Source organism: Streptomyces sp. NPDC093544 (genome assembly GCF_040683495.1).
Taxonomy (GTDB): Bacteria; Actinomycetota; Actinomycetes; order Streptomycetales; family Streptomycetaceae; genus Streptomyces.
This window is the reverse complement of the sequence record NZ_JBFBEA010000012.1, coordinates 227812-283353: the sequence shown is the minus strand read 5'-3', so window position 1 is coordinate 283353 and position 55542 is coordinate 227812. Positions and strand designations below refer to the sequence as shown.

The 55542-nt window shown below is 69.7% G+C and carries 50 protein-coding genes, 2 tRNA genes and 2 pseudogenes (1 of these 54 only partly in view); 19 read left to right on the top strand and 35 right to left on the bottom strand.

The window, feature by feature from the left end; genetic code table 11:
* Positions 1–72: 72 nt before the first annotated feature.
* From AB0N66_RS20635 to AB0N66_RS20605, 7 genes are all read right to left on the bottom strand, one after another.
* Positions 73–146 (bottom strand) — tRNA-Lys (locus tag AB0N66_RS20635).
* Entirely contained in the window at positions 137–754 is a 618-nt protein-coding gene (locus tag AB0N66_RS20630; protein WP_365436775.1) for a bifunctional DNA primase/polymerase, read from the bottom strand. Before AB0N66_RS20630 ends, AB0N66_RS20635 begins: the two co-directional genes overlap by 10 nt.
* Before the next feature lie 250 nt (positions 755–1004).
* Positions 1005–1394, bottom strand: a complete 390-nt coding sequence (locus AB0N66_RS20625) for a hypothetical protein (RefSeq protein WP_365436772.1) — start codon at positions 1392–1394, stop codon at positions 1005–1007.
* A 290-nt stretch (positions 1395–1684) separates the two neighbouring features.
* Positions 1685–3022, bottom strand: a complete 1338-nt coding sequence (locus tag AB0N66_RS20620) for an AAA domain-containing protein (protein WP_365436846.1) — start codon at positions 3020–3022, stop codon at positions 1685–1687.
* A gap of 5 nt (positions 3023–3027) precedes the next feature.
* Positions 3028–4623, bottom strand: coding sequence for a hypothetical protein (locus AB0N66_RS20615; protein ID WP_365436769.1), 1596 nt, complete (start codon positions 4621–4623; stop codon positions 3028–3030).
* A complete protein-coding gene (locus AB0N66_RS20610) occupies positions 4614–5942 on the bottom strand; it encodes a hypothetical protein (RefSeq protein WP_365436843.1) in 1329 nt (442 codons plus the stop codon). The genes AB0N66_RS20615 and AB0N66_RS20610 overlap by 10 nt, the downstream gene beginning before the upstream one ends.
* Positions 5893–6942, bottom strand: a complete 1050-nt coding sequence (locus AB0N66_RS20605) for a phosphatase PAP2 family protein (RefSeq protein ID WP_365436766.1) — start codon at positions 6940–6942, stop codon at positions 5893–5895. Before AB0N66_RS20605 ends, AB0N66_RS20610 begins: the two co-directional genes overlap by 50 nt.
* Before the next feature lie 331 nt (positions 6943–7273).
* Between AB0N66_RS20605 and AB0N66_RS20600 the strand changes: the two genes are divergently transcribed.
* The gene (locus tag AB0N66_RS20600; RefSeq protein WP_365436758.1) at positions 7274–7870 is read left to right on the top strand and encodes a histidine phosphatase family protein; all 597 of its coding nucleotides are present in this window, start codon (positions 7274–7276) and stop codon (positions 7868–7870) included.
* 83 nt (positions 7871–7953) lie between these two features.
* Here the strand turns inward: AB0N66_RS20600 and AB0N66_RS20595 are convergent, their stop codons facing one another.
* A complete protein-coding gene (locus AB0N66_RS20595) occupies positions 7954–9492 on the bottom strand; it encodes a hypothetical protein (protein ID WP_365436755.1) in 1539 nt (512 codons plus the stop codon).
* Between the two features lie 301 nt (positions 9493–9793).
* Between AB0N66_RS20595 and AB0N66_RS20590 the strand changes: the two genes are divergently transcribed.
* Complete coding sequence (locus AB0N66_RS20590) at positions 9794–10231, top strand: hypothetical protein (protein ID WP_365436752.1); 438 nt, start codon at positions 9794–9796, stop codon at positions 10229–10231.
* 80 nt (positions 10232–10311) lie between these two features.
* Entirely contained in the window at positions 10312–11232 is a 921-nt protein-coding gene (locus tag AB0N66_RS20585) for a fused MFS/spermidine synthase (RefSeq protein WP_365436749.1), read from the top strand.
* A gap of 18 nt (positions 11233–11250) precedes the next feature.
* On the opposite strand, the gene AB0N66_RS20580 is transcribed toward AB0N66_RS20585, so the two are convergent.
* Positions 11251–11766: a hypothetical protein gene (locus tag AB0N66_RS20580; protein WP_365436747.1), complete on the bottom strand. Its 516-nt coding sequence runs from the start codon at positions 11764–11766 to the stop codon at positions 11251–11253.
* A gap of 176 nt (positions 11767–11942) precedes the next feature.
* Here AB0N66_RS20580 and AB0N66_RS20575 point away from each other — a divergent pair, with 176 nt between their 5' ends.
* Positions 11943–12632 (top strand): response regulator transcription factor, encoded by a 690-nt coding sequence (locus tag AB0N66_RS20575; protein WP_365436744.1) that lies wholly within the window; start codon positions 11943–11945, stop codon positions 12630–12632.
* A 28-nt stretch (positions 12633–12660) separates the two neighbouring features.
* Positions 12661–14037 (top strand): HAMP domain-containing sensor histidine kinase, encoded by a 1377-nt coding sequence (locus AB0N66_RS20570; RefSeq protein WP_365436741.1) that lies wholly within the window; start codon positions 12661–12663, stop codon positions 14035–14037.
* 116 nt (positions 14038–14153) lie between these two features.
* Here the strand turns inward: AB0N66_RS20570 and AB0N66_RS20565 are convergent, their stop codons facing one another.
* Together AB0N66_RS20565 and AB0N66_RS20560 are read right to left on the bottom strand one after the other, a co-directional pair.
* Positions 14154–15344: an NAD(P)/FAD-dependent oxidoreductase gene (locus tag AB0N66_RS20565; protein WP_365436738.1), complete on the bottom strand. Its 1191-nt coding sequence runs from the start codon at positions 15342–15344 to the stop codon at positions 14154–14156.
* A gap of 11 nt (positions 15345–15355) precedes the next feature.
* Positions 15356–16057 carry a TetR/AcrR family transcriptional regulator C-terminal domain-containing protein gene (locus AB0N66_RS20560; protein ID WP_365436735.1) on the bottom strand — a complete coding sequence of 234 codons (702 nt, stop codon included), beginning with the start codon at positions 16055–16057 and terminating at the stop codon, positions 15356–15358.
* Positions 16058–16313: 256 nt separating this feature from the next.
* On the opposite strand from AB0N66_RS20560, the gene AB0N66_RS20555 reads away from it, so the two are divergent.
* Entirely contained in the window at positions 16314–17774 is a 1461-nt protein-coding gene (locus AB0N66_RS20555; RefSeq protein ID WP_365436732.1) for a cellulose binding domain-containing protein, read from the top strand.
* A 136-nt stretch (positions 17775–17910) separates the two neighbouring features.
* Here AB0N66_RS20555 and AB0N66_RS20550 read toward each other — a convergent pair whose 3' ends face one another.
* A complete protein-coding gene (locus AB0N66_RS20550) occupies positions 17911–18759 on the bottom strand; it encodes a helix-turn-helix transcriptional regulator (RefSeq protein WP_365436729.1) in 849 nt (282 codons plus the stop codon).
* A 198-nt stretch (positions 18760–18957) separates the two neighbouring features.
* Between AB0N66_RS20550 and AB0N66_RS20545 the strand changes: the two genes are divergently transcribed.
* Both AB0N66_RS20545 and AB0N66_RS20540 read left to right on the top strand, forming a co-directional pair.
* Complete coding sequence (locus AB0N66_RS20545; RefSeq protein ID WP_365436726.1) at positions 18958–19737, top strand: NAD(P)H-dependent oxidoreductase; 780 nt, start codon at positions 18958–18960, stop codon at positions 19735–19737.
* Positions 19738–19826: 89 nt separating this feature from the next.
* Positions 19827–20294 carry a cupin domain-containing protein gene (locus AB0N66_RS20540; RefSeq protein ID WP_365436723.1) on the top strand — a complete coding sequence of 156 codons (468 nt, stop codon included), beginning with the start codon at positions 19827–19829 and terminating at the stop codon, positions 20292–20294.
* Between the two features lie 95 nt (positions 20295–20389).
* Here AB0N66_RS20540 and AB0N66_RS20535 read toward each other — a convergent pair whose 3' ends face one another.
* The 4 genes from AB0N66_RS20535 to AB0N66_RS20520 all read right to left on the bottom strand — a co-directional run bounded on the left by AB0N66_RS20535 (position 20390) and on the right by AB0N66_RS20520 (position 25248).
* Positions 20390–21817 (bottom strand): GH1 family beta-glucosidase, encoded by a 1428-nt coding sequence (locus AB0N66_RS20535; protein ID WP_365436720.1) that lies wholly within the window; start codon positions 21815–21817, stop codon positions 20390–20392.
* Between the two features lie 98 nt (positions 21818–21915).
* Positions 21916–22821, bottom strand: a complete 906-nt coding sequence (locus tag AB0N66_RS20530) for a carbohydrate ABC transporter permease (RefSeq protein ID WP_365436717.1) — start codon at positions 22819–22821, stop codon at positions 21916–21918.
* 52 nt (positions 22822–22873) lie between these two features.
* Positions 22874–23890, bottom strand: coding sequence for a sugar ABC transporter permease (locus tag AB0N66_RS20525; RefSeq protein ID WP_365436840.1), 1017 nt, complete (start codon positions 23888–23890; stop codon positions 22874–22876).
* Between the two features lie 5 nt (positions 23891–23895).
* Positions 23896–25248 carry an extracellular solute-binding protein gene (locus AB0N66_RS20520; RefSeq protein WP_365436714.1) on the bottom strand — a complete coding sequence of 451 codons (1353 nt, stop codon included), beginning with the start codon at positions 25246–25248 and terminating at the stop codon, positions 23896–23898.
* Between the two features lie 372 nt (positions 25249–25620).
* On the opposite strand from AB0N66_RS20520, the gene AB0N66_RS20515 reads away from it, so the two are divergent.
* Together AB0N66_RS20515 and AB0N66_RS20510 are read left to right on the top strand one after the other, a co-directional pair.
* The gene (locus AB0N66_RS20515; RefSeq protein WP_365436711.1) at positions 25621–26676 is read left to right on the top strand and encodes a LacI family DNA-binding transcriptional regulator; all 1056 of its coding nucleotides are present in this window, start codon (positions 25621–25623) and stop codon (positions 26674–26676) included.
* Positions 26677–26763: 87 nt separating this feature from the next.
* Positions 26764–27591: a serine/threonine protein kinase gene (locus AB0N66_RS20510; RefSeq protein WP_365436708.1), complete on the top strand. Its 828-nt coding sequence runs from the start codon at positions 26764–26766 to the stop codon at positions 27589–27591.
* Between the two features lie 2 nt (positions 27592–27593).
* On the opposite strand, the pseudogene AB0N66_RS20505 reads toward AB0N66_RS20510, so the two are convergent.
* The 5 genes and pseudogenes from AB0N66_RS20505 to AB0N66_RS20485 all read right to left on the bottom strand — a co-directional run.
* Positions 27594–27833 (bottom strand): annotated as a pseudogene (locus tag AB0N66_RS20505) (GNAT family N-acetyltransferase); the annotation flags it as partial.
* 90 nt (positions 27834–27923) lie between these two features.
* Positions 27924–27996 (bottom strand) — tRNA-His (locus tag AB0N66_RS20500).
* A gap of 192 nt (positions 27997–28188) precedes the next feature.
* Positions 28189–28791 carry an oligoribonuclease gene (gene orn, locus AB0N66_RS20495; RefSeq protein ID WP_365436705.1) on the bottom strand — a complete coding sequence of 201 codons (603 nt, stop codon included), beginning with the start codon at positions 28789–28791 and terminating at the stop codon, positions 28189–28191.
* A 124-nt stretch (positions 28792–28915) separates the two neighbouring features.
* Positions 28916–30154, bottom strand: a complete 1239-nt coding sequence (locus AB0N66_RS20490) for a helix-turn-helix domain-containing protein (RefSeq protein WP_365436702.1) — start codon at positions 30152–30154, stop codon at positions 28916–28918.
* Positions 30155–30531: 377 nt separating this feature from the next.
* Positions 30532–30885, bottom strand: coding sequence for a hypothetical protein (locus tag AB0N66_RS20485; RefSeq protein WP_365436837.1), 354 nt, complete (start codon positions 30883–30885; stop codon positions 30532–30534).
* A gap of 408 nt (positions 30886–31293) precedes the next feature.
* On the opposite strand from AB0N66_RS20485, the gene AB0N66_RS20480 reads away from it, so the two are divergent.
* A complete protein-coding gene (locus AB0N66_RS20480) occupies positions 31294–31821 on the top strand; it encodes a universal stress protein (RefSeq protein ID WP_365436699.1) in 528 nt (175 codons plus the stop codon).
* 372 nt (positions 31822–32193) lie between these two features.
* On the opposite strand, the gene glmS is transcribed toward AB0N66_RS20480, so the two are convergent.
* Positions 32194–34011 (bottom strand): glutamine--fructose-6-phosphate transaminase (isomerizing), encoded by a 1818-nt coding sequence (gene glmS, locus AB0N66_RS20475; RefSeq protein ID WP_365436696.1) that lies wholly within the window; start codon positions 34009–34011, stop codon positions 32194–32196.
* Between the two features lie 27 nt (positions 34012–34038).
* A complete protein-coding gene (locus AB0N66_RS20470) occupies positions 34039–34296 on the bottom strand; it encodes a hypothetical protein (RefSeq protein WP_365436693.1) in 258 nt (85 codons plus the stop codon).
* A gap of 164 nt (positions 34297–34460) precedes the next feature.
* On the opposite strand from AB0N66_RS20470, the gene AB0N66_RS20465 reads away from it, so the two are divergent.
* On the top strand, positions 34461–36035 hold the full coding sequence (locus tag AB0N66_RS20465; protein ID WP_365436834.1) for a metallophosphoesterase family protein: 1575 nt from the start codon (positions 34461–34463) through the stop codon (positions 36033–36035).
* A 94-nt stretch (positions 36036–36129) separates the two neighbouring features.
* Here the strand turns inward: AB0N66_RS20465 and AB0N66_RS20460 are convergent, their stop codons facing one another.
* Positions 36130–36996 (bottom strand): DUF4429 domain-containing protein, encoded by an 867-nt coding sequence (locus tag AB0N66_RS20460; RefSeq protein WP_365436690.1) that lies wholly within the window; start codon positions 36994–36996, stop codon positions 36130–36132.
* 107 nt (positions 36997–37103) lie between these two features.
* On the opposite strand from AB0N66_RS20460, the gene AB0N66_RS20455 reads away from it, so the two are divergent.
* Positions 37104–38651 carry a beta-N-acetylhexosaminidase gene (locus AB0N66_RS20455; protein WP_365436687.1) on the top strand — a complete coding sequence of 516 codons (1548 nt, stop codon included), beginning with the start codon at positions 37104–37106 and terminating at the stop codon, positions 38649–38651.
* 56 nt (positions 38652–38707) lie between these two features.
* On the opposite strand, the gene AB0N66_RS20450 is transcribed toward AB0N66_RS20455, so the two are convergent.
* The 6 genes from AB0N66_RS20450 to AB0N66_RS20425 all read right to left on the bottom strand — a co-directional run bounded on the left by AB0N66_RS20450 (position 38708) and on the right by AB0N66_RS20425 (position 46123).
* Positions 38708–40480, bottom strand: a complete 1773-nt coding sequence (locus tag AB0N66_RS20450; protein ID WP_365436684.1) for an IucA/IucC family siderophore biosynthesis protein — start codon at positions 40478–40480, stop codon at positions 38708–38710.
* Entirely contained in the window at positions 40477–41037 is a 561-nt protein-coding gene (locus AB0N66_RS20445) for a GNAT family N-acetyltransferase (protein ID WP_365436831.1), read from the bottom strand. The genes AB0N66_RS20450 and AB0N66_RS20445 overlap by 4 nt, the downstream gene beginning before the upstream one ends.
* A 41-nt stretch (positions 41038–41078) precedes the next feature.
* Entirely contained in the window at positions 41079–42401 is a 1323-nt protein-coding gene (locus AB0N66_RS20440; protein ID WP_365436681.1) for a lysine N(6)-hydroxylase/L-ornithine N(5)-oxygenase family protein, read from the bottom strand.
* Entirely contained in the window at positions 42358–43800 is a 1443-nt protein-coding gene (gene desA / locus AB0N66_RS20435) for a lysine decarboxylase DesA (protein WP_365436678.1), read from the bottom strand. Before desA ends, AB0N66_RS20440 begins: the two co-directional genes overlap by 44 nt.
* Before the next feature lie 280 nt (positions 43801–44080).
* On the bottom strand, positions 44081–44992 hold the full coding sequence (locus AB0N66_RS20430) for a siderophore-interacting protein (RefSeq protein ID WP_365436675.1): 912 nt from the start codon (positions 44990–44992) through the stop codon (positions 44081–44083).
* Positions 44993–45073: 81 nt separating this feature from the next.
* Positions 45074–46123, bottom strand: coding sequence for an ABC transporter substrate-binding protein (locus AB0N66_RS20425; RefSeq protein WP_365436672.1), 1050 nt, complete (start codon positions 46121–46123; stop codon positions 45074–45076).
* Positions 46124–46421: 298 nt separating this feature from the next.
* Here AB0N66_RS20425 and argG point away from each other — a divergent pair, with 298 nt between their 5' ends.
* From argG to AB0N66_RS20410, 3 genes and pseudogenes are all read left to right on the top strand, one after another.
* A complete protein-coding gene (gene argG / locus AB0N66_RS20420) occupies positions 46422–47870 on the top strand; it encodes an argininosuccinate synthase (protein WP_365436669.1) in 1449 nt (482 codons plus the stop codon).
* Between the two features lie 196 nt (positions 47871–48066).
* A complete protein-coding gene (locus AB0N66_RS20415) occupies positions 48067–48462 on the top strand; it encodes a hypothetical protein (RefSeq protein WP_365436666.1) in 396 nt (131 codons plus the stop codon).
* 154 nt (positions 48463–48616) lie between these two features.
* A pseudogene (locus AB0N66_RS20410) lies at positions 48617–48823 on the top strand (VOC family protein); the annotation flags it as partial.
* A 94-nt stretch (positions 48824–48917) separates the two neighbouring features.
* Here AB0N66_RS20410 and AB0N66_RS20405 read toward each other — a convergent pair.
* Together AB0N66_RS20405 and AB0N66_RS20400 are read right to left on the bottom strand one after the other, a co-directional pair.
* A complete protein-coding gene (locus tag AB0N66_RS20405; RefSeq protein WP_365436663.1) occupies positions 48918–49097 on the bottom strand; it encodes a DUF397 domain-containing protein in 180 nt (59 codons plus the stop codon).
* A gap of 11 nt (positions 49098–49108) precedes the next feature.
* The gene (locus AB0N66_RS20400) at positions 49109–49963 is read right to left on the bottom strand and encodes a helix-turn-helix transcriptional regulator (protein WP_365436660.1); all 855 of its coding nucleotides are present in this window, start codon (positions 49961–49963) and stop codon (positions 49109–49111) included.
* 245 nt (positions 49964–50208) lie between these two features.
* Here AB0N66_RS20400 and AB0N66_RS20395 point away from each other — a divergent pair, with 245 nt between their 5' ends.
* From AB0N66_RS20395 to AB0N66_RS20385, 3 genes are read left to right on the top strand one after another with little or no spacing between them, the layout of a single operon-like run.
* Positions 50209–50691 carry an ATP-binding protein gene (locus AB0N66_RS20395; protein ID WP_365436657.1) on the top strand — a complete coding sequence of 161 codons (483 nt, stop codon included), beginning with the start codon at positions 50209–50211 and terminating at the stop codon, positions 50689–50691.
* Between the two features lie 47 nt (positions 50692–50738).
* Positions 50739–51089, top strand: coding sequence for a hypothetical protein (locus AB0N66_RS20390; RefSeq protein WP_365436654.1), 351 nt, complete (start codon positions 50739–50741; stop codon positions 51087–51089).
* Positions 51086–51769: a nucleotidyl transferase AbiEii/AbiGii toxin family protein gene (locus tag AB0N66_RS20385; RefSeq protein WP_365436651.1), complete on the top strand. Its 684-nt coding sequence runs from the start codon at positions 51086–51088 to the stop codon at positions 51767–51769. The genes AB0N66_RS20390 and AB0N66_RS20385 overlap by 4 nt, the downstream gene beginning before the upstream one ends.
* A 77-nt stretch (positions 51770–51846) precedes the next feature.
* Here the strand turns inward: AB0N66_RS20385 and AB0N66_RS20380 are convergent, their stop codons facing one another.
* The 3 genes from AB0N66_RS20380 to AB0N66_RS20370 form a co-directional block, all read right to left on the bottom strand.
* On the bottom strand, positions 51847–53448 hold the full coding sequence (locus AB0N66_RS20380) for a hypothetical protein (protein ID WP_365436648.1): 1602 nt from the start codon (positions 53446–53448) through the stop codon (positions 51847–51849).
* Positions 53449–53542: 94 nt separating this feature from the next.
* Positions 53543–54703: an acyl-CoA dehydrogenase family protein gene (locus AB0N66_RS20375; protein WP_365436828.1), complete on the bottom strand. Its 1161-nt coding sequence runs from the start codon at positions 54701–54703 to the stop codon at positions 53543–53545.
* Between the two features lie 11 nt (positions 54704–54714).
* Positions 54715–55542 carry the 3' portion of a hydroxymethylglutaryl-CoA lyase gene (locus tag AB0N66_RS20370; protein WP_365436645.1) on the bottom strand. Its footprint extends 120 nt past the window's final position, so only the last 828 of its 948 coding nucleotides appear in the window; its start codon lies off the right edge, out of view; it ends in the stop codon at positions 54715–54717.

Here is a 55542-nt window from a genome sequence, read left to right as displayed (position 1 = left end):
GCGAAGCCGCGCAAAAACGACGATGGCGAGACGGTCCGCGTTTTCCGCGAACACGCCTCGCCATCGCTAGCGTGCGCCGCCAGGGACTCGAACCCCGGACCCGCTGATTAAGAGTCAGCTGCTCTAACCAACTGAGCTAGCGGCGCCTGCTGACGTCGTAGACCTTAGCATCCTGATCGCGGGGAGGAAAAATCGATATCCGCACTGCTGCGGAGGCTGCCGCGCGGGCTGCCCGGACGGCCGCCCAGAGCAGGATCTCGGGGCCGGGGAGCCAGGGATGGCGGGTGTCGGGGGCGACGAGCCAGCGCGATTCCAGGCGGCTGTCGGGACCCGGCCCGCCGGAGTCCTGGGCGCTCGGGGCGGGGACGGTGACCGCGTCGCCGGTGCCATGGCAGAGCAGGGGCGGAATCCCGTCGCTCCGGGAGCCCCACTCCTCCCATTCGAGAAGCGAGGGCAGCCGCTGTGCCGTACCGGGCGCGGCGAACAACAGCATCCGTCCCCGGTACGCGGCCACCGGGCCCGAGCCGGGCCCCTCGTCCCACAGCCGGTCGAGCATCCACCGCCCGAAGATCGCCGGGACGTTCACGACGTCGAAGGTGCTCCCGCAGGGCAGGACGACCGGGGCGCTCGGCCGTTCCTCCCAGAGCGCGAGAGTGCTGCGCGGGTACGTTCCTGCCGACGCGAGCCAGGCGACACCCTCGGACGTGACGTTCGAGATGTCGAACCTGCCTGCCGGGTTCAGTGTGCTGCTCATGGCAACAACATCTACCGGCGGTGAGCGCACGGTCTCCGAGAGTTGCCGAAAGTCAGGACAGGAGAGGGTGGGGTGGAGTATCTTCCCCGCCGGCATATGCCACGTGCGGGTGAGGTATTTCAGCCGTCCGGCGTTTGAGGATGAGCGCGTTCAGCGCGACAGGGGGTCTGGGGGCGCAGCCCCCAGGAACAAGGGACGGGTAGGGGCGGAGGGGGAGAAAACCCCACCCCACCCCCGGCGCGCCCCAGCATCACGCATGGTCTCCAACCCCATGCCCAAGCCCATGCGCCCGCCCGTTCCCGTCCACCCCCCGAAGCAGATCACGGCCGAACTCGATCATTTTCTTCGCGTAGTCCTCGGTCCACTCGGCCCGCTCCGCGACCGCCGCCGCGGTGAGCCGGTCGAAGCGCCGCGGATCAGCCAACTGCGCGGCGGCGATCGCCTGGAACTCGACGGCCCGGTCAGCCGCGGCGCGAAACGCCTGGGTCAGCTCCGTCGCCCGCGCCAGCAGCGCCCGCGGATCGTCTATCGACTCCAGGTCGAAGAAATGCTCCGGATCGCCGGCGGCCTCCGCCGGCTCGAAGAGCAGGGGCGCGGGGCGTAGCCGCGGTTCGTTCCGACGCGGCGTGGGCTCCGCCATGTCTTCTCCTCCTCGTACGGTTCTCAGGGCCCGCCTTGCGAGCGGGCCACCGTCTATTGTCCCCCGGCGGCGCAAGAGGGCCCGGGGGCCTGGGGGACCGAGCGGGAACCACCGGGTGATCCACCCCGGAACCGCCGGGTGATCCACCCCGGAACCGCCGGGTGATCCACCCCGGAACCGCCGGGTGATCCATCCCCGAACCACCAGGTGATCCACTCCGGAACCTCCAGGGCAACCAAGCAGGAACCGGACCGAACCGACACCGGCCGGCCGATCGCCGATCCGCCGAGCTAAGGCCGCCAAGCCACCCGATGCTGCCCCAGATGGGACAACACCGAATGGTTCGCCTCCCAGCCATCAGGGAACTTGACCGTGACCCCCAGCTGAACCGGCTCTGTGGACGGATGGTCGTCCAGCAGGTCCGTCACCCCCGCCCGGCACACCACGATGCACGCGTGCCGGTGCCGGGACGCGAGCACGCACAACCGGCCCGTCTCCAGATGGAACGCCGTCGCGTCGGGCCGCCCCGAGAGCGGATGCAGGACCACCGTCACATCGAACTCCCGCCCCTGAAGCCGGTTCGCCGTGTCGACGGTGACGTCCGCGACGCCGAGCTCGGCCAGCGCGGCCCGCACCGCGGCGGCCTGGTCCCGGTGGGCCGTGCCGACGGCGATCCGGTCGGCGGTCAGCGGCACCGGCTCGGCGGACCGCTCCGACGTGGCCGCGCCACCCCGGTCAAGGAGCCGGCGTACGACCTGGGCCACCGCCCGTACCGCTTCGGGGTCCGTACGAGGTGTGTGCCGGGCCGGCAGCTCCAGTAGCCCCCAACCCGCCTCCGCCGCCTCGTCGATGACCTGGTCGGGACCCGAACCGTCCGACGGGACACCGAAATCGAGCCGCCGGTCACCGTGGCCCGTACCACTGCGGAACGGCGTGTACGGGTAGAACGCGTCGGAGACGAGCGGCGCCGCCGACGCGGGCAGCCGCCAGGACACCGGCAGGCGGTGCTGGGGCAGTTCGGGATTGTGGGCGAGCAGGGTCGTCACGGCGGACGCCGACGGGTCGTACGACAGGCCCGCCCACTGCTCGGACCCCACGATCGCGAACGGGTCCAACTGCCCCGGGTCGCCCACGAACAGCGCCCGCTCGAAGAGCCCCGCGACGGCCAGCAGCGCGTCCGAACGCATCTGGTAGGCCTCGTCGACGATCGCGTGCCGCCACGGCTCGACGCCCTTGACGTGCGCCCACTTGGCGGCGGTCGAGATGACGACGTCGAGGCCCGCGAGGTCGGCCGCCTTGGTGGACTTGCGGACGTTCGCCAGGCCGTCGAGCGTCTTGTCGTACGGGTCGGGATCGCTGCTGTGCAGCCGCCCGACGGGCAGCTCGGGGTCCTTCTCGGCGAGCCGCAGCACGAGGTCGTCGACCTGGGCGTTGGTCTGCGCGATGACCATCAACGGGCGCCCCGCGGAGGCCAGTTCGAGCGCGGCCCGGACGACGAGGGTGGACTTGCCGGCGCCGGGCGGGGAGTCCACCACGACTCCGCGGTGGGTGCCGTGCAGCGTGTCGTGGAGGATCGCGTCGGTGGCCCGGGTGGCGGCGGCGCCCGGATCGAAGTCGGTGGTCGTCACGGATGTCACAGGACGTCCTCCTCCGTCACCGGGTCGGGACGGGGTACGGCGTCGGCCTCACCCGGTGGCCCGCCGTGCGTCCATGGCGTCTCCTCCGGGTCGGGCAGCTTCGCCCCGCCCCGCTGCTCGTGCTCGAAGAGCGTGAAGCAGACGAGGTCCCCCTTCTCCGGCACGGACCCGGCCTCGGGCTCCTTGCCGCGCCCCATCTTGTCGACCACGCGCAGAACGACCAGGGCGCCGTCCTCCTCGGCCGCGACGAACTCCGCCGCCTGCGGTTTCCCGCCCAACGACCGGTACACCTTCGCCCGTCCCCCCAGCTGCGGCCGGTCGTCCGTCCGCACGGTGACCAGCGGGCGCGGGCTCGGCCGCTTGCCCTCGCTGTACGCCATGACGACATCGATGACCTCACCGGCGAAGGCCTCACCGCCGAGCCGCCGTCCGGCCATCACGAGGGTGTCGTCCAGGGCCTCCTGGGCTTCCAGGCGGGCCTGTTCACGCTCGCGCGTGGCGAGCTTGTTGGCCGCGGTGACCGCGTCGTCGCGGCGCGGCTGCGGGGGTTCGCCCGCGGTGATCCGGTCGCGGTGGCCGGTGAACGACCAGCGGTCGCGGGTCCACCGGTCGGCCGCGTGCGCGCCCTCGGGCAGCTCACGCAGCAGGTCGAGGCCGCGCCACACGGCGTCCCAGGTGGGTCGCGTGACGCGCTCGACGAGGGCGTGGATCTCCCGCTCGGCGGCGGTGAGGTCACCGAGTCGGTCGTCCGCCTCGATGCCGTCCTCGGCGGCGGCGAGTGCGGTGCGCGCCCGGTCGTAGCGCTCGATGGCGGGGGCCAGCAGCTTGTTGTCGAAGGCCGGGTCGGTGGCGGGACCGGCGGGCGGACAGACGAGCTGCCCCCGGGAGTCCCGCAGCAACTCGGCCCGCAGCGCCGCCTCCGCGCCCGACGCGCCGTCCGCCGGGTCGATCCAGGCGAGCAGCGCTCCCAGGTGCTGGTCCTCCAGACTGCTCTGCCCGGTGGCCCAGTGCCGCGACAGTACGTCGGTGAGGGCGAGCAGCAGCGAGGATCCGGGCACCCGGGCCCGCTCGCCGAAGTGCGTCATCCACCGCCCGAGCAACGGCACCCTGGGCGGCGCCGGATGGGGCGCCTCCGGCTCCTCCTCGGCGGTGCGCCGGAACCGCATGGAGCGCCCGAGGAGTCGTACGAACTCGACGCCGGACCGGCTCGGCACGATCAACTGTGGTGCGTCCGCGCACAGTTCGACCTCGACCTTGACGCGCTTGCCGGTCTCCGGGTCGGTCTCGTTGCGCTCGGCGGCCTCCACCACGTCCGCGTACGAGTCGATGTACGGCAGTACGACGTCCGCGAGCTCGGCGAGGAACGCGAACCGCAGGTCGCGGTCGCGTGGCTGGGGTACGACAAGCAGCCGTGGCGCGTCCCGCTCGGTCCCGACGAGCGCCCCGAGCGGGGCTCCGGCCTCACCGGCGGTGATCAACGGCACGAACACGAGGAGCCGGTCGACGAGATGCCGGTGCCGCACGGTGGCGGTCCGCTGGGCCCGGCCGCTGTCGACGGCTTCGAGACGAGCGAGGGTGGCGATCAGCGACATACGGCCCCCTCCTGGGCTGCCGACGACTGGGGCGCCGAGGGCTGGAGCATCGAAGGCAGGACTGTGGATGAGTCGGCGCCCGACGGCTGGGATCCCAGCGCCTCGGCCCGCAGCTCCGCCGCCCTGCGCAGCGCCGCGACCACTGGATCGGCCGGGTCCCCGACCTTCCCGTGGGCCGCCGCCAGTACGTCGCCCACCGTCGTCAGCCCGCCCAGCTCGGCCCGCAGTGAGCGCCCCAAGGACGTCACAGCGCCGTCCGCGCGGGAACGGTCGCGGCAGTGGAAGGCCAGCTCACAGGCGGCCAGGCACTCCGGGGCGTACGTCGCCGGGACGGACTCGACCGCGGCCGTGAGGGAGTCGGCAGGAAGGTCGGGGGAGAACGACGTGCCTTCGGGGAGGGCGTCGGCGATGTCCTCGACCCGGGTGAGGCGGGTGAGCTGGCGGCGGGTGACCGCGCGCTGCTTGCGGACGTCGACGGCGGACGCGGTCGGGAGGTTGGAGAAGTCCTTGGGGCAGACCAGGAGGACCCGATGGCGGACCTCGGGAGCGGGGGCGCTGTCTTGGGCGCTCCGCCTCCGGGGCGCCTCAGCCGGTGTCGAGGGGACGACCGTGCTCGACCCTTCGGGCCTCCGCGCGGTCGTCCCCTCGCCTCCGGCGCGCCCCTCCGGCGCCGCGCCGAGATGGGCGGCCACCTCCTCCAGCGCCAGTACGTACACAGCGGACTGGCGCGCGGCCGCGCCCACCTTCGCCGGATCCGCAGAACCGTCCAGCATGGGGAAGGACTTGATCTCGACGACGGTCCAGCTGCCGTCGGGGTGCACGACCACCGCGTCGGGTTCCAGGAAGGCGGGGGAGCCGGCGACATCGAGGGCGACCATGGGGTGGTCGAGCAGGGTCCAGGTACCGGCTTCGGTGGCCTCGCGCAGGGCGAGGGCCGTACGGGCCGCGCGCCCCTCGGGGCCGGCCGCGGAAAGGTCGGGCACGCGCCCCGACGCGGGCGGCTCGGCACGGGGGTCCAGCTTCTCGTGCACGAGGCGGAGCAGCTCCGCGCCCCCGTCGGCCTTGACCCGGGCCTCGAACGCGTTGCCCCGCATGAAGGCGAACTGCGACTGCCCGAAGGCGGACGGCGAACCCAGCCCTTCCGCCAGCTTCGCCTTGTCGACACCCGCGCCGTCGAGGAGAGCCCGCCGGTCGCACCCGGGGTTCGCGGCGAGCGCCGCGAGGGCCCGCGCATCCAGCGCCTTGGGGGGTACGGACGGGCCGCGCAGGTCAGCGAGCCGCTGCCGCAGCGCCGTCCCCCGCGTCCGTGGGGGCGGCACCCGGCTCGGCTCCAGGCCCGGTGCGGGACTCGCGCTGTCGGGGAAATCGTTCACCCGCGGAAGTCTGGCACCCCGCACTGACAATTGAGGAACCTGCGCCGCCCGAGGTGCCCGAGGCCCGTGCGATCAGGGCGCCCGGGACCCGGGTGAAACGTTCGCCCACAACCTGCGCGAAACGCGCGCCCAGCCTGGTCCTCGCACGGTCCGCGACCCGCATCACGAGGGGGGTCAGCAGCAGCCCGGCCCCCATCACCACGGCGCCCGCGACCGCGTCGAGGAAGTAGTGGTTCGCGGTGCCCATCACGACGATCGTGGTGATCAGCGGATACGCGACAGCCGCGGCCTTGGCCACCTTCGTGCGGCCGTACTTCCACAGGATCACTCCGCACCACAGCGCCCAGCCCACGTGCAGGCTCGGCATCGCCGCGTACTGGTTCGTCATGCCACCCAGGCCGCGTGGCGCGCTCGCGTCGCCGGCCCACCAGCCGTAGTCGCTGTACTGAGCCATCGTGTCGATGAAGCCGTGGCTCGCGTCGAGCAGCCGCGGCGGGCAGGTGGGCAGCAGTGTGAAGCCGATCAGGCCGATGAACGTGGAGGTCATCAGCCAGGTGCGGGCCGCGCGATAGCGCACGGCGCGGGACCGGAAGAGCCAGATCAGGATCGCGGGCGTGACCATGTAGTGCAGGGACGCGTACCAGAAGTCGGCGGGTACGCCGAGCCAGGCCTCGCGGGTGAAGAGACGGTTCAGCGGGTGCTCGGCGTTCAGGCGCAGGGCCTTCTCGATGCGCAGGATCTCCAGGCCGTGGTCGACCGCGCCGGCCTCATTGCCCCGGGCGAGCAGTCGGCCCGCCGAGTAACACGCGTACACCATCAGGATCAGCGGGAGCTCGGTCCACCAGCGGAGCCGGGCCTGCGATGCCCTGGAGGTACGCAGCTCGGTCCACCGGCGAAGCCGGGCGCGTGGTGCCGCCTCGGCTCGCGGTGCATCGGTCTGCGGCATCCGATCACCCTCCCCCATCTGCTTGCGGTGACCCGACAGTCTGCACGGTCCGCCGACAGCGAGGTCTGCACAGTCTGCACACGAAGATCCGTGGCCACATTCGATTTTACGGTGTATGTGAACTCCCCGAACGGGCGCCCTCGGTCGTCAAAGACGCAGAGATCTCCCCCCGGGTTGCCAAGCGAGTGGGTGCGCGATGATGGAATGACCGATCCCGCACACCCGGATGACTCGCCCCGCACACCTGAATGACCCTCTCCCCACACCTGAACGACTCCCTCCCCGCACCTACCGGAACCCCTCCCCGTACCTATTGGAAAGGCATCTCTCCATGGCACCGCGCATCCTGCTGGCCAGGCACGGGCAGACGGAATGGTCGCTGTCCGGCAAGCACACAGGCAGGACCGACGTCCCGCTCCTGGAAGAGGGCAAGCGCGGAGCCGAGCTCCTCGGCGAACGGCTGCACCGGACGCCCTTCGACGGACTGGCCGGGGTGGAGGTGCGCACCAGCCCGCTGGCACGCGCGCGTGAGACATGCGAACTCGCCGGGTTCGGGGACCGCGCGACCGCCTGGGACACGCTCATGGAGTGGGACTACGGCGCGTACGAGGGCATGACTCCGGCGGAGATCCAGGCGGTCCGGCCGGGCTGGCTCATCTGGCGTGACGGTGTTCCGGAGGGCGAGACCCGGGAACAGGTCTCCGCGCGCGCGGACGAGGTCATCGCCTGGGCCCGCGCCGCCGACCGTGACGTGCTGATCTTCGCCCACGGCCACATCCTGCGCTCCATAGGCGCCCGCTGGCTGGGCCTCCCGATCGACTTCGCCGCTCGCGTCCGCCTCAATCCGACCTCGCTGTCGATGCTCGGGTGGGCCTATGGCGAGCCCGCGATCGAGTCGTGGAACGACTGCGGACACCTGACCGGTTAAGCGTGCGGGCACCTGACCGCGTAAGCGTGCGGACACCTGACCAAGTAGGCGGCGCGCCGCTCCTTCGGCGTCGGTCGCCGTCCTCACGCCGTGCGCGGCAGCGACGCGTGCCGGTCCAGGAACGCCCCGACACCCGACGCCCTCCGGTGCGGCAGCAGCACCCGCGCCGTTCCCGCCAGCATGGTCTGGATGCGCGAGGACTGGACCTCGTTCAGGAGGTCCAGGACACGCAGGCCCGCGACGGCGGCCTCGTCGGGGCGCCCGCCGCGGGCGAGGTCGTCGGCGAGTTCGGCGGTGTAGAGGGCCAGGTTGCGGGCGAAGTGCGGGTCCTGAAGGGCCGCTGCCCGGCGCGCATGGCGGGCGGCGCGGGGCCAGTCGCCCAGCGTCGACCAGCACTGCGCCTCCAGACCTTCCAGTTCGGCCTCTCCGTAGAAGGTCATCCACTCGGGGTCCGTCTCCGAAGGACCCCGTTCGTAGAGGGCCTGCGCGCGCGCCAGCGCCTGCTCGCATCCCGCCCGGTCGGCGAGCCCCGCCCAGCCGCCCGCCTCGCGCAGCGCGAGCAGCGAGAGCAGCCGCGGGGAACCCAGGGGGCGCGCGACGCGCTGCGCCGCTTGCGCCGCGCGCACGGCCTCGCGCGGGCGCCCCGCGTCACGCGCGAGGAACGCCGTGTTGCAGAAGGCGTGTGCCTCCAGAGCCGGGTCGCCGGACATCCGCGAGGTCGCGAGCGCCTCCGCGTAGTGCGAGCGCGCGTCGTCGAAGCGCCCGGAGTCGTGCGCCAGCCACCCCACCGAGATGGCCAGTTCACCCGCCCCCGCGTACAGCCGGTCGGCGGTCGCCTGCCGGGTGGTGCCCGCGTCGAGCAACTCGTACGCCGTCCGCAGCGGCGTCGCCGCCCGCCGGTAGAGACCGTCGGCGCCGTGCCGGTCGTCGAGCAGCCGGATCTTGCGTACGGCCTCTTCGAGAGCGCCGGCCTCGGACGTTCCCGCCCGGTGGACACGCCGGTCCGCGGCCGCGGCGGGGGAGCCGAACGCGACCCCGAAGGGCGCCAGTGAGGCGGCCGCCACAGTGGCGGTGCCTCCCGTCATGAATGCGCGACGCTGCACGTCGCTCTCCTCGTGGTTCTGTTCGTGGTTCTCGTACGGATCGTGCGGGTCGTACGAGTGGCACGGATCGTGCGGGTTATGCGGGCCGTATCGAAGGTCTTGCGCTTCATACGTCCGGTCTTGCGCTTCGTACGTCTCATACGTCTCGCACGCCCCCTCCGTCTCAGGTGAGGCGTGCAAAGGGCGCGCAGTGTGCGCAGGGAGCGCTTCGTCCATGTCACGCGCCCCGCGCCCGCGTACCGATGAGCGGGGCGCGAAGCCCAGGTCGGTGAGCGTGCGGCCGGGGAACATATGCAGGAACACCCGCTCGTACGCGTAGTTGGGACATCGGATCTCGCCCGCCTCGACGCGCCCGATGTAGCGGGCGTCGCAGCTGACCCGCTCGCCGATCTCACGCGCGGCCCGCCGCACCGCCGCGGCGAACTCGCCTGGCGAGCGCTGCGCACGCAGCCGCCGGAAGGCGAGGTTCGGCCGCGATGGCCTGGGGGGCTGGGACGAGGTCACCGTTGACGACGCCATGGTCGGGCCCTCTCTTGCGAACCGTCGAACCGTGCCGGATTCAAGGCGAGTTACCCGGGTTGTGTCCTATGGGCGCCCTGCGTCCGGCGGAGCAAGAACGTACCTGCTGTGACGGTGCCACCACGCTGGGTTTGGCTACAAACCGGATATCTCATCCACGATCTGCCATGAACTGCCATCCTTTGCGGCGGTGTTACGCCGTAGCCGTTGACGTTCTGGCGCGTTGAACCCTGCGGACCGGGAGCCCCACCCGAACTCCCGACCCACTCGTCAGGAGGAGGGTTCCGTGTTGGAGGCCGGGATGGAGACCAGGCAGACCACCGAGTTCCGTAGGTCGCTGTCGACCGCGCAGCACCGGCCGTCGCCGGAGTGCAGCGCTCCACCGGAGCCGGTCGCCGACTGCGATCTGGTGACGGTGCCGACGCGGCAGGGCCTGGAGGCGGTCGACATCCTGCGCCGTGGCTCCGGCGACGCCGTCGGACCCGTGCTGCACGACGACGGCTGCGACACTCTCGGCTTCCTGGTGCCGCCCGGCACCGCGGACGCCTGGGACATGCCGGGCAGCACCTGTACGCACACCAATGGCCGCGGCCTCAGACTGGCCCCCGAACCCCCGGTCGAGGGTTCGGACTGGCTCCTTCCGCCGGGCGACGCGGACCTCGCGACCGACCCGGCGGTGCTGCGGGCGGCCCTCGGCGAGGCGGCGCGGCTCATCGAGGCGGCGGACAACTGCCGCTGAGGCGCCCAAAAGGCCGCCACTGAATCCACCACTGAATCCGCCGCTGAGCCGACCCGCCCGTACGCCCCGATAATGGCGGGATGGCAAGGGCGAGGAACAAGCGGTCCGACGACGGGCGCGACGCGGGTCGTGACGCCGGGCGTGGCTCGCGGCGCGGGCAGGCGGCCGCCGCTCAAGCCGTCGTCGAGGCGGTCGACGGCGGGCTCGCCGAGCTGATGCCCGACCGGGACCGGGCGCGCGCATGGACCCTGCTGATCGACGGCGCCCCGCAGTCGCACGTCGACCTCGACGACCCCCGGTATCTGAACTTCGAGTACCAGCGCCGCCTCGGACACGTCATCGACCTCGTCGCCCCGCCCGGCAAGCCCGTGCACGCGGTGCACCTCGGCGGCGGCGCCCTCACCCTCGCCCGCTACACCGCCGCGACCCGCCCCCGCTCCACCCAGCAGGTCATCGAACGCGACGAGGCTCTCGTCCAACTCGTCCGCCGCGAGCTGCCGTTGGACCCCGGCGCCCGCATCCGGGTGCGTTCCATGGACGCCCGTGAAGGGCTCGCGAAGGTGCCGGACGGCTGGGCGGACCTGGTGATCGCGGATGTGTTCAGCGGGGCACGCACGCCGGCCCACCTCACCTCGGTCGAATTCCTCACCGACGTCCGCAGGGCCGTCAAACCGGACGGCCTGTACGCCGCCAACCTCGCCGACGGCCCGCCGCTCGCGCATCTGCGCGGCCAGATCGCCACCGCCGCGGCCGTCTTCCCCGAACTCGCGCTGATCGCCGACCCGACGGTGCTGCGCGGCAAACGCTTCGGAAACGCCGTCCTCGTCGGCTCCGCCCAGCCGCTCCCGCTGGCCGAACTGACCCGCCGGGCGGCCTCCGATCCGCACCCCGGACGCGTCGAACACGGCAAGGACCTCGCCGACTTCACCGGGGGAGCGATACCGGTCACGGACGCGGCGGCGGTGGCGTCACCGGCGCCGCCGCCATCGGTCTTCCGCTGAGCTGTCACCGGCCGACGCTCAGTACACCTGCACCTGCGGCGCGCTGTCGTGCCACGTGCAGAATACCGTCAGCCGGTCCACCCCCGAGCTGAACTCCACCCGGATCCACGTCTCCGTCTTCCACACCTGCATCGACCAGCCCGAGCCCGGGGTCGCCGAGACGAGCGTCGCGGACGCCTTGCCCAGCGCGAAGACCGCCCGGCCGCCTTCGGTGTCATAACTCTTGACCTGGGCGGACGAGCTGTCGGACGAGGACGGTGAGGGGCTGACGCCCGGAGTCTTCGAGGCGGTCGGGCTCGGCTGGGGGCTGTGCGGCGCCTTGCTCGACGGGCTGTTCGACGACTCGGCCCGCTCCGTCGAGGAGGCGAGCGGCTTCGCCTCCTGCGTCGTAGCGTCGCCCGCCGTGATGGGCAGCGCGCGCGGCGGGTCGTACGCCGTCCCCGTCATCACCGAGTGGACACCCCACCACGACAACGTGACCGCCGCGCCCGTGGCGAGCGACCAAGCGAGTACGTGTACGAGTCCTCTGCGCATCGCGGCCATACTGCCTCACGACCGCCTCACACGTCCCACTGGTGTCTCAGGTCCTCGCACGTAGTTGGGCCTTGGTCGGGTTGTCCACAACCGGCTCGTGCGGAGTCGTGCGTAGCTCGTACCGAGTTATCCACAGGCACCGGAGCGGCTCGCCCGGATGGCGTACGGTCCTGCCCATGGCAAGTGTGCTCGTGGTCGAGGACGACCAGTTCGTACGCTCAGCCCTCATCCGGCATCTGACCGATGCCGCGCACACCGTGCGCAGCGTCGGCACCGCCCTTGAGGCGCTGCGCGAGGTCGCCCATTTCTCCTTCGACGTCGTGATCCTCGACCTCGGTCTGCCCGATCTGGACGGGGCCGAGGCGCTGAAGATGCTGCGCGGAATCACCGACGTCCCGGTGATCATCGCCACCGCGCGGGACGACGAGACGGAGATCGTCCGGCTGTTGAACGACGGCGCGGACGACTATCTGACCAAGCCGTTCTCGGTCGAGCACTTGTCGGCGCGGATGGCGGCCGTCCTGCGCCGAGCCCGGGTGCCCGCGGGGGACGCGCCTCCGTCGTCGGTCATCCGGGTCGGCGGGCTCGCCATCGACCCGTTGCGCCGCCAGGCCGAGTTGGACGGCGTACGGCTGGATCTCACCCGGCGTGAGTTCGACCTGCTCGCCTTCCTGGCCGGGCGGCCCGGTGTCGTCGTGGCGCGCAAGGAACTGCTCGCCGAGGTGTGGCAGCAGGCGTACGGGGACGATCAGACCATTGACGTCCATCTGTCCTGGCTGCGGCGGAAGTTGGGCGAGACGGCGGCCCGGCCGCGCTATCTGCACACCCTGCGGGGTGTCGGCGTGAAACTGGAGCCGCCGCTATGAGCCGGGTGCCGGTCGGGGGGTGGGCGTCATGAGGTGGGCGCTGGTCAAGGTGTGTGTGGCGGTGACCACGATGGTCGTGGTGGCCTTCGCGGTGCCACTGGGCCTTGTCATCAAGGAGATGGCCAGGGACCGGGCGTTCTCGAACGCCGAGCGGGAGGCCGCGGCGATCGCGCCCGCGCTCTCCATCACCACCGACCGGGACCAGTTGGAGCGGGTCGTCGCCTCCGCGGGTTCGGACCAGGGCATGGCCGTGCACATACCGGCCGCCGACGGCGCGGCCGCGGTCGAGATCGGCAAGCAGCGCGCCGCCGACGAGGACATCACCATGACCCGGAAGCTGGGCCGCGCCTCCACCACCGAGGTCCCCGGCGGCTCCACCCTGCTCCAGCCCGTCGCACTGAGCTCCGGCGAGATCGCCGTCGTCGAGGTGTACGTCCCCGAGTCCGAGGTCAGCAATGGGATCGGCACGGCCTGGGCGGTGCTCGCCGCGGTCGGCGTCGCGCTCATCGTCGGCTCGGTCGCGGTGGCCGACCGGCTGGGTGTGCGGATGGTGCAGCCCGCGCAGCGACTGGTCGAGAGCGCGCACGAGTTGGGCGAGGGCAAGCTGGGGGCGCGGGTGCCCGAGGAGGGGCCGACCGAGCTGCGCCTCGCGGCGGTCGCGTTCAACTCGATGGCCGATCAGGTCGTGCAACTGCTCGCCAACGAAAGGGAGTTGGCCGCCGACCTCTCGCACCGGCTACGTACCCCGCTGACCGTGCTGCGGCTCAACACGGCCTCGCTGGGCGATGGGCCGGCCGCCGAGCAGACCCGGGCGGCCGTCGCGCAATTGGAGCGCGAGGTCGACACGATCATCCGGACGGCCCGGGAGGCCAAGCCGCAGACGGCCGCGATAGGTGTCGTCGCAGGGTGCGACGCGTCCGAGGTCGTGCGCGAGCGGATGGACTTCTGGTCGGCGCTCGCGGAGGACGAGGGCCGCAAGGTGCGGGTCGCGGGCGTGGACCGGCCGGTACGCGTACCGGTCGCCCGCGCCGACCTCGTGGCCTCCCTCGACGCGCTGCTCGGCAATGTCTTCCGGCACACCCCGGAGGGCACCGCCTTCGCGGTCGACGTGCACAACAGCGAGGACGCCGTGATCGTACTGGTGTCGGACGCGGGTCCCGGGATCATGGACCCGGAGGCGGCGATGGCACGCGGCCGCGGGTCCGGGAGCGACGGCTCGACGGGGCTCGGCCTGGACATCGTGCGACGGCTCGCGGAGTCGACGGGCGGGGATGTGCGGATCGGTTCGTCCATGCTCGGGGGGACGGAGGTGCGGATCTGGATCCAGCTGGACGGGCGCGCGCCGGTTCGGCGCGGGCATCGGGGGTCTGTACGGCGTCGTCGGCGCGGGGTGGGTGTGGGCTGACGCTCTTCCGGGCCGACCGGGCGGGTCAGCTTGCCTGGGCTTCTGCTTGGGCCTCGACCTGGGCTTCCGTCCGGGCCCGGACCTGGGCCTCCGCCGGCCTCGACCTGGGCCTCCGCCTAGGCCTCGGGCTGGGCTCCCGGCTTGGCTTGGGCCTGGGCTTCCGCCTGGGCCTGGTAGCCGGCGAAGAGGTCGAGCAGGCCCTGAGGTGCGTCGTCGCGGAAGCAGACGACCAGGTTCTCGGCGGACTCGGCCGCGGAGGCCTCGCTGCGCGGGAACAGCGCCTGCTCGTAGGCGGCGAGGGCGGCTTCGGTGTCGCCGGGGTGCGCGGCGAGGGCGGTGCCGAGTTCGGCTCCGTCGAGCATGGCGAGGTTGGCGCCCTCGCCGGCGAACGGTGACATCAGATGGGCGGCGTCGCCGAGGAGAGTGACGCCGGGGACGCGGTCCCAGCGGTGGCCGACGGGCAGGGTGTGGATCCGGCGGGGGACCAGCGCGCTGTCCGCGTCGGCTACCAGCGCCCGCAAGCTCTCGTCCCAGCCGGCGAATTGATCGAGGACGGCAGCCTTGGCCAGGCCGGTGTCGGTGAAGTCGATGCCGTCGATCCACTCCTCGGGCACCTTGAGCGCGGTGTAGACGTGCAGGCTGCCGTCGGGCTCGCGGTGGGCCAGGAAGCCCTTGCCCGCGCCGAGGGCCATGAACATCCCGCCGCCGACGATGCCGGCGCTGTCGGGGTGGCGGGTGTCGGCGTCGCGCAGGTCCGCCTCGACGAAGGACAGGCCGGAGTAGACGGGGGCGGCGTCGGAGACCAGTGGGCGGATCCGGGACCAGGCTCCGTCGGCGCCGATCAGCAGGTCGGTGGTGAAGGCGGAGCCGTCGGCGAGCGTCACCTCGTGGCGGCCGTCGCCGAGCGGGCGCGCCCCGGTGACCTTCGCGCCCCAGCGGACCGTGCCCTCGGGCAGCGAGCCGAGCAGCAGGTCGCGCAGTTGGCCGCGCTCGACCTCGGGGCGGTCGCCGTCGCCCTCGTCGTCCTGCTTCATACGGACGACGGAGTGCTGGTCGAGGACGCGCATGGCCTCGCCGCCGGGATGGATGAGGGCGCGGAAACCCTCGTGGAGGCCGGCGGCGCGCAGGGCGGCCTGACCGGATTCCTCGTGGATGTCGAGCATGCCGCCCTGCGCGCGGGCGGTCGGCGAGGCGTCCAGGTCGAAGAGGGCGGCCTCGATGCCGTGGACGTGCAGGACGCGGGCGAGGGTGAGGCCGCCGAGCCCGGCGCCGATGACGGCTACGGGGTGGTGAGTGGTCGTAGTCATGGTCGTGCTCCTTATGTCGAGGTGGGGGTAGGGGTGTGCAGGATGCCGTTGATCAGCATCTGGAAGCCCCAGGTCATACGTGCTTGCGGTGCGCCTGCCAGGAGCTCGTCGGCGAGCGATGCGATGCGCGGGTGGGTGTCGCTGGAAGCGTTCTGAAGGGCGTGGGCGAGGGCGTCCCAGTCGTCCTGGGCTCCGACGGCCCGGTCCTGGACGGCGTGCTCGGCCGCGGTCGCGGTGGCGACCTGCAGCAGCAGGTCCACGCCCCAGGCCGCCTGTCCTGGCGGCACGCCGCCCTCGTCCAGCAGGGCCAGCAGCCTCTCGACGAGGTTCAGGTAGTGCTCTCCGCTGGGGCGGGCCACCAGAGCGGACTGGGCGAGGCCCCGGTACTCGAACAGCACCCCGGTGTAGGAGGTGAGGACCTTCTCCAGGCGCTCGCGCCAGTCGCCGTCGTCGGCCGGGGGTGACTCGACGGTTCCCAGGAGCTCGTCCAGGACGGCCGCGTGCAGCTCCGCGGTGTTGCGGACGTACACGTACAGCGAGGCCGGGCCGGTGTCCAGCTCCTGTGCCAGCCGCCGCATGGTGACCTTCTGCAGGCCCTCGGTGCGCGTGATCTCGACGGCGGTGGCGACAATGCCGTCCCGTGTCAGGGCCGGTTTGGCCGGGCGCTCACGGCGGCTGCGACCGCTCGGCGTATCGGGGTGATGGGCTGCCATGTCCTCCAGAGTAACGAACATGTTTGCTACGAACAAGTTCTTGACGAACATGTTCGTTCACTTGCTCCGTGGGAGTCTCCGCGGTCGACTCCGTGTCGCGGAAATTGGTCTCGACCTTTAACCGCTCCCGATGCCTTCCTTAAGCGCACCCTAAGATCGCCAACCCCCGTCCGGATGAAGCGGTTTGCCCGATTCCGGGCCGCTAGCGTGCTGCCGCACCCACTCCCCGTGAAACCGCGAAGGCAGGCACAACGCGATGAGCAGTACGCAGCACCGGCGCAAGATCAGTGGCAGGAACAAGGCGATAGGCGGCGTGGTCGCCGCGGCCGTGGTCGGCGGTGGCGCCTTCCTGTTCTCCGGGACCGCGCAGGCGGCCGACGTCGGAGCCGCGTACACCAAGACCAGTGACTGGGCGACCGGCTACACCGCGCAGTACGTCATCACGAACGACACCGGCCAGGCGAAGGGGGACTGGACGCTGGAGTTCGACCTGCCGTCCGGCGCCGCACTCAGCTCGCTGTGGAACGGCGAGTCCAAGGTGAGCGGGCAGCACGTCACGGTGAAGCCGCCGGCCTGGGACAAGGACGGCCTGGCGGCCGGTGAGTCCGTCACCGTCGGGTTCGTCGTGAACGGCTCCGCGAACCCGACGGGCTGTCTCATCGACGGCGCCAAGTGTTCGGTGGACGACGGCGCGACGCCGGAACCGAGCGGCCGCCCGACGGAATCGGCGCCGCCGACCGCGACACCCACCCCGACTGCTACCGCTTCGCAGACCTCCACGCCGACCGCCACCCCCTCCGAGACCTCCAGCGGCGGCACCACCGCGAGCGCCGGCTTCGCGCCCTACGTCGACACATCCCTCTACCCCGCCTTCGACCTGGTCGCAAGTGCCACGGCCACCGGCGTGAAGGAGTACAACCTCGCCTTCATCACGGACGGCGGTGGCTGCACGCCCAAGTGGGGCGGTGTGACGGACCTGGCGAGTGACGCGGTCGCGGCGCAGATCGGTGCCCTGCGGGCGAAGGGCGGCGATGTCCGCGTCTCGTTCGGCGGCGCCTCCGGCTCGGAGCTGGCCACGGCCTGCTCCTCGGCCGACGCGCTGGCAACGGCGTACAACAAGGTCGTGGACGCGTACGACCTCACGAAGGTCGATTTCGACGTGGAGGGCGGCGCGCTGCCGAACACGGCGGCGAACACGATTCGCGCGAAGGCCATCGCGCAGCTCCAGCAGCAACACCCGTCGCTGGACGTGTCGTTCACGCTGCCGGTGATGCCCGAGGGCCTCACCCAGGACGGCGTGAACCTGCTGTCCAACGCCAAGACGAACGGCGTCTCCATCGACACCGTCAACATCATGGCGATGGACTACGGCCCCGCGTACAGCGGTGACATGGGTGTGTACGCCGAGCAGGCGGCCACCGCGACGCAGGCGCAGGTCAAGAGTGTCCTCGGGCTCTCCGACAGCGCGGCCTGGAAGGCGGTCGCGATCACCCCGATGATCGGTGTCAACGACGTGACGACGGAGATCTTCAAGGTCGAGGACGCCACGCAGCTGGTCGCCTTCGCCAAGTCCAAGGGCATCGGCTGGCTCTCCATGTGGTCCGCCACCCGCGACAAGCAGTGCCCGGGCGGCGCGAAGAACTTCGCCGACGCCACGTGCAGCTCGATCGTCCAAGGCGCGAACGCCTTCTCAAAGGCCTTCGGCGCCTTCAACTAGCCCCCTCTGCACGGGGGTACGCGTCCCGGCCGGCACTTCCCCCCATCCGGTCGGGGCGCGCGGGGCTCCAGCGAGTCCGTGGGGACGTGGGGGCGTAGGACGTGGGTGTTCACAGCGATGGGTGGGCGGCGTTGAGCTACTCGCGGACCTGAGCGTTCACGGTGGGATGCGCGGCACCGCTGTCCGCGCCCAGGCCCGCCAGGAGGCGCAGGCTGTCCTCGGCGGGGCTGCCGGGGGCCGCGGACAGGACCAGCAGTTCCATGTCCGACTCGTCCGGGAGCGCGAAGTTCTCCTGGTGCAGTTCCAGCAGGCCGACCAGCGGGTGCCGGTACGCCTTGCGTCCGTGGGTGCGGGCGCGTACGTCCGCACGGGCCCACAGTCGGCGGAAGCGCTCGCTGCCCATCGCCAACTCGCCGATGAGCGAGGCAAGGCGCGGATCCTCGGGGTACTTGCCGGCGGCCAGGCGCAGGTGCCCGACCACGTCGAGGGTGCAGGTCTCCCAGTCCGCGTAGAGGCCGCGCTCGGCCTCCTCCAGGAAGATGTGCCGGGCGGTGTTCAGGCCCGGCAGCGGCCGGCCGTAGAGGAGCCAGGCGAGGCGGTTCCCGGCGAGCACGTCCAGGCGGTGGTCCATGATCAGCGCGGGTGCGTCGGTGACCAGGTCGAGGACGCGCAGCAGCTCCGGCCGGACCCGCCCGCTCGGTGCCTTCGCGGGGCGGCGGCGCTGCTGGGTGAGCCGGCAGAGGTGGTCGCGTTCGGTCTCGTCGAGGCCGAGGACGCGGGCGAGCGCGTCGAGGACCTGCTGGGAGGGCTGGGTCGCGCGGCCCTGCTCCAGGCGAACGTAGTAGTCGACGCTGACTCCGGACAGGTGCGCGACCTCTTCGCGGCGCAGACCTTCGACCCGGCGGCGGCTGTCGGTGGGGATGCCGACGGCCGCCGGATCGACCCGGGAACGCCGGGTCCGCAGGAAGCCCGCGAGATCGTCCATGTCCTCAGTATGGCCGCGGTGGCGCCTGTGAAGGTGGTCCTGCCGATACCAGGAAGTCCGATACCAGGAAGTCCGATACCAGGAAGTCCCGTCCTACGGAAGAGGCGCCCCTGAACGCTGGGCGCCGCGGCGCCCAGTATCGAAGGCACCTGATCCGTAGGCACCTGCCCCGCAGGCACCTGATCCGAGGGAGTTCCCATGAAGACGCTGATCGTCCATGCCCACCCGGAGCCGACGTCGCTCAACGGCTCGCTGAAGGACCTCGCGGTGTCCACATTGGAGACCGCCGGGCACGAGGTACGGGTGAGCGATCTGTACGCGATGAACTGGAAGGCGGTCGTGGACGCCGCGGACTACGGCCCCGACGCCTCAAGTCCGCTGAAGGTCGCCCCGGACTCGGGCCGGGCCTTCGACGCCGGGACGCTCACCCCGGACGTCCGCGCCGAGCAGGAGAAGCTGCTCTGGGCGGACACGGTCATCTTCCAGTTCCCGCTGTGGTGGTACACGATGCCCGCGATCCTCAAAGGATGGGTGGACCGGGTGTTCACCTACCACTTCGCTTACGGCGTCGGCGAGCACAGCGACACCAAGTACGGCGAGCGCTTCGGCGAAGGCACCCTCGTGGGCAGGAAGGCTCTGCTGTCGGTGACCACCGGCGGCCCGGAGTCGCACTACGCCGCCCGCGGGATCAACGGCCCCATCGACGATCTGCTGTTCCCGATCCACCACGGCATCCTCTACTTCCCGGGCATGGAGGTGCTGCCGCCGTTCGTGCTGTACGGCGTCGACCGGCTTACCGGCGAGGACTACCCGGACGTCGCCAAGGCCTGGGAACAGCGCCTGCTCACCCTGGAGTCGACCGAACCGATCGCGTTCCGGCGGCAGAACTTCGGTGACTACGAGATCCCCTCGCTGCACCTCAAGGAGGGACTGGAGCCCGCGGGCCGCACTGGTTTCGGGTTGCATGTGCGCGGCTGACGGCCGGCGATGGACGGGACGGGTGGGGGCGAGAATGCAGGGACCGGCCCTGGTCACCTCTGGCCGGCTCACCTTGAAGGGACCTCGCCATGAGCATGGCGTACCTCGCACAGCCCCAGCAGCAACAGAAGCTCGAATGGCTCGACGGCGGCGTCTTCGCCGTACTCCTGGACAGCGCGGCCACCGACGGGCAGTTGACGGTCGGACGGTTCACCGTCGCCAAGGGTGAGGCGCCGCCGTACCACCTGCACACCCGTGAGGACGAGGTCTTCATGCTGCTCAAGGGCAGCGCGCTGATCTGGTCCGACGACCAGGAGATGGAGCTGTCCGAGGGCGGCATCGTCTTCCTGCCCAAGAACGTCCCGCACGGCTACCGGATCACCTCCGACACCGCCGATCTGCTGATGATCTGCACCCCCGCCGGCATCGAGGGCATGTTCCGGCACGCCGGACGCGACCTGACGACACCCCGGCCCGACGGTTTTCAGATCTCCCCCGACCTCCTGGCCGAAGCAGCCGACACGTACGGCCAGATCATCGTGGGCCCACCGCGCTGACCACTCGACGCGCACTCAAAAGCCGTAGGGCGCGGCACTCCCCTCACCGTGCCGCGCCCCGCCCCCCGTCTCCCCCGTTCTCCCCGGCCGAAGCCCTACTCGATGGCCACCCCCGGCAGTACTCCCGTCCGTGCCGCCTCCCCGTACCACCGCGCGCTCGACTTCGGCGTACGCGCCAAGGTCGCGTAGTCCACGTACACCGCCCCGAAGCGCTTCCCGTAGCCGTACGACCACTCGAAGTTGTCCATCAGGGACCAGAGGTAGTAGCCGCGGACGTCGGCGCCGTCGGTGATGGCGTGGCGTACGGCCGACAGGTGGCCGTGCAGGTAGGCGATCCGCTCGGGGTCGTGGACGCGGCCGTCGGGGTCCGGCTTGTCGTCGTAGGCGGCGCCGTTCTCGGTGATGTAGAGCGGCAGGCCGGGGGCCTCGCGGGAGTACCGCATGATCAGGTCGTGCAGGCCCGTCGGGTCGATCGTCCAGCCCATCTCCGTACGCTCGCCGGGCGTCTGGTGGAAGGCGACGTCGTCCGCGCCCGGCCAGGGGGAGTACGAACTCGTGCCGTGGCCGTCGATTCGCGGGCTGTCCGGCACGGTGGTCGCGGCTGAAACAAGCGTCGGGGTGTAGTAGTTGAGGCCGAGCCCGTCCAACGGCTGTTTGATCAGGGCGAGATCGCCGTCCAGGACGTACGACCAGTCCGTGATGGACGCCGTCGCCGCGAACAGGCTCTGCGGGTACGACCCGTGCAGTATCGGCCCGTGGAAGACCCCGTTGGCGAGGTCGTCGATGCGGCGCGCCGCCGACAGGTCGGCCGGGTTCTGTGAAACCGGCCTGACGACCGAGGAGTTGAGGCTCACCGCGATCGTGTTGCGGTGGGGCATCGCGGCGCGCAGGGCCGAAGTGCCGAGGCCGTGCGCCAGGTTCAGGTGGTGGGCGGCCTTCAGCGATGCCGCCGGGTCCGTGCGGCCGGGAGCGTGCACTCCGGAGCCGTACCCCAGAAAGGCGCTGCACCAGGGCTCGTTGAGAGTGATCCACTGCTCTACGCGGTCGCCCAGTGCCTCGCCCACGATCTGCGCGTACTCGGCGAACCGCAGCGCGGTGTCGCGCGCGGGCCAGCCGCCCGAGTCCTCCAGCTCCTGCGGAAGGTCCCAGTGGTAGAGGGTGACGGCCGGCTTGATGCCGTGCGCGAGCAGCTCGTCCACCAGGCGGCGGTAGAAGTCCAGGCCGCGCTGGACCGCGGGGCCGCGGCCTGTCGGCTGGACCCGGGACCAGGAGACCGAGAAGCGGTACGCGGTCAGGCCCAGGTCCGCCATCAGGGCCACGTCGTCGCGGTAGCGGTGGTAGTGGTCGACGGCCACGTCACCGGTCTCGCCGCCCGCCGTCCTGCCCGGCGTATGGCTGAAGGTGTCCCAGATCGAGGGCGTGCGGCCGTCCTCCCGTACCGCCCCCTCGATCTGGTACGCGGAGGTCGCCGCGCCCCAGAGGAAGGCGGGAGGAAAGGTCACAGGCGTCACAGGCTCAGGCATGGAAGCGCTCCCATGAGAGGTCAGGTCGTGGAGACCGACAGTTAAGAGGGGGAGGAGGGAGGGGGCCGAGACGGCGGTGGCTCGGCCCCGTACAGGCGTCAGCCCTTGACGGCGCCCTGCATGATGCCGCCAACGATCTGCTTGCCGAAGAGCGCGAAGACAAGGAGCAGCGGCAGGGTGCCGAGCAGTGCGCCCGCCATGATCAGGGACTGGTCGGGGGTGAAGCCGCGGCCGAGGCCCGCGACCGCCACCTGCACCGTCGGGTTGCCCATCTGGGTCAGCACCAGGAACGGCCACAGGAAGTCGTTCCACGTCTGGACGAAGATGAGCATGCCGAGGACGGCCATCGCGGGGCGCGCGGCCGGGAACACCACGTGCCAGATCACCCGCCAGCTGCTCGCGCCGTCCACCCGGGCCGCCTCGATCAGCTCGTTCGGCAGCGCCTGGATCAGGTACTGCCGCATGAAGAAGACGCCGAAGGCACTCACAAGCGACGGAAAGATCACCGCCTGGAGCTGGTCGGTCCAGTCGAGCTTGGCGACCATCATGTACAGCGGGATCACGCTGAGCTGGGGCGGAATCATCATGGTGCCGATGATGATCAGCATCATGGCGTTACGGCCCTTGAAGCGCAGCTTGGCGAAGGCGAACCCGGCGATCGTGGACAGCACGACGACGGTGACCGCCGAAATCCCGGCCACGATCGTGGTGTTGAGCATCGCCTCGCCCAAGTTGGCGTCTTTCCAGGCGAGTTCGAGCTTGTCGAACAGGCCCGAGCCGAACCAGAACGGCGGCGGTGTCTGCGCCAGCCGGTTGTTGTCGCGCGAGGCGGCGATCGCCGTCCACACCAGCGGGAAGAGCGAGCCGATGGTGAACAGCACGAGCACGGCGTACGCGATCGGGCCGCCGTGCAACTGCCCGCCCGCGCGGGCCGACTTGGGGCGCCGGACACGCTTGGGCGGTTCCTTCACGGGGTCGGACGGGGGCGTCAGGGTCGTCGTCACGGCCGGTTCTCCTTAACCGTCATTGTCACGGCCGGTACTCCTATCTGCCGGCTCAGCTACTGGCGCGCAGCCGGCGCGAGATGACGTAGTTGACGATCCCGATCACGATGAGGATCAAGAACATGGTCCAGGCGATGGCGGAGGCCCGGCCCAGGTGCTGGTTCACCCAGCCCTGCTCGTACAGATAGAGGCCGAGCGTCTGGAACTGGTGCTGAGCGCCGCCGGACGCACCCTTGTTGGCGTCGAAGAGGAGCGGCTCGCCGAACACCTGGCTGGCGCCGATCGTCGAGACGACGACGGTGAACAGGATCGTCGGACGCAGCGACGGCAGGGTGACGTGCAGGAACTGCTTCCAGCGTGAGGCGCCGTCCAGCGCCGCCGACTCGTACAGGTCCTGCGGGATGGCCTGCATCGCCGCCAGATAGATCAGCGCGTTGTAGCCGGTCCAGCGCCAGATGATGATCGATGAAACGGCTATCTGAGACGGCCACTTGTCGTTCTGCCAGTCGATGTGGTCGAACCCGACGGCGTCCAGCGCCCAGTTGATCATGCCGTAGTCGCGGCCGAAGAGCAGCACGAACACGAGCGAGGCGGCGGCGATCGACGTGGCGTACGGCGCCAGCATCGCGACCCGGTAGAAAGTCGAGCCGCGCAGCTTGTAGTTGAGGATGTGGGCGAGGCCCATCGCCATCATCAGCTGCGGGACGGTGGAGATGATCCCGATGGTCAGGGTGTTCTTCGCCGCGTTCCAGAAGAAGTCGTCGTCGAAGATCCGGGTGTAGTTGCGCAGTCCCACCCAGTCCATGTCGGTGGGCGCCGTCAGCTCCACCGTGTGCAGCGAGGCCCAGCCGGTGTAGATCAGCGGGAAGAGGCCGAAGGCGAGGAAGAGCAGGAAGAACGGCGAGACGAAGGCGTACGGGCTCCAGCGCATGTCCCGCTGCCATCGGCGGGAGAGCCGGGCCCGGCGCCGAACGTCCGCCTCCGCGGGCGCAGTTGACGGGGTCCGGTCGGCCGGGGCCGCGCCCCCCTCCTTCTCGGGGGGCGCGGCGGTGTCGTGCCGGGCGGCCATACCGGTCACTTCTCCAGGTTGTTGTCGATGGTCTTCACGGCGTTCTTCCAGGCCTCTTCGGCAGACTTGCCCTGGGTCACGAGAACCACGCCGTTGTCGGTCAGCCCCTGCTGGATGATCTGGTCCTTCGGGCCGATCGTCTGGACCGGGATGTTCTTGGCGGCCTCGGCGAAGATCGTGCCGATCGGCGCGGTACCCGTCATGTCGTTCTTCGCGTCCTTCACCGCGGCCGAGTCGTACGCCGCCGGGGTGCTCGGGAAGCTGCCCTGCACGGCGAACAGCTTGGCCTGCTGCGCGGGCGCGGTCAGCCAGGCGGCCAGCTTCGCGGCCTCCTCGGTCTTCTTGCCGGCCTTGGGGACGGTCAGGAAGGAGCCGCCCCAGTTGCCGGACTTGGGCGCCTGGGCGATGTCCCACTTGCCGGCCGCGTCGGGCTTCGACTTGCCCTTGATGTAGCCGAGCATCCACGGCGGGCAGGACATCGCGGCGAACTTGCTGTTGGCGATCGTTGTGTCCCAGGCGGGCTGGAACTGCGTCTGGTTGCCGATCAGCCCGTCCTCGGCGGCCTGCGCGGTGAGGTCGAAGGCGGACTTCACGGCCGGGTTCGTCTTGTAGATGACCTCGCCGGCGGAGTCGTAGAACCGCTCGGTCTCACCGCTGAGGATCGCCTGGAGCAGACCGCCGGGGGAGTCGAGGAAGGTGGTGCCCTTGGGCGCCTTTGCCTGGTACTGCTTGCCGACGTCCACGAACTTGTCCCAGCTGCCCGTCCACAGCTTGGCGACTTCCTCGGGGTCGGTGGGCAGGCCGGCCGTCTCGAACAGGTCCTTGCGGTAGCAGATGGCCATGGGTCCGATGTCGGTGCCGACCCCGATCGTCTGCCCGTCCTTGGTGGTGGCCTGCTTCCACTTCCAGTCGAGGTAGTCGCTCTCCTTGCCGTACTTCGACAGGTCGAGCAGCTTGGACGCCTGGGTCTCGACGATCTCGGCGATGTTGCCGACTTCGACCATCTGGATGTCCTGGAGGCCGCTGCCGGTGGTGAGGTGGTTGACGAGCGCCGGGTAGTAGTTCTCGTTGCGCTCCACTACCGTCTGCTGGATGTCGATGTCCGGGTGGAGCTTCTCGTACTCCTTGTACAGGCCGGATTCCTCGAAGCCGGCGGTGCCGAAGAGGCCGAGCGTGATCTTGGTCTTGCCGCCACCGCCGTCCGACGACGAACCGGAGCTGTCGTCGCCGTCGTCGGCACAGCCGGCCAGCAGACCGGCGCCCAGCGTGGCGACGGTCGCCATGACCACCACCTTGCGGGCGATGGGAATCCCCCCGCTCGAGCGCTGCCGAGAGTGGGGGAGGGTACGTGCTCGCATTGCGTCCTCCTGTTGCCCTGACGTGCCGACCCCCCGGCCAACTGCATTGTTGGGCCCGTTTGTTCACGCTGCGGCTCGGGCGGGGAACGTGCGGGATGTGTATGTGTCAGGTACCGTGGGAGCGCTCCCACAAGTGATGTGTTGAAGAGTCGCCGGTTCGCGCAGGGGTGTCAAGGGAGCGGACGCGGAGAGCCGCGTTCAGTTATCCGCCCGTTAGCCAACGTCGACGGGCGGAACCAAATCGGGCCGGAGCGAGGTTCCTTGGACGGGCCCGTGGCGCGGGCGACGCCCGTACCGGGCTCGGGTTCATGAACAGGGCTGTTAGATTCCAGGCCAGTCGCGGAGTGATCCGCGGTGTGACGGGAGGCGACCATGGCAGGCCACGGAGCGCGGGGCCGGAGTGGCGGGCGGCCGACCCTTGAGGAGGTCGCCGTGCGGGCCGGAGTGGGCCGCGGGACGGTGTCCCGGGTGATCAACGGCTCCCCACGGGTCAGCGACGCGACCCGCGCCGCCGTCGAGGCCGCGGTCGCGGAACTCGGCTACGTCCCCAATACGGCGGCCCGCGCCCTCGCGGCCAACCGCACCGACGCGATCGCCCTCGTCGTCCCCGAGCCCGAGACCCGCTTCTTCGCCGAGCCGTACTTCTCGGACATGCTGCGCGGGGTCGGAGCGGCGCTGTCCGACACCGAGATGCAGCTCCTGCTGATCTTCGCGGGCAGTGACCGCGAGCGCCAACGCCTCGCCCAGTACCTGGCCGCACACCGTGTGGACGGTGTCCTCCTGGTCTCGGTCCACGCGGACGACCCGCTCCCCGATCTCCTCACCCAGCTGGAGATCCCCTCGGTGATCAGCGGTCGCCGCTCGGCCGAGGAGACCCTGCCGTCCGTCGACTCGGACAACTACGGCGGGGGTCGCGCGGCCGTCGAGCACCTGGTCGCCCAGGGGCGCCGCACGATCGTCCACCTCGCCGGCCGGCTGGACGTCTACGGCGCCCAGCGCCGCGTCGACGGCTACCGCGAGGGCCTGCGCGAGGCCGGCCGGAAGCCCGACGACCGGCTGATCGTCCCCGGCGACTTCACCGAGGAGGGCGGCCGCCGAGCGATGACGGAACTCCTCTCCCGCTGCCCCACCCTGGACGCGGTCTTCGCCGGCTCCGACGTCATGGCCGCCGGCGCGCGCCAGATCCTGCGCGAGGAGGGCCGCCGCATACCCGACGACGTGGCCCTCGTCGGCTACGACGACTCCGCCATCGCCCGCCACATGGACCCCCCTCTCACCAGCGTTCGCCAGCCCATCGAACTGATGGGCCGCGCGATGATCGACCTCCTCCTCGACGAGATCGCGGACCGCCGCCCGGCGGTCTCCCGTGAGCTGGAGAAACGACAGGTCGTCCTGCCCACGGAGCTGGTGGCTCGGGCGTCTTCGTGACGCGGCCCATCACCGGGCCCTGTTCCGGTCGGCGTGGCCGTCGCCGAAGGGCAGCGGGGGCGCGGTTCGGTGAGGCAGTCTGACGGCATGGTTCTGCATCCCCTGCTCGGAGTCGACGAAGTGCCTGCTGTGGAGCCCTATCTGGGCCGGGTGGGCGAGGTGTTCCAGGCGTTCCGCGAGCAGGACTCGGGGTGCGTGTCGTACGGGGTGCAACTGCTCGACGGCGCGCGCTGGTTCGTCAAGGAGGCGGCCACCGATGACGCGCGGCGGTCACTGGAGCGCGGCTGGGCGTTCCACCGGACGGTGCGGCACCGGGCGATCGTCCCGCAGGTCCACCGGATCGCCGTACGGCAGAGCTGGGCGGTGGTGATGCCCTGGCGGGACGGCGAGGTGCTGTACCACTCCACTCTCGGCGGGCCTGGCGGCCGTACGAGCCCGGACAGCCCGATGGCCCGCTTCCGCGCCCTCCCCACCGACCGCGTCCTCAGGGCCTTCGACCGGGTCCTCGACGCCCACCTCGCGGTCGAGTCCGCCGGCCAGATCGCGGTCGACTTCTACGACGGCGCGCTGCTCTACGACTTCGCCGGCGACGTGACCCACCTGGTCGACCTCGACGAGTACCGGCCGGGTCCCTTCGTGGTCGAGGAGGACCGACTGCCGGGCTCCCGGCGGTACATGGCGCCCGAGGAGTTCGTACGCGGGGCCGTGATCGACACCCGTACGACCGTGTTCACCCTGGGCCGCGCCGCCCGGCTCCTCCTCGACGCCGGTGACGAGGAACGCGCCTGGCGAGGCACACCGCAGCAGTTGGCGGTGATCGGACGCGCCACGGACGCCGACCCCGACGCCCGCTTCGAGAACGTCCACACCTTCGCCGCCGAGTGGCGCGCCGCCAGCCCGACCCGGGACGCGTGAGGTTACTGCCACAGCGACAGCTCCCACCGGACCTTGCCGTCCCGGCAGCGGTCGGTCGGCGTCAGCCCTGCCGCGGTTGCGACGGCCGCGGAGGCCCGGTGGCCGGGGTGGATGTGGGCGACGACGGTACGGATGTGGGACTGCCGCCCGAGCCAGCCAACCAGCCTGCGCGCCGCTTCAACGGCGAAGCCACGCCCCTGCCAGGGCGTACCGACCACCCAGGCGATCTCGACGACGTCTTCCGTGAGGCGACGGTGTTCCCGCTTTGTTCCCAGCGGCCGAACGCGATCAAGGCCCGACCTGTTCTCCCAGGTCGGGCCTTGATCATTCAGGGTGAGTGACGGGACTTGAACCCGCGGCATCCTGGACCACAACCAGGTGCTCTACCAGCTGAGCTACACCCACCATGACCGGTTCTGGTTTCTCTGACCGGCCGAGAAAAAGTGTACAGGGTCCGAAGGGGTGCTCGCGCCCGGCTTTTGTGGGGGCCCGACAGGGCCCCGACAAAGGTCTTTCCGGTTCGCCGGCAGTGGTCTTTCCCGTTCCCCGGCAAAGGTCTGTCCGGTTCTGAAGGGACTGGCCGGTTCTATTCGGCTTCTATTCGATGGGCAGGGCGTGCTTCGCGGCGATGGCGCGGGCGGTCTCCGAGTCGGGGCCGGGCTGCGGGACGAAGATCGCCTCGCGGTAGTAGCGAAGCTCGACGATGGACTCCCGGATGTCCGCCAGGGCGCGGTGGTTGCCGTTCTTGTCCGGGCTGTTGAAGTACGCCCGGGGGAACCAGCGGCGGGCCAGCTCCTTGATGGAGGAGACGTCCACAATGCGGTAGTGGAGGTACTCCTCAAGGGTCGACATGTCACGGAGGAGGAATCCCCGGTCCGTGCCCACCGAGTTTCCGCACAGCGGGGCCTTGCCCGGTTCCTTGACGTGCTCACGCACGTAGGAGAGGACCTGTGCCTCGGCGTCCGCCAGGGTCGTGCCCGCGGCCAGCTCGGAGAGGAGGCCGGATTTCGTGTGCATGGTCCGCACCACGTCCGGCATCGTTTCCAGCGCCGCGTCCGGTGGCCGGATCACGATGTCCACGCCTTCACCGAGTACGTTCAGCTCAGAGTCGGTGACCAGCGCGGCCACCTCGATGAGCGCGTCATCCGACAGCGAGAGGCCGGTCATCTCGCAGTCGATCCACACCATGCGATCGTTCATGTGTCTCACCCTACGGCCCACTACGCCCAGGTGAACCGCCCGTGCGTGCGGCACGGGCGGGGACCCGAGGGCCCCCGCCCGTTGAGAACGGTGCGATTGGTGGAAATGGTGGAAATGGTGGAACCTACTGGGCGCTGCGCTGCCCCGGAAGGCTTGCCCGCCCCGCCGCGTACAGCTCCGCGCCGGCCTTGCCCGAGTCCGTCGACATGGACGCCGACGCACCGACGATGCCGGCGGCCGCCGTTCGACGGGTCTGCATCGGGACCGGGCTCTCCTGGTGGATGGCCGGTGGCGGTCCTGCCGGACCCGAGGCGCCGTCCGTGTCCGACGACCGGTCGGCGGTCTGCGGACGACGGGCCCGGTACGCGGCCCGGTACGCCGCGGGCGACGAGCCGAGCTGGCGCCGGAAATGGCCCCGCAACGCGACCGGCGAACGGAAGCCACAGCGGCCCGCCACCTCGTCGACCGAGTAGTCCGACGTCTCCAGGAGACGCTGCGCCTGGAGCACCCGCTGCGTGATCAGCCACTGCAGGGGAGCGCTCCCGGTGAGCGACCGGAAACGGCGGTCGAAGGTACGCCGGCTCATGTACGCCCGTGCCGCCAGCGTCTCCACGTCGAACTGCTCGTGCAGGTGCTCCAGCGCCCAGGCGACGACCTCCGCGAGGGGGTCGGCGCCGATCTCCTCAGGCAGAGACCTGTCGAGATAGCGCTCCTGCCCGCCGCTGCGGCGCGGCGGGACCACCAGACGACGGGCCAGCGCGCCGGCCGCCTCGTTGCCGTGGTCCGTCCGCACGATGTGCAGACAGAGGTCGATTCCGGCCGCCGTACCCGCCGATGTCAGTACGTCTCCGTCGTCCACGAAGAGTTCTCGTGGATCGACGTGGACGGACGGGTAGCGCTTCGCCAGTGTCGGCGCGTACATCCAGTGGGTGGTCGCTGGACGGCCGTCCAGCAGACCCGCCGCGGCCAGCACGAAGGCACCGGTGCACAGCCCGACTATGCGGGCACCCTCCTCGTGCGCACGGCGCAGTGCGTCGAGCGCCTCCTCCGGTGGCGGCGAGGTGATCGACCGCCAGGCGGGCACGACCACCGTGCCTGCCCGCGAGATCGCTTCCAGGCCATGTGGCGCGGTGAGTTCCAGGCCCCCTGTGGTCCGCAGTGGGCCTTCCTCGCCCGCGCTCACCAAGAGGCGATAACGCGGCACGCCGGCGTCCTGGCGGTCGATCCCGAACACCGACAGTGGTATGGAACTCTCGAAGATGGGGCCGCCGCTGAACAGCAGCACCGCAACGATCTCCTTGCGGCGTCGCCCGGAAAGTTTCCGGGCCGCGGCTTCCGGCGCGGCAGTGGAGTCGTGGCTCATCCTGCTAAGCCCCCCTCGGTGGTCGCGGCTCCTCGGTTGTGTCGCTCCTGCACGTTTCCCCTCGGTCCTGCACGAGTCCCCCGCCGTAAGACGTCAAGATCGAATCTACTGTGTCCCGTGGCGCCAAGGTGACCAGTTCGATACTCAACAGAATGTCGACAAGGCAACTTGGCGTGAAGCATTCGATCACGAAGCGTTGCACTCGTGGGCCGTGCAGGGAAGTACGCCTCGTGCCAGTGGCCAATCCACGTAGGGTGCGCGAGCCGTCTGCGGTCCTTTCATTGCAGGTCGAACGGGGGGTGAGGGGTCGTTCGACCAAGGAACGAGCCATGCGCAGAAGTTGGCTGAAAAGAAGTGGGCGCGTGCGCGTAAACCGGTCAGTCGACCGGCCTGTTCCCCCCGCCGTGCCGACCGCCCCTGTGCGCCCCCACGCCACTCCTGCCCTGCGGGCCGCTCATGCCTTCCGCTCCGCGGGAGGCCGGAACCCCGTTCGGGACCGTCGCCGCACGCGAGGCCGGAATCCCGTGCCCGCCGTGCCGCCCGCGGGCCGGGGCGCGTTCCTCGGCGAGCAGCTGCGCCGCGCCACGCTCGGACTGGCGCAACAGCACCCGGCAGGCCGCGGTCACGGCCGCCAGGCCCAGCGCCGTACCGGCCGCGCCGGCGAGTGAGGTGCCGTACCAGACGAGAACCACGGGGACCAATACACAGCTGAAGGCCGCCCAGCGCACCACGTCGCTCGCCGTGTCCGGGACGGCGGGTGCCGCGGCATGCCCTCGGGGGGCGGGGCGGGACGCGGTCTCGGGTCCGGGCACAGTGTGCTCCCTCGTACGTATCCAGTACTCCATTGCTCTGCCTGACGGCGGCCGAACAGTTCAACGCGTGGTCGAGCGGCAGGTCACTGTGCGGCGCGCCTGGGTGAACCCTGTGCAAACCGCCTGTACGGAGCAGCAACCATTGCGTTACGGGCGTCTCCTCATGCATGCTCCGATGAACGCCGCGTAGCGCACGCGGGATCTGGGCAGAGGAGGAGTGCCGCCGTACCCTTGGGGGTATGGGGTTGGGAAGATGATTCCCGGACACTGCTCTGCCGCACGTTGTTGTCGTCGTCCCACCACGAGGATCCAAACGCCGAGATACCCATGGCCGGTCACGAATACTTCGATCCCGCGGACCGCCAGCGCCCGCTCGCCGATCCCACGGCGGCCGAGCCTCTGGCGGCGGAAGAACTCCGCCAGTCCTGCGATCCCGCCTTCAAGCACGGCGTCGTCGTCGGTTTCGACGGTTCGACGTCCAGCGAGCGTGCCCTCGCCTACGCGATCGGCATGGCCCATCGCTCCGGCTCCGGGCTGATCATCGTTCACGTCGCCAACCGGCTGCCCACCACCGTGTGGGCGGGCTGCGAGCCCCCGGTCTTCGTCGATGTGCCGGACCACCGCACCGAGTTGCTCGGGCTCGAACTCGCCTGCGCCGAGTATCTGGCCGAAGTCCCCTGGATCCTTGTCGAGCGTGGCGGCGACATCTGCCACGAACTCGAAGAGGTGGGGCGGGAGTACGAGGCGGACGCGATCGTCGTCGGCTCCACGCACGGCATCGTCGGGCGCATCTTCGGCTCGGTCGCGGGCCGGCTCGCCAAGCGCGCGCAGCGCCCGGTTGTCGTCATCCCCTGAGTGCCGGGCAAACCCTGTCGTTGCCGTTTGGCAACTCGCCGTCCTCCCAGGTGGGATGAGCGGCGGGGCCGGTCAACTCCCTTTCGCCGCTGGGTGGAAAGCCGTGCAAATCTACTCGCGCGTAGATGTGTTTGTGCGCTTGTGAAGGGAATATATCGGTCGCGCCGCCGGCCGGGGAGTGACGGCCACCGGCCGAAGTCGGCGCGGGCCCGGGGTAATTGGGCGGCCCCGGCTCCTGAAAAGAACGGGTCCCTGTGTGCTGGTGGCACGCGCAGGGGCCCGTTCTTGGTGTTTTCGGCTGCGGATTATAGGGGTTGCTCGCGCCCACGCGGCGGAGCCGCAAGATGTCACAGCCCCGCGCCCCTGAAGGGGCTACTCCACCGTCACCGACTTCGCGAGGTTCCGCGGCTTGTCGATGTCCCGGCCCAGGGCCAATGCCGTGTGGTAGGCGAGGAGTTGGAGGGGGATGCCCATGAGGATGGGGTCCAGTTCGTCCTCGTTCTTCGGGACGACGATCGTCTGGTCGGCCTTCTCCTGCTCCTGGTGCGCGACCGCGAGGATCCTGCCGCTGCGGGCCTTGATCTCCTCCAGGGCTGCGCGGTTCTTCTCCAGGAGGTCGTCGTTCGGGACGATGGCGACCGTCGGGAGAGCGGGCTCGATGAGCGCCAGCGGGCCGTGCTTCAGCTCGGAGGCCGGATAGGCCTCGGCGTGGATGTACGAGACCTCCTTGAGCTTCAGGGAGGCCTCACGGGCCACCGGGTAGCCCCGGACACGGCCGATGAAGAGCATCGAGCGGGCCTCGGCGTACTGCTCGGCCAGCTTCTTGATCTCGTCCTCCCGGTCGAGGATCTCGGTGATCTGGCCGGGCAGCCTGCGCAGACCCTCGATGATCCGCTTGCCGTCGCGCACCGACAGGTCGCGGGTGCGGCCCAGATGCAGCGCGAGCAGCGCGAAGGCGACCGTGGTGTTGGTGAAGCACTTGGTCGAGACGACGCAGACCTCGGGTCCTGCGTGGACGTACATGCCGCCGTCGGCCTCGCGGGCGATGGCGCTGCCCACCACGTTCACCACGCCGAGGACCCGCGCGCCCTTGCGCTTCAGCTCCTGGACGGCGGCGAGGACGTCGTACGTCTCACCGGACTGGGAGACCGCGACGTACAGCGTGTCGGGGTCGACCACCGCGTTGCGGTAGCGGAACTCCGAGGCCGGTTCGGCGTCCGCGGGGATGCGGGCCAGCTCCTCGATCATCTGGGCGCCGATCATGCCCGCGTGGTACGAGGTGCCGCAGCCGAGGATCTTCACGCGGCGGATCTGGCGCGCCTCGCGGGCGTCCAGGTTGAGGCCGCCGAGGTGCACGGTGGAGAAGCGGTCGTCGATGCGGCCGCGCAGCACGCGGTCCACGGCCTCGGCCTGCTCGAAGATCTCCTTGTGCATGTAGGTGTCGTGGCCGCCCATGTCGTACGAGGCGGCCTCCCACTCCACGGTGGTCGGCTCGGACGTCGTACGGGTGCCCTCGGTGGTGTACGTGCGGAAGTCGTCGGCCTTGAGGGTGGCCATCTCGCCGTCGTCCAGGGTCACTATCTGGCGTGTGTGGGTGACCAGGGCGGCGATGTCCGAGGCGACGAACATCTCCTTCTCGCCGATGCCGAGGACGACCGGGGAGCCGTTGCGGGCCACCACGATGCGCTCGGGGAAGTCGGCGTGCAGGACCGCGATGCCGTACGTGCCCTCGATCACGCGGAGCGCCTCGCGGACCTTGTCCTCCAGCTTCTCGGCCTGCGAGCGGGCGATCAGGTGGGTGAGGACCTCGGTGTCGGTCTCGGAGAGGAACTCGACGCCGTCGGCCTCCAGCTTCTTGCGCAGGTCGGAGGCATTGTCGATGATGCCGTTGTGGACGACGGCGACCTTGCCGTCGGTCGACAGGTGCGGGTGGGCGTTCACGTCGGAGGGGGCGCCGTGGGTGGCCCAGCGGGTGTGGGCGATACCGGTGGTGCCGGCGAAGCGCTTGGGGACCTTGGCCTCCAGATCGCGCACCCGGCCCTTGGCCTTGACCATCTTCAGGCCGCCCGTCTTGGGCGTCGTGACGACGATGCCCGCCGAGTCGTAGCCGCGGTACTCCAGTCGCTGGAGGCCCTCAAGGAGGAGGGGAGCGACGTCACGCCTGCCGATGTATCCGACGATTCCGCACATGGATGACGTTTCCTAGCCGTAGATGATCTAGCCGTAGACCATGCGGCGCAGCTGCCTGAGCGTGAGCTCCGGTGGCGCGACCGCGCGGTATTTCAGGTCCGCCTCGATCCGTTCGAAGATCGTCGCGTTCACCAGGCCCTGCGCCTGGAGCTCGCGGTGGCGGCGACGGACGTACTCCTCGGTCGTCTCGTCGAAGTAGGCGAGCACGTCCTGGACCACACGCAGCGCCTCGCCCCGGTTGAGGGGCGAGGAGCGCGTCAGATGATCAACAAGTTCGTCGTGCACTCGTTGATCCTGAGGTAAAGCGCCGACCATCGCAAGAATCCTGCCCGATTTCGGGCAAGTGGCTGTTGAAACTCTTATGGGACCCTGTTTGGGGCCTGTTCATGCTGCGTCCTGCGCAGCGATGGCTGCCCGGGGCACCTTTTCCAGCCATGGACACTCCTCGCATGGGCGTACCGGAGAAGCTCGCCGCGCGCATGAGCATGGCTGAGCAGCACGAATACCTCCGCGCCAAGTTTTCGCGCCGCACGATGATCAGAGGCGGCGCCGTGACCCTGGGCGCCGTCGCTGGCGGCGCCTTCGTGCCGGGTGCGGTCGCACAGGCCGCTGTACCGACCCAGAGCACCAGCACCAGCACCAGCACCGAGAAGGTCAACGGCGCCCTCGTCGCCCCCTTCGGCCGTCACCTCGCCTACGGCGCCGACCCGAAGACCGAGATGACGGTCTCCTGGCAGGTCCCGGCCGCCGTCAACAAGCCGTACATCCGCATCGGCGCCCACCCCTGGGACCTCTCCCGCAAGATCGGGGCCGAGGTGCGCAGCCTCTACACCCCGACCGGTGTCGGGGCGAGCGCCGACCACACGCAGTACTACCTGCACGCGCAGCTCACGCACCTGCGCCCCGGCCAGACGTACTACTACGGCGTCGGCCACGACGGCTTCGACCCGGCGTCCGCGCATCTCGCGGGCACCCTCGGCACCTTCACCACCGCGCCCGCCAAGTCCGAGTCGTTCACCTTCACGGCCTTCGGCGACCAGGGCGTCAGCTACCACGGTCTCGCCAACGACAGCCTGATCCTGGCCCAGAACCCGGCCTTCCACCTGCACGCGGGCGACATCTGCTACGCCGACCCGACCGGCGCGGGCTCGACCACCGACACCGGCTTCGACTCGCGCATCTGGGACCAGTTCCTGGCGCAGACCGAGTCGGTCGCCAAGCAGGTGCCGTGGATGGTGGCGTACGGCAACCACGACATGGAGGCCTGGTACTCGCCCAACGGCTACGGCGGCGAGGAGGCCCGCTGGCAGCTGCCGGACAACGGGCCCGACAAGAAGAACCTTCCCGGCGTGTACTCCTTCACGCACGGCAACACGGCGATCATCTCGCTGGACGCCAACGACATCTCCTTGGAGATCCCGGCCAACCTCGGCATCTCCGGCGGCACCCAGACCAAGTGGCTGGAGGCCCAGCTCAAGAAGTACCGGGCCGCCCAGGGCATCGACTTCATCGTGATCTTCTTCCACCACTGCGCGTACTGCACCTCGACCTCGCACGCCTCCGAGGGCGGCGTACGCCGGGAGTGGGTACCGCTCTTCGACAAGTACACCGTCGACCTGGTGATCAACGGCCACAACCACGTCTACGAGCGCACCGACGTCATCAAGGGCAACGAGGTCGCCAAGAAGCTCCCGATCGGCGGCACCGCCTATCCGGAGACCGACGGGATCGTGTACGTCACGGCGGGCGCGGCGGGCCGCAGCCTGTACGCGTTCAGTGCCGACGAGTCGTACGAGGGCCATGTGAAGGACGTCGAGTCCGTGGCCTCCTTCGTCGCCGAGAAGGGCAATGTCCACGTGGCCGAGACGGTTGCCTGGTCCCGCGTGCGCTACGTCAACTACTCGTTCCTGCGGGTGGATGTGACGCCGGCGGTGAAGGGCCACCTGGCCACGCTGAAGGTGCGGGGCATCGCCGAGACGGGCGAAGAGATCGACAACTTCACGGTGGCACGCAGGGTCAAGTAGCGCCCTCCAGCGAACTGTTCGCGACTAGCCACACTCGGCCGGCGTTCGTACGCCCGGAAGGCGGGGCGTACTTCCTCCCTCCGGCAGGCGGTCCTCACATCCTCTTGAGGACCGCCTGCTTGGCCATCGCGAACTCCTCGTCAGTCAGGACACCGGACTTGTGCAGCTCGCCGAGCTCCCGCAGTCGGCGCAGCAGGGCGTCATGGTCGGCCTCGGGGGCAGCCGGCAGCTCCTTCACCGGCTCCGGGGGGAGAAGCGCAGCCGAAGGGTGCGGCAACCGCACCTGCACCGCCGCCGCGACCAGCGCCATCAGCGGATCCTTCTTGAATCCCCACAACTCCACGGAGTTCGGGTCGTACTTGGGCGGCGCCTTCGTCTCCGCACCGCGCACGGTGAAGCGCAGGCACCCGTTCTCCAGCCCGGCCGACGGATGCCATTCGACGCCGGTGATGTCCCCCAGCGCGAGCGACCGGCCCCCGGCGGCAGCCTTCGCGTCCTCCGTCTTCCAGTTCCACTCCAGGCGTACGTGTTCGCCGTCGAAGCTCGCGGTGCCGTCCCCGGCGGAGACGGACAGGGGCAGGGCGGGGCCCGGCAGCAGATATTCGTCGACGGGGCCGGACGGCACCTCGTCCAGAAGCAGTGCGCCCCGGACCTCGTCCACCAGGTACTCGGCGACGCCGTAGCGGTCGGACTCGACGGCGAGCTGGTACGGGTCGTTCGGCTCCGTGAGTTTGCCGCCGGTCGCCTGGAGCAGGGGGTCGGCGCCGTCGCGCAGTCTGAGCCTCAACCGCCCGGTCTTCCTGCCCTGTTCGAAGGAGATGCCCGCCAACGCACCGAGCGGGACGTTCAGTTCAGCCAAAGTCCTGCGGAACAGGCTGACGTTCTTGTCGCGCCCGGGAGTCAGGCGTAGCGCGTCACCGTCGAAGATCCAGGTGCCGTCCTTCTGGATGATTTCCGCCATACCGGGGATTGTTCCACCGGCCGTACGGGAGAGTGGTCTATACCCATTAGAAGGGAGCGCTTGTGAGACAGCACAGAACGCCCCGTCTTCTCAGTACGCTGCTGCTTGTGGCAGCCGCGTCCATCTCCGTCGTCGGCGCGGCACCCTCCGCGGCCGACCGGACCGTCACGCCGCTCGGTCAGGTGATCCCCGCCCCCGTCTCGGTCGACGCTCACGGAACCCCGTACCGCATCACCACCGACACCCGCATCCGCGTGGACGACTCGCGCGAGGTCCGCAAGGTCGGCGAGTATCTCGCGGACATCCTGCGGCCCTCCACGGGATACCGGCTGCCGGTCGCACCGTCGGCGCACGGCGGTGGCGGCATCCAACTCCGGCTGGGAGCAAAGGAGCTGGGCGCCGAGGGCTACCGGCTCGACAGCGGCAGGTCCGGCATCACCATCACCGCCGCCGCGCCGGCCGGCCTCTTCCACGGCGTACAGACCCTGCGCCAACTGCTTCCGGCCTCCGTGGAGAAGGACTCCACACAGCCGGGCCCCTGGCTGGTCGCGGGCGGCACCATCGAGGACAGCCCGCGCTATGCCTACCGCGGTGCGATGCTCGACGTGGCCCGGCACTTCTTCACCGTCGACCAGGTCAAGCGCTTCATCGACGAGGTCGCGCTCTACAAGGTCAACAAGCTGCATCTGCACCTCAGCGACGACCAGGGCTGGCGCATCGCCATCGACTCCTGGCCGCAGCTCGCCACCTACGGCGGCTCGACGCAGGTCGGCGGGGGACAGGGCGGCTACTACACCAAGGCCCAGTACAAGGAGATCGTCCGGTACGCCACCTCGCGCCACCTGGAGGTCATCCCCGAGATCGACATGCCGGGGCACACCAACGCCGCGCTCGCCTCGTACGCCGAACTGAACTGCGACGGGGTCGCGCCGCCGCTCTACACGGGCATCGGCGTCGGCTTCAGTTCCCTGTGCGTGTCGAAGGACGTCACGTACGACTTCGCGGACGACGTGATCCGTGAGCTGGCCGCGATCACTCCGGGCAAGTACATCCACATCGGTGGCGACGAGGCGCACTCCACGCCGCACGCCGACTTCCAGGCCTTCATGGACCGGGTGCAGCCCATCGTCGCCAAGTACGGAAAGACGGTGATCGGTTGGCACCAGCTGGCCGGGGCGTCCCCGGCGCCCGGGGCCCTGGTCCAGTACTGGGGCCTGGACGGCACCAACCCGGCGGAGAAGGAGCAGGTCGCGGCGGCGGCACGGAACGGCACCGGGCTGATCCTGTCCCCGGCCGACCGGGCCTACCTCGACATGAAGTACAACAAGGGCACCCCGCTGGGGCTGACCTGGGCGGGCTATGTGGAGGTGCAGCGGGCCTACGACTGGGATCCGGGCAACTACCTTGCCGGAGTGCCCGGTTCGGCGGTCAAGGGTGTCGAGGCTCCGCTGTGGAGCGAGACGCTGGTGACCTCGGCGAACCTCGACTACATGGCTTTCCCCCGGCTGCCCGGTGCGGCCGAGCTCGGCTGGTCGCCCGCGTCCACGCACGACTGGGACACGTACAAGGTGCGGCTCGCTGCGCAGGCGCCGCGGTGGGACGCGCTGGGGATCGACTACTACAGGTCGGCCCAAGTTCCCTGGTCCACCGAGTAGTTGGTGAGAGAGGTGGGGCTCAGGAGGGGACCGCTGTCTCCTGAGCCCCACCCGTTCTAGAGACCCGCGATCGGGTTCTTCAGGTTGCCGACGAGCTGGAGGGCTCCGGACGGGTCGGCGAGGTCCACCATCTGCTTGTTGTTGCGCAGCTGGAGGCGGTTGAGGCAGGACAGGGCGAACTCCGGCGCGAACATGTCGTACTGCCGGAACTTGTCGGCGAGTTCGGGATTCGCGTCCTGGTAGGCGCGCACCGACTCGGCGACCGTCCGCCAGAAGAGGTCCTCGTCGAGGATGCCCTCGGCGTCCAGGTCCGCCGCGAGGAAGCGGAAGAAGCAGTCGAAGACGTCGGTGAAGATCGACAGGAGCTTCTTGTCCTCGGGGACGTCGACGCGGATCCGTTCCACGGCCGGCGGCAGCACCGCCTGCGGGTCCAGGACGGCGATCTCCTCGGCGATGTCCTTGTAGATCGCGCGCTGCACGACGCCGTCCTTGAGGACCAGGATGACGTTCTCGCCGTGCGGCATGTACACCAGGTCGTAGGCGTAGAAGCTGTGCAGCAGCGGGGTGAAGTAGGCGCGCAGATAGCGGCGCAGCCACTCCACGGGGTTCAGCCCCGACCGCTCGATCAGCGCGCCCGCGAAGGACCTGCCCTCGTGGTCGACATGGGCGAGGGCCGCCATGGTCGCCAGGGTCTCGCCCTCCTGGAGTGCGGGCACCGGGCTCTCGCGCCACAGGGCGGCGAGCATTTTGCGGTACGGGGAGTAGCGGTCGGTGGCGGCCTCGTACTCCAGGTGGCGGTAGCCGACGGCGGCGCGCTCTCGGATGATCGAGAGGCCCGTCGACTTCAACACTGCGTCGTTCTCGATGAGTTGGGCGAGCCAGTCGTTGATCGCCGGCGTTGCCTCCATGTACGCGGCCGAAAGCCCGCGCATGAAGCCCATGTTGAGGACCGAGAGCGCCGTTTTGACGTAGTGCTTCTCGGGGTGCGACTTGTTGAAGAACGTCCTGATCGACTGCTGGGCCAGGTACTCGTCGTCGCCCTCGCCGAGGCAGACCAGGTGCTGCTGGGCGACCTCGGCCGCGAACGTCACCGACAGCTTGTTCCACCACTGCCAGGGGTGGACGGGGATGAGGAGGTAGTCGCCGGCGTCGAGGCCCTGCCCGGTGAGGGTTTTCGCGAACCGCTCGACGGTCGCAGCGCCCAACTCCTCACGCAGGAACGACTCGTACTCGATGCCCACTCCCGCCGTGAACGCGGCCCGTGAGCGGTGCGCGGCCAGCCACACCAGCCGGACCGGGCTCGCGGTCTCGGGCGCGTACGACAGGTACTCGTGCACCCCGAAGCCGAGCCGACCGTTGTTGGCGACGAAGCAGGGGTGGCCCTCGGTCATGCCGGTCTCGATCTCCTGGAAGCCGCTCCTCGCGAGCTCGGCGACCGGGATCTGCGGCTTGGTGAGCTTGAAGCAGGTGCCCGAGAGGGTGGAGGAGATCTCCTCCAGGTAGACGGGCAGGACCTCGTCGCTCAGGCCGAGCGTCTTCTTCAGCTCGATGAAGAAGTCCAGCGCGGCGAGCGGGAGTTCACCGCCGTCGCGGTGGCGGGTGATCGACTCGGCGTCGACCTGCCAGTGGTCGAGCGGGCGGAGGCGGGCGGTGAAGCGGTAGCGGGTCAGCCCGTCGTCGCTGTGGACGGCGTACTGGTCCTTGCCCTGTGCCTCCGGCGTGATCAGCCGTTCGTGCGCGAACTCGGCGAGCGCCTTGCGGACGAGCAGACGGTTGGCGCGGTCCCAGCGCTCGGGGGAGAGGTGCGCCACGGCGTCGGACAGGGTCATATGGCCACACTCCGTACTTGTCGTATCGCGGCGTCGAACTGTTCACGCGTGCAGAAGCTCAGCAGCGCGCGCTTCTCGGGCTTGTCGATCTCGCGCTCGGGGACGAAGCCGACGGCTTCGTTGAGCGCGTGCACCGCCTTGTTGCTCACGTCGGGTTCGACGACGACGCGGTGCGTGGCCGGGTCGGCGAACAGCTCCGCCATGACGGCGGTGATCACGGACCGGGTGAAACCGTGCACGGGCGTGTCCGTCGGCGCGACCAGGAAGTGCATGCCGACATCGCCGGGCTCGGGCTCGTACAGGCCGACGAGTTCGACGTACCGGGGGTCGTAACTCTCCATCAGGAAGACGGGCTTGCCGTCCAGCAGGCCGAGGAACGCGTGGTGGTGCTCGGCGGCCGCGATGGCCATGTACTCCCGCTCCACGTCCTGGAGCCGGGCGTCCTGCATCATCCAGAAGGCGGACTTGGGGTGGGTGACCCAGCCGTGCAGCAGCTCGGCGTCCTTGAAGGGGTCGAGGGCGCGGATGGTGAACGTGCCGATGTCGGTGGCGGTCATACGGCTCGTACGACTTGTGCGGCTGATGCGGTTCATGGGGCTCATACGGCGAACTCCTGGAACGCGATGGTCTTCTCGACCGGGTAGTACTCGGTGCCGAGCAGCTCGCGGATGATGTACGCGTTGCGGTACGCGCCCATGCCGAGGTCCGGCGAGGTGATCGAGTGCGTGTGGACGCCGGCGTTCTGGAGGAAGATCCCGCGCCCGGTCGTGTCGATGGCGTAGTTGCGCGCCACGTCGAAGTTGCCCCGCGAGTCGTAGCACAGGCGGTCGTGGACCGGCTTGAGGAACTCGGGCTCGGCGTACTTGTAGCCGGTGGCGAGGATCAGCCCCTGGGAGCTCAGCTCGTACTCCTTGCCCTGCTCCTCCTGGCGCAGACCGAGGGTGTACGTCCCGTCCCGGTAGATCGCCGTTTCGAGGGAGGAGTTGGTGAGCAGCCGGGTGGGGACCGGGCCGCCGCCGACCTTCTTCTGGTAGAGCAGGTCGAAGATCGAGTCGATCAACTCGCCGTCGATGCCCTTGAACAGGCCCTTCTGCTCCGTCTGGAGGCGGTAGCGGGTCGGCTCGGGCAACGCGTGGAAGTAGTCGATGTACTCCGGGGAGGTCATCTCCAGCGTGAGCTTGGTGTATTCGAGGGGGAAGAAGCGCGGGGAGCGCGTGACCCAGTTGAGCTGGTAGCCGTGGACGTCGATCTCGCTCAGCAGGTCGTAGTAGATCTCGGCGGCGGACTGACCGCTGCCGACGAGCGTGATCGACTCCTTCCGCTGCAACTCCGACTTGTGCTGCATATAGCGGGAGTTGTGGATGAAGTCGCCGCCGAGTCCGGCGCAGGCCTCGGGGATGTACGGCGGGGTACCCGTGCCGAGGACCAGATGCCGGGCACGGAACTCCTCACCGGCTTGCGTGCGGACGACGTACACCTCGTCCTCGTGGCTCACCTCGGTGACTGTCGTGTCGAACCGGACGCTGGAGAGCTTCGAGGCCGCCCAGCGGCAGTAGTCGTCGTATTCGAGCCGGAGCGGGTAGAAGTTCTCGCGGATGTAGAAGGAGTACAGACGGCCCGATTCCTTCAGGTAGTTGAGGAAGGAGTACGGGGAGGTCGGATCGGCGAGGGTGACCAGGTCCGACATGAACGGGGTCTGGAGGTGTGCGCCGTCCAGGAACATTCCGGAGTGCCACTCGAAGTGCGGCTTGGAGTCGAGGAAGACGCCGTCCAGTTCGGCGATCGGCTCGGTGAGGCAGGCGAGGCCGAGATTGAAGGGGCCCAGCCCGATGCCGATGAAGTCGTGCGTTTTCACGGCAGATTCAGGAAGCGCGGATTCAGGAAGCGCGGTCAAGGGACTCTCCAAGGTACTGCTCGGCATGGCCGGCGATCAGATCGAGTACGGCGGTGATGTCGTCCGTCGTGGTCTCGGGGTTGAGCAGGGTGAACTTCAGGTAGTGCCGCGCGCCGACCTTCGTACCCGCGACGACGGCGTCACCGGAGGCGAACAGGGCCTTGCGGGCGTACAGGTTGGCGTGGTCGATCTCGGAGGGATCGGTGACCGCGGCCGGGATGTAGCGGAAGACGAGGGTGGAGAGGGAGGGCGCGACCACGACGTCGAAGCGCGGGTCGGCGGCCAGTAGTTTCCAGCCCTCGGCGGCCAGGTCGCAGACCTCGTCGAAGAGTTCGCCGATTCCGTCGGCGCCCATCACCCGGAGCGTCATCCACAGCTTGAGCGCGTCGAAGCGCCGGGTTGTCTGGAGGGACTTGTCCACCTGGTTGGGGATACGTTCCTGCACCGCGCGGACCGGGTTGAGGTACTCCGCGTGATAGGTGGCGTGGCGCAGCGTGGCGGCGTCACGGACCAGCACGGCGGACGAACTCACCGGCTGGAAGAAGGACTTGTGGTAGTCGACGGTGACGGAGTCGGCGCGCTCGACGCCGTCGATGCGGTCCCGGTTCTTCAGGGAGGCGAGCAGTCCGCAGCCGTAGGCGGCGTCGACGTGCATCCAGGCACCGAACTGGGAGCACAGCTCGGCGATTTCGGGCAGCGGGTCGATGGAGCCGAAGTCGGTGGTGCCGGCGGTGGCGACGACGGCCATCGGGACGAGGCCGTCGCGCTTGCAGCGTTCCAGTTCGTGGGCGAGCGCGACCGTCTGCATGCGCTTGTCGTGGTCGACGGGGATCGAGACGACGGAGTCCGCGCTCAGGCCGAGGAGTTTGGCCGACTTCTTGACGCTGAAGTGGCTGACCTCGGAGGCGAAGATGCGCAGTTTGGCGAGGCTGTCGGACTTGGCTTCCTCGCGAGCGAGCAACAGCGCCTGGAGGTTGGACTGCGAGCCGCCGGAGGTGAACACGCCGTCGGCGGCCGGGCCGAGGCCGATGCGTTCATTGGTCCAGTCGATGAGCCTGCGCTCGATGAGGGTGCCGCCGGCCGACTGGTCCCAGGTGTCCAGGGAGGAGTTGACGGCCGAGAGGACCGCCTCGCCGACCACGGCCGGGATGACGACCGGGCAGTTGAGGTGCGCGAGGTAGCGCGGGTGGTGGAAGTAGATCGCGTCCCGGAGGTAGACCTCTTCGAGTTCGTCGAGGGCCGCGGTGGTGTCGTGCAGCGGGCGGTCCAGGTCGATCTGCTCGATACGGGGGGCGAGGGCGTCGACCGTGACGCCGGTGAACGGACGGTCGGTGGTGGCGAGTTTGGCCGCCACCCGCTCTATACCTTCGGTCGCGGAGCGGCGGTACCGCTCCGCGGTCGTGTCGTTGAGCAGGTGCGAGCGCATGTGGGGGTCCTCCGTGCGGGGAGTGTCCGGGCGGGACATGAGGGGCGGAATCACGTCTTCAACTTAGGTTAGCCTAACCTAAATCGATCGTGTCACCCCGTCCCGGTGACGTCTTTCTGTCCCATAGGTGACGAACGCCTCGTCCGGGGCTGTGGGTTGCTGCCGGGCCTGCGCTGAGGCCGCGGGTTGCTCCCGGGCCGGGAGTGGCTGAGGGCCGCGGGTTGCTCCCGGTCAGGGACCGCGGGTTGCTCCCGGGAGGGCAGTGGCTGAGGGGCGAGGGTTACTCCTGCTCGCGCAGTTGCTCCTCGGTCAGCCCGCGGCGCCAGTAGCCGACGAAGGTGATCCGTCTGCGGTCGATCCCGCGCTCGCGCACGAGATGGCGCCGCAACTCCTTCACCTGGCCGGACTCGCCCGCGATCCAGACGTACGGCCGTTCGGCGGGCGGGAGTTGGGCGGCTCGCACGGCGTCGACGGCCATGGGGGTGGGGGCACCTCCCATGCCCTTAGGGCGGTGGGGGACGTGGTCGCGTACGAGCCAGTTGATGTCCGCGTCGGCCGCCGTCACCAGGTCCTGGACGTCGGCGACGTGCTCGACCTCCAGCCAGGCCTGGGCGCGAGTGCCGGCCGGGAGCGCTTCGAGGATGGCGGAGGCGGCGGGCACGGCGGTCTCGTCGGCCCAGATGACCACCAGGTCGGTGTCCTCGGGCGGCCGGAAGCGGATCGCCCTGTTGTCCTCGATCGCCGGACCGAGCAGCAGGACGCGGTCCCCGGGGGCCGCTTCGTACGCCCAGCGGGAGGCGGGGCCCGCGGGTGTCGCGGCCCCGGGTTCCACGCCGTGCAGCACGAAGTCGATGTCGATCTCGTCGGGGTCGCGTCGCAGCGCCCGCAGCGTGTACGAGCGCATCACCGCCCGTACGTCGTCCGGGAGTTCGCGCCAGCCCTGCCACCAGCCTCCCCCACTCTCGGCTTCGCTCGAGCGGGGGGACCCCCAGCCCAGCTCGATCGGGACGCGGGGCTCGGACTGGCCGGGGTGCGGCAGGAAGAGGGAGAGGCTCTGGTCCTGGCCGCCGGAGGCGAACGCGCTCAGGTCCGGGCCCGCGAAGGTCACCCGGGCCAGCGACGGGCCGAGCCGTCTCGTCCGTACGACCTGGAGAGAGAAGAAACGGAACGGGGCGGCTACGGCCGTCGGCATGGGGGCTCCTGAGGTGCGGTCAGGGTGCGCTGTGGCTGTCGGTGTGGCTTGGTCGCTGCCGCTGTCGCGGTCCGGGGAGGGTCAGGCGACCTTCTTGGCGGTCTCGATGGCCTTGGCGAGGTTGTCGAGGATCGGGGTGCACTTGTCGTACGACACGATCGGCTCGGCGGAGCGGGGGATGACCTGGCCGGCCTTGACGGCGGGCAGCTTCTTCCAGGTCGCCTCGGTGATGTCGGCCGGCTGGATGGTCGCGGAGCGGTCGTCCATCATGATGATGTCCGCCGGGTACTTGTCGACGTTCTCCCAGCTCAGGCTCTCGAACCAGCCGCCGCTGGCCTTGAGGACCTTGGGGTCCGGCTCGACGATGTTCACGCCGAGCGCCTTGAAGTACTCCAGGTCGATGGAGAGGTTCGAGCCGGAGACGTAGAAGATGTCCTGGCTCGCGGAACCGGCGAGCACCTTGATGTCGGGGTGCGCCTTGGCGGCGGCGCGCAGTCGCTCGGCGGCCGTCTCGAACTTCTTCTTCGCGTCGACGACCTTGGCGGCTTTCACATCGGCGCCGAGCGACTCGGCGAGCGCGTACATGCGCTCAAGGGACACGGGCAGCTGGCGGTCGTATACGGAGATGCCGACGCTCGGGGCGAGCTTGAGGATCTTGTCCTTGGACTCCTCGGGGACGTACCAGAGGGTGCCCGCGCCGTCGAACATCGTGGAGATCAGTACGTCGGGGGCGAGAGCCGCGTACTTCTCGATGTTGAACTGGCCCCACTCGTTGCCGAGGATCGTCACCTTGCTGATGTCGATGTCGCCGGCCTGGACGTCGGCCTTGCCGTCCGCGGTCTTGGTCGGGCCGAAGACGCCCTTGACCTCGATGCCGTAGTCGAACAGGGCGGCGGCCGCGCCGGTGAACGCGACGATGTTCGCCGGTATCTTGTCCAGCTTCACCGTCGTGCCGCGGTCGTCCTTGAACGTCCAGGGACCGGCCGACGCCGCAGCCTTCGTCTCGTCCGCCGAGCCACTGCTGGTCGAGTCGTCGTCTCCGCAGGCGGCGAGAACGGCACCGAGGCCGAGGGCGCCCCCGGCGGCGAGGATGCCGCGACGGGTGAGGTGGTTGGCACGGGCGTTGGACATGTGTGGCTGCTTTCGGCACGGGGCGGGAGCGCCCGCCTGACAGGTTCGAAGGTAGGTTAGCCTAACCTCATAAGGTGTCCAGGGGGTGGGGCTTCCCCCCCGTGACCTGTGAGTTGCCCGTGAGGGTGCGCGCGTGTCCGTGTGCCGCGGACGCGCGTGTCCGGCGTCAAGGAGTCGGCCGGGCGTGACGCCCCAACTCTCGTTCGTCCCGCGCGTGTTCACTCTTCACTCGTTGTCCGCTGGCAGGCACTCACGGCTCGGCCTTGCATGATCATGCGTTCTATTGCATAATCTTGCCATGTCCAAGGTTCTCACCTCCCTCCCCACCGGCGAGCGTGTCGGCATTGCCTTCTCCGGCGGGCTCGACACCTCGGTCGCCGTCGCCTGGATGCGCGACAAGGGCGCCGTGCCGTGCACGTACACCGCCGACATCGGCCAGTACGACGAGCCCGACATCGCGTCCGTGCCCGACCGTGCCTTCGCGTACGGCGCCGATATCGCCAGGCTCGTCGACTGCCGTGCCGCGCTGGTCGAGGAAGGTCTTGCGGCGCTCGCCTGCGGCGCCTTCCACGTCAGGTCGGGCGGACGCCCGTACTTCAACACCACTCCGCTGGGGCGTGCGGTGACGGGCACGCTGCTGGTGCGGGCCATGCTCGAGGACGGGGTGCAGATCTGGGGCGACGGCTCCACGTTCAAGGGCAACGACATCGAGCGGTTCTACCGGTACGGGCTGCTCGCCAACCCGCACCTGCGGATCTACAAGCCCTGGCTGGACGCGGACTTCGTCACGGAACTCGGCGGCCGCAAGGAGATGTCGGAGTGGCTGCTCGCGCACGAGCTGCCCTACCGGGACTCGACGGAGAAGGCGTACTCCACGGACGCCAACATCTGGGGCGCCACGCACGAGGCCAAGACCCTGGAGCACCTCGACACCGGCATCGAGACGGTCGACCCGATCATGGGCGTGCGGTTCTGGGACCCGTCGGTGGAGATCGCCACGGAGGACGTGACGGTCGGCTTCGACCAGGGTCGCCCGGTCACCATCAACGGCAAGGAGTTCGCCTCTCCGGTCGACCTCGTCATGGAGGCCAACGCGATCGGCGGCCGGCACGGTCTGGGCATGTCCGACCAGATCGAGAACCGGATCATCGAGGCCAAGAGCCGCGGTATCTACGAGGCGCCCGGCATGGCGCTGCTGCACATCGTCTACGAGCGTCTCGTCAACGCGATCCACAACGAGGACACCGTGGCCGCGTACCACAACCAGGGCCGGCAGCTCGGCCGGCTGCTCTACGAGGGCCGCTGGCTGGACCCGCAGGCGCTGATGGTGCGTGAGTCGCTGCAGCGCTGGGTCGGCGCGGCGATCACCGGCGAGGTGACCGTGCGGCTGCGGCGCGGTGAGGACTACTCGGTCCTCGACACCAAGGGCCCGGCCCTCAGCTACCACCCGGACAAGCTCTCCATGGAGCGCACCGAGGACTCGGCGTTCGGCCCGGTGGACCGCATCGGCCAGCTCACCATGCGCAACCTGGACATCGCGGACTCGCGCGCGCGGCTCGAACAGTACGTGAGCCTCGGCCTGGTCGGCACCGCCCACCCCACACCGATCGGCGCCGCGCAGGCTGCCGCGACCGGCCTGATCGGCGCCATGGACGAGGGCGGCGCGGAGGCGATCGCCTCGCGTGGCGAGGCTCCCGATGAGGAGCGGTTGCTGGATCGGGCGGCTATGGAGTCGGGGACGGACTGAGCCGGGGGCCGGTCGCCGGGGCCAGTCACCGGGTTCGGTCACGGGGGCCAGTCCCCGGGATCGGTCACCGGGTTCGGTCGTTGGCACCTGGGCTGCGGGCCCCGGCGGATTCATTCCGCCGGTGCCCGTCGCTCTTGGGGCGTCCCATAACCTCGTGCTCAGTGACCCGAACAGAGGGACCTCAGAGAGCGAGCCTGTGACCGGACAGCAAGCAACCACGACCCTGTGGCGCCCGACCGGCCCCAAGGAGCTGGACCTTGTCCGGGAACTGAACTGGCGTGCCTGGCCGCCCCGCCTCCCCGAGCAGCCGATCTTCTATCCGGTCCTCAACGAGGACTACGCGGTCAGGATCGCGAGGGACTGGAACGTCAAGCACGATGGCGCCGGCTTCGTCACGCGCTTCGAGGTCGAGTCGGAGTTCCTCGCCCGGTATCCCATCCAGCAGGCCGGCGGACGGACGATCCTCGAACTGTGGGTTCCAGCCGAGGAACTCGACGAGTTCAACGCCCATATCGTCGGCGAGATCCAACTGGTCCACGAGTTCACCGAGGGGCGCGGGCGCACTGACGAGCAGGGACACGCAGCGCGGTGATCGGGTTCGCCTTGATGTGCCCAGATTTGCTGCGGGCTCTTGGTGACGCCGGCTGGCACTCCAAGAGGAGGGTGAGTGTCGGCCCGTGGCTCGACTCCAAAGCGTCTTCGAAGGTGGACCGCCCCGTGGTGTCGGCCAGCGACATCAGACAGACTTGACCCGGTTGTGGCGCCAACGCCCAGTCGGCTCCTGGGTGCCGACCGTCGAGGATGTTCGGGCCCGCCAGATGCCGCCCACCCTGCTGTTCATCCAGGTGCCCGAGGGCAAGGCTGTGAAGAACCGGCTTCACCTCGACGTCAGCCCGATCGACGGCAGCATCGAGGACGAGGTGACCAGACTGCTCGGCCTCGGCGCCACCAAGACGATGCCGCCTCCCCGCGCAAGTGCCGACCCGTGATCGCTGAGCGTCGGTTCACCTCGAAGACCAGCGAAGCCCCCGTGTTCTGAGGAGCGGCTCAGTTCCTGGATTCCAGGATTGCTATCAGGGCGTTGAGCTGGGGTCGGCCGGTGGTTAGGACGATGCCCGGTTCGTCGCTCTCGCGGAGGAGGATCGTTCCGGCGGGGGAGACGGCCACATACACGCAGGCGGAGGCCTCCTGGCTGTGGGTGGACTTCTGCCACTGCAGTTCAGGCATCTTGGGCTTCCTCAGAGGTCGCGGGCGAGCTGGGTGATGAAGTCGCGGGATTTGGCTGGAGGGAGTGCGGTTTGCCGCATGCGGTCCAGGACGAGGTGGTAGCGCTCCAACTGGGCTGGGGAGTCGATGAGTTCAGCGCCGTGGTCTGTGTCGAGCTGGACGGTGTCGAGCTGGTGGACCGGTCCGTGGAAGTAGTCGATGCCCTGCCCGGAGGTGTGGAACGGGCCGCTGTCGAAGGGGATCACGGCGATGGTGACGTCGTCGAGTTCGCTCATCTCGTTGAGGTGGTCGAGCTGGGCCCTGGCTGTCTTGCGGTCGCCGAATCGCATGCGCAGGGCAGCCTCGTGGATGATCGCCGTGTATGGCGGGGGCTGTTCGCGGTGCAGGATCGCCTGGCGCTTGATGCGGTGCGAGACGCGGTGCTCGATCTCGTGGGGCTTCAGCGGTGGCACGGTGTGGGCGAACAGGGCGCGGGCGTGATCCGTCGTCTGCAGCAGACCAGGGATGTTGATCACGTGTGCCACGCGTACGGCGGTGGCGTGATGTTCCACCTCGGTGAGGTCCAGCATGCGGGGCGAGAGGATCTCGCGGTACTCCTCCCACCAGCCGCGACGACGCTCGCCCGTCATCGCCGCGAGGGTGTCGATCAGCGGCTCGTCCGTGCAGTCGTAGTGCCGTGCCAGCGTGCGCACGCGCTCGCCGCTGACTCCGTAGCGCCCGGCCTCGATGTTGCTCACGCGTGACTGCGTGGCACCCATCAGCGCGGCGGCCTGTGTGGCGGACAGGTCCGCGCGCTCGCGCAGCCTCCGCAGTTCGACACCCAGGCGACGGCGTCGGGCGGTGGGGAGAGGGCTTGGCTGCGGCATGAGCGGCGACTTCCCGTTCGTACATACGGCGTGTGGGTCACCCACACGAAGGTAATAAGGGCTGCATTCCCCTCAGTTCATGGAATGTAGTCCATGAACCGGTCTACGGTGAGTCCCGAGCCGCTCAACTGGCCCCGCCGGTAAGCCGGAAGCGCCCCGCGCTGCCCACACGTACGCACGCGACATGCCACCGCCCAGCCAGGCCCGTAGAGCGAACCCAAGTCCCGCCACCGCAGGAGGCGTTCATGGTCACCGTATCCCCGTCGAAGTCCGAAGCGTCCGCATCTTGGGCGTACGCGCTCCAGTTGCCGAACGATCCGCCGGCCCCGCGGATCGCCCGCACCACCCTCCGGGCCGTCCTGACCGGACACGGGATGACTGAACTGACCGACACCGCCGAGCTGCTGACCTCCGAGCTCGTCACCAACGCCTGCCGGCACTCCACCGGCCCCGCGACCCTCCACCTCCGCGCCCTCGGCGGCACCCGCCTCCGCGTGAGCGTCTGGGACGCGAATCCGCACATTCCGCCGCCCTTCGGCAAGAGCCCCGGTCCGCTCCAGCCCGTCCCGGCCGAGGCGGATGGCGGACGCGGACTGTTCCTCGTATGCCACTACGCGGACGCGTGGGGCGGCTACCCGCTCGGGGACGATCTCTTCGGGCGGGGCGGGAAGCTGCTGTGGTGCGAGCTTGGGCCGCACGCTGCCCATGCCGTCCGGGGCATCGCGTGATCGCCGCACACATGCGGGCGCAACCTCGGGGACGGCATACTGCTGTCGTGGCCGAGCACGGAGATGAACGCAGTGGGACCCCATCCCAGTGGGGTTACGGCGCGGAGCGGCTGCCGACGACGCTCGACGAGCTCGTCGGCCCGACGTCCGGGCAGGTCGAGCTGCCGCTGCATCTGGCGTGGTCGGGGCTGCGGGTCTTCGACATCGGGGACGTGAAGTTGTTGCTGGGGATGTATCGGATCGTCCTCAACAACGGTTCGCGGTACGACTTCGTCCAGTATCTCGACGGGGAACTGCTCGTGCGCCACTGGCCCATCCTGCGCAAGATGCTCGGGCGTGGCGTGCGGAGGACGTGGGAGGAAGCATTCCCCGAGCTCCTGCCTTCTGCTGCCGCATGAGGCTGCCTGAACTCCACCGCCGGCTGCTGAGGGACGCTCTGAGCGCGGGCGATGCCTATGACCTGGCCCTGGCCGGCGGTTACGCCGTCCAGGCGCACGGCCTTGTCAGTCGACCGAGCCAGGATCTGGACTTCGCGACCCAGCACCCGGCGTCGCTGGTGGACATCGCGCTGAGGCTGGCGGAGGGCCTGCGGGACAAGGGCTGGGCTGTCTCCGTCGTCGACACCAGGCCCCTGAAGGCGCGATTGCTGGTTACCGATCCCAGCAGCCGGGAGGCCTGCGAGGTCGACTTGCTCAAGGAGGCGCTGTCCCAGCGGCCCGTCTCCATGGACGTCGGCCCGGTGGTCGCTCTTGAAGACCTGGTGTCCATGAAGGTGCGGGCGCTGGGGGACCGGGGCCTGCCCCGAGACGTTATCGATGTGCGTGCGGCCTGTCAGTACTACTCCGTGGCGGAGCTTGAGCAGTTGGGGTTTCGCGGCGACGCGGAGTTCGACCTCGGGGAGCTGCGTGATCGGCTGGAGAGTGTTGTCTGGGTGAGCGACGAAGAGTTCGCCGCCTATGGGCTGGCGCCGGAGGAAATCACGGAGCTGCGGCATTGGGCGCAGGAGTGGGAGTCCGACCTTGGGCTTCGTCTGGCCGAGGAGTACGACGAACCCGATGACACCCCTGGTGGGTTTTGAGGGCGGGTTCGACCTCGCCAGCATGTGCCGTGAGCTGCACTCCGTCGTGGAGCGGCCGGCCGCAGGCGGCACGGTGATCATGTGGGGCCTACACCGTGGACGGTCGCGCCGTCCGGCCGTCCGTCGACCAGCCCACGCATCACTACCGAATCCAACGCCGGGTTCGCAGCGGCTGCATGGGCCAGTTCGTGGTCGTCGAGGAATTCCGCCAACCGGTGCTGCGGGAGATTCGGGTGGCGGGCCAGGGCGGCTCGTACGGCGGGGTCCCGGTCGTGGGTGAGACGGTCCACGGTTGCTGACTCCGTCTCGGGGTCGCGTGCGGTCAGCGCGCGGATCTCGGGATCCTCGTCGTCGGCGAAGGCGGCCAGGCCGGCGGTGGGGAAGTTCGGCCGGGTGGTGAGGTGTTGGCGTTCGCGGCCGGTGTACTCCAGGAAGCTGCGCAGGAGGAGTGCCGCCGGGGCGTCCGGGTGGTTCTGGGCCAGCAGGACACGTACGCCGAGGTCGTCGTCGGTGGACAGGCGCTCCAGGAGGTCCGTCGGCAGCTCACGGTCGATGGCCGCTCTACGGCGGAGCAGCGGGTGGTCGGAGCATGCGTATCGGCGGACGGTTTCGGGGTCGTCGGATGTCCAGAGCGCGATGTGGTGGACGAAGTCCTGGTCCAGGGGGACCTCGTAGGCGATCCGGGCCCGTTCGTCCTCGCTCAGCGCGGGGTGTACGGACACCGCCAGTCGCACCTTCGGGTCGGGATCCGTGCCCAGCGCGCGGAGTTCGGCGGGTGCGAGGTCGGCGTGGCACGCGACCCTTCGACGCACGTCCGGGTCCGGATCGGCGACCAGTGTGCGGAGTTCGGCGGGGCCGAGGTCCGCGCGGCGCGCGATCGTCCCCCGTACCTCCGGGTCCGGGTCGGCGGCCAGGAGGGTCACCACGTCGGCGGGGAGGCTGGGGTTCTGGGCGATCATCGCCTTGTCCTCCGGACCGGCCGGAGCGGTGAGGACGCTGTCCACGACCCCTCTGCTGAGGGCCTGGTGGAGCAGCATGTCGGTGCGCGCGTGGCAGGAGTGGGCGGGCAGCTCGCTCTCCACCCATGTCGGATCCTCTTCTTGTACGCACCTTTGTGCCCTCTTCCGGACCTCGTCGTCGGGGTCCGCCAGCAGTGCGGCCCGCGTGTCGGCGGGCAGTTGCCTCCAATTGCCCACCCCCCAACGGCGGACCTCCGCGACCGGATGCGTGGGCATGGACCGGAGCAGCCCGATGGACATCTGCTGGTAGAAGCCGAGGCCCCCCAGGTGTTCGGCCTCGTACGCGGTGATCATGTGAACGATGGCCTCGTCGGGCAGTGGCCTTGGTCGGGCGTGGAAAGGCAGCCGGGGTCCCTCCACCAGGTGGGCGCGTACGAACCAGTGCGGGTCGTGCAGCAGCCGTACCCGCTGGGCCGGGTCGACGTGGGGATTGCGGGCGAAGAAGCTGCGGGTGTAATTGTCGGGGTGCTCGATCACCGCGTCGACGACCGCATCGGGCAGGATCCGATCCCGGCACAGCACCATCCGTACCGCCGCCGGACCGTCGGCGAGCAGCCGCAGCAGGATGTCATCCGGAGCGGACGGATTGAGAGCCACTCCGGCCAGCCGACGCGCGGGCAGATCGGCCGCCGCCCAGATCTGCTCAGGTGTAGTCGGCATCAGCCGTGCCCCCGTGTCTCATCCGGCGCCCCCACGGATCACCTGTTCCACGACCCTATCCGCGTCGCCCGACCCCCCCGCTGCACCTCCAGGCTCAGCCCCCCACCCCCAACTCCCGCGCGATCAGCATCCGCTGCACCTCGCTCGTCCCCTCTCCGATCTCCAGGATCTTGGAGTCGCGCCACATGCGGGCCACCGGGTACTCGTTCATGAAGCCGTAGCCGCCGTGGATCTGGGTGGCGTCGCGGGCGTTGTCGACGGCGATGGTGGAGGAGTAGAGCTTGGCGATCGCCGCCTCCTTCTTGAAGGGCTCTCCGGCGATCAGGCGGGACGCGGCGTCACGCCAGCCGACGCGGGCCATGTGCGCCTTCATCTCCATGTCGGCGATCTTGAACTGGATGGCTTGGTACGAGCCGATGTTCCGGCCGAACGCGTGCCGTTCCTTCGCGTACTTCACCGACTCGTCCACGCAGCCCTGCGCAAGTCCGGTGGCCAGCGCCGCGATCGCGATGCGGCCCTCGTCCAGGATGCGGAGGAACTGGGCGTAGCCGCGGCCCTCCTCGCCGAGGAGGTTGGCGGCGGGTACGCGTACGTCGGCGAAGGAGAGCTCGCGGGTGTCCGAGGCGTTCCAGCCGACCTTCGAGTACGGGGCCGCGACGGTGAAGCCCGGGGTGCCGGACGGGACGATGATCGCGGAGATGCGCGGCTTGCCGTCGGGCTTGCGGCCCGTGACCGCGGTGACGGTCACCAGGCCCGTGATGTCCGTGCCCGAGTTGGTGATGAAGCACTTGGTGCCGTTGATCACCCACTCGTCCGTGTCCGGGTCGAGACGGGCCGTCGTACGCGTCGCACCCGCGTCCGAGCCGCCGTCCGGCTCGGTCAGGCCGAAGGCGCCGAGGATCTCGCCCGAGCAGAGGCGGGGGAGCCACTGCGCCTTCTGGGCCTCGGTGCCGAAGAGGTGGATCGGCATGGCGCCGAGTGAGACGCCCGCCTCCAGAGTGATGGCCACGGAGGAGTCGACGCGGGCCAGTTCCTCCAGCGCGATACCGAGGGCCAGATAGTCGCCGCCCATGCCTCCGTACTCCTCCGGGAACGGCAGTCCGAACAGACCCATGCGGCCCATCTCGCGCACGATCTCGTACGGGAACTCGTGCCGCTCGTAGAAGTCACCGATCTTCGGCGCGACGACATCGTGGGCGAACTCCTCGACCGTACGGCGGAGTTCTTCGAGTTCGGGGGAGAGGCGGTGGTCCAGGGACATGGGGATCACTCCTGGTGGGAGAGGGCACGGACAGTGCGGGACGGGCTGGGTCGGCCCAATTGGCCGGCCATCCACACGCTGGTGGCGGTGAGACGGCCGAGATCTACTCCGGTGTCGATGCCGAGGCCCTGGAGCATCCACACGAGGTCTTCGGTGGCGAGGTTCCCGGTGGCGGACTTGGCGTACGGGCAGCCGCCGAGGCCGCCCGCCGAGGCGTCGACGGTCGTGACGCCGTGCTGGATCGCGGCCAGGGTGTTGGCGAGCGCCTGGCCGTACGTGTCGTGGAAGTGCACGCCGATCGAACTGGTCGGCACGCCCTCCTCGTTGAGTTCGGCGAGCAGGTTCTGCACATGACCCGGCGTCGCCACGCCGATGGTGTCGCCGAGGCTCAGTTCGTCGCAGCCCATGTCGAGCAGCGTCTTGCAGACGCGGACCACCTGGTGGATGGGGACGGCGCCCTCCCAGGGGTCGCCGAAGCACATGGAGAGATAGCCGCGGACGTGCAGCCTCTCCTGCCGCGCGCGGGTCACCACCGGCTCGAACATGGCCAGCGCCTCGTCGACCGTCCTGTTGAGGTTGGCCGTCGCGAAGGACTCCGTGGCGCTGGCGAAGACGGCCACGCGGGTGGCGCCCAGGGCGAGGGCCCGGTCGAGACCGCGTCCGTTCGGTACGAGTACGGGGAGGTGGACGCCCGGCAGGTCCCGTACGAGGGGGAACAGGTCCTCCGCGTCCGCGAGTTGGGGCACCCACTTCGGGTGTACGAAGCTGGTGGCCTCGATGGTGGTGAGGCCCGCGTCGGCCAGGCGCCGGATGAACTCCGCCTTGATCTCCGT

Bases quoted from the DNA above. Each gene is read 5' to 3' on its own strand.
- AB0N66_RS20395 (WP_365436657.1), top strand. From the start codon at position 50,209: ATGGTCACCGTATCCCCGTCGAAGTCCGAAGCGTCCGCATCTTGGGCG.
- AB0N66_RS20615 (WP_365436769.1), bottom strand. From the start codon at position 4,623: ATGTCGCTGATCGCCACCCTCGCTCGTCTCGAAGCCGTCGACAGCGGC.
- AB0N66_RS20585 (WP_365436749.1), top strand. From the start codon at position 10,312: ATGGCAAGGGCGAGGAACAAGCGGTCCGACGACGGGCGCGACGCGGGT.
- AB0N66_RS20380 (WP_365436648.1), bottom strand. From the start codon at position 53,448: ATGCCGACTACACCTGAGCAGATCTGGGCGGCGGCCGATCTGCCCGCG.
- AB0N66_RS20480 (WP_365436699.1), top strand. From the start codon at position 31,294: ATGGCCGGTCACGAATACTTCGATCCCGCGGACCGCCAGCGCCCGCTC.
- AB0N66_RS20540 (WP_365436723.1), top strand. From the start codon at position 19,827: ATGAGCATGGCGTACCTCGCACAGCCCCAGCAGCAACAGAAGCTCGAA.
- AB0N66_RS20430 (WP_365436675.1), bottom strand. From the start codon at position 44,992: ATGCCGACGGCCGTAGCCGCCCCGTTCCGTTTCTTCTCTCTCCAGGTC.
- AB0N66_RS20570 (WP_365436741.1), top strand. From the start codon at position 12,661: ATGAGGTGGGCGCTGGTCAAGGTGTGTGTGGCGGTGACCACGATGGTC.
- AB0N66_RS20515 (WP_365436711.1), top strand. From the start codon at position 25,621: ATGGCAGGCCACGGAGCGCGGGGCCGGAGTGGCGGGCGGCCGACCCTT.
- orn (WP_365436705.1), bottom strand. From the start codon at position 28,791: ATGAACGATCGCATGGTGTGGATCGACTGCGAGATGACCGGCCTCTCG.
- AB0N66_RS20550 (WP_365436729.1), bottom strand. From the start codon at position 18,759: ATGGACGATCTCGCGGGCTTCCTGCGGACCCGGCGTTCCCGGGTCGAT.
- AB0N66_RS20565 (WP_365436738.1), bottom strand. From the start codon at position 15,344: ATGACTACGACCACTCACCACCCCGTAGCCGTCATCGGCGCCGGGCTC.
- AB0N66_RS20490 (WP_365436702.1), bottom strand. From the start codon at position 30,154: ATGAGCCACGACTCCACTGCCGCGCCGGAAGCCGCGGCCCGGAAACTT.
- AB0N66_RS20460 (WP_365436690.1), bottom strand. From the start codon at position 36,996: ATGGCGGAAATCATCCAGAAGGACGGCACCTGGATCTTCGACGGTGAC.
- AB0N66_RS20440 (WP_365436681.1), bottom strand. From the start codon at position 42,401: ATGCCGAGCAGTACCTTGGAGAGTCCCTTGACCGCGCTTCCTGAATCC.
- AB0N66_RS20625 (WP_365436772.1), bottom strand. From the start codon at position 1,394: ATGGCGGAGCCCACGCCGCGTCGGAACGAACCGCGGCTACGCCCCGCG.
- AB0N66_RS20465 (WP_365436834.1), top strand. From the start codon at position 34,461: ATGGGCGTACCGGAGAAGCTCGCCGCGCGCATGAGCATGGCTGAGCAG.
- AB0N66_RS20630 (WP_365436775.1), bottom strand. From the start codon at position 754: ATGAGCAGCACACTGAACCCGGCAGGCAGGTTCGACATCTCGAACGTC.
- AB0N66_RS20535 (WP_365436720.1), bottom strand. From the start codon at position 21,817: ATGCCTGAGCCTGTGACGCCTGTGACCTTTCCTCCCGCCTTCCTCTGG.
- AB0N66_RS20575 (WP_365436744.1), top strand. From the start codon at position 11,943: ATGGCAAGTGTGCTCGTGGTCGAGGACGACCAGTTCGTACGCTCAGCC.
- AB0N66_RS20590 (WP_365436752.1), top strand. From the start codon at position 9,794: ATGGAGACCAGGCAGACCACCGAGTTCCGTAGGTCGCTGTCGACCGCG.
- AB0N66_RS20555 (WP_365436732.1), top strand. From the start codon at position 16,314: ATGAGCAGTACGCAGCACCGGCGCAAGATCAGTGGCAGGAACAAGGCG.
- AB0N66_RS20405 (WP_365436663.1), bottom strand. From the start codon at position 49,097: ATGCCTGAACTGCAGTGGCAGAAGTCCACCCACAGCCAGGAGGCCTCC.
- AB0N66_RS20595 (WP_365436755.1), bottom strand. From the start codon at position 9,492: ATGGCGTCGTCAACGGTGACCTCGTCCCAGCCCCCCAGGCCATCGCGG.
- AB0N66_RS20545 (WP_365436726.1), top strand. From the start codon at position 18,958: ATGAAGACGCTGATCGTCCATGCCCACCCGGAGCCGACGTCGCTCAAC.
- AB0N66_RS20385 (WP_365436651.1), top strand. From the start codon at position 51,086: ATGAGGCTGCCTGAACTCCACCGCCGGCTGCTGAGGGACGCTCTGAGC.
- AB0N66_RS20605 (WP_365436766.1), bottom strand. From the start codon at position 6,942: ATGCCGCAGACCGATGCACCGCGAGCCGAGGCGGCACCACGCGCCCGG.
- desA (WP_365436678.1), bottom strand. From the start codon at position 43,800: ATGCGCTCGCACCTGCTCAACGACACGACCGCGGAGCGGTACCGCCGC.
- AB0N66_RS20450 (WP_365436684.1), bottom strand. From the start codon at position 40,480: ATGACCCTGTCCGACGCCGTGGCGCACCTCTCCCCCGAGCGCTGGGAC.
- AB0N66_RS20600 (WP_365436758.1), top strand. From the start codon at position 7,274: ATGGCACCGCGCATCCTGCTGGCCAGGCACGGGCAGACGGAATGGTCG.
- AB0N66_RS20525 (WP_365436840.1), bottom strand. From the start codon at position 23,890: ATGGCCGCCCGGCACGACACCGCCGCGCCCCCCGAGAAGGAGGGGGGC.
- AB0N66_RS20520 (WP_365436714.1), bottom strand. From the start codon at position 25,248: ATGCGAGCACGTACCCTCCCCCACTCTCGGCAGCGCTCGAGCGGGGGG.
- AB0N66_RS20425 (WP_365436672.1), bottom strand. From the start codon at position 46,123: ATGTCCAACGCCCGTGCCAACCACCTCACCCGTCGCGGCATCCTCGCC.
- glmS (WP_365436696.1), bottom strand. From the start codon at position 34,011: ATGTGCGGAATCGTCGGATACATCGGCAGGCGTGACGTCGCTCCCCTC.
- AB0N66_RS20400 (WP_365436660.1), bottom strand. From the start codon at position 49,963: ATGCCGCAGCCAAGCCCTCTCCCCACCGCCCGACGCCGTCGCCTGGGT.
- AB0N66_RS20560 (WP_365436735.1), bottom strand. From the start codon at position 16,057: ATGGCAGCCCATCACCCCGATACGCCGAGCGGTCGCAGCCGCCGTGAG.
- argG (WP_365436669.1), top strand. From the start codon at position 46,422: ATGTCCAAGGTTCTCACCTCCCTCCCCACCGGCGAGCGTGTCGGCATT.
- AB0N66_RS20510 (WP_365436708.1), top strand. From the start codon at position 26,764: ATGGTTCTGCATCCCCTGCTCGGAGTCGACGAAGTGCCTGCTGTGGAG.
- AB0N66_RS20580 (WP_365436747.1), bottom strand. From the start codon at position 11,766: ATGCGCAGAGGACTCGTACACGTACTCGCTTGGTCGCTCGCCACGGGC.
- AB0N66_RS20445 (WP_365436831.1), bottom strand. From the start codon at position 41,037: ATGACCGCCACCGACATCGGCACGTTCACCATCCGCGCCCTCGACCCC.